This window comes from Pseudomonas tumuqii (assembly GCF_013184545.1).
GTDB classification, from domain to species: Bacteria; Pseudomonadota; Gammaproteobacteria; order Pseudomonadales; family Pseudomonadaceae; genus Aquipseudomonas; species Aquipseudomonas tumuqii.
In genome coordinates this window covers 56,521-114,191 of the sequence record NZ_JAAOJA010000012.1, presented here as the reverse complement: position 1 = coordinate 114,191, position 57,671 = coordinate 56,521, and the positions used below count along the sequence as shown (strand labels likewise).

Annotated in this window: 48 protein-coding genes and 5 pseudogenes (2 of these 53 only partly in view); 21 read left to right on the top strand and 32 right to left on the bottom strand. The window is 63.3% G+C overall.

Annotated features, from left to right (window positions below):
* The 5 genes from G9C89_RS20065 to G9C89_RS20045 all read right to left on the bottom strand — a co-directional run.
* Nucleotides 1–1,011 carry the 5' portion of a nitrite/sulfite reductase gene (locus G9C89_RS20065; RefSeq protein WP_172151425.1) on the bottom strand. 648 nt of this gene lie to the left of the window's left edge, so only the first 1,011 of its 1,659 coding nucleotides appear in the window; its start codon is at nt 1,009–1,011; its stop codon lies beyond the left edge, outside the window.
* Nucleotides 1,012–1,765: 754 nt separating this feature from the next.
* The gene (locus G9C89_RS20060; RefSeq protein ID WP_172151423.1) at nt 1,766–1,990 is read right to left on the bottom strand and encodes a DUF2970 domain-containing protein; all 225 of its coding nucleotides are present in this window, start codon (nt 1,988–1,990) and stop codon (nt 1,766–1,768) included.
* Between the two features lie 54 nt (nt 1,991–2,044).
* Nucleotides 2,045–3,370: an MATE family efflux transporter gene (locus G9C89_RS20055; protein ID WP_172151421.1), complete on the bottom strand. Its 1,326-nt coding sequence runs from the start codon at nt 3,368–3,370 to the stop codon at nt 2,045–2,047.
* A 148-nt stretch (nt 3,371–3,518) separates the two neighbouring features.
* On the bottom strand, nt 3,519–4,565 hold the full coding sequence (locus G9C89_RS20050) for an RNA methyltransferase (RefSeq protein ID WP_172151419.1): 1,047 nt from the start codon (nt 4,563–4,565) through the stop codon (nt 3,519–3,521).
* Between the two features lie 79 nt (nt 4,566–4,644).
* Complete coding sequence (locus tag G9C89_RS20045; RefSeq protein WP_172151417.1) at nt 4,645–5,253, bottom strand: hypothetical protein; 609 nt, start codon at nt 5,251–5,253, stop codon at nt 4,645–4,647.
* Nucleotides 5,254–5,496: 243 nt separating this feature from the next.
* Between G9C89_RS20045 and G9C89_RS20040 the strand changes: the two genes are divergently transcribed.
* Nucleotides 5,497–5,799 (top strand): DUF1883 domain-containing protein, encoded by a 303-nt coding sequence (locus tag G9C89_RS20040; protein WP_172151415.1) that lies wholly within the window; start codon nt 5,497–5,499, stop codon nt 5,797–5,799.
* 253 nt (nt 5,800–6,052) lie between these two features.
* On the opposite strand, the pseudogene G9C89_RS25615 reads toward G9C89_RS20040, so the two are convergent.
* A pseudogene (locus G9C89_RS25615) lies at nt 6,053–6,187 on the bottom strand (vitamin B12 dependent-methionine synthase activation domain-containing protein); the annotation flags it as partial.
* Between the two features lie 243 nt (nt 6,188–6,430).
* Between G9C89_RS25615 and G9C89_RS25610 the strand changes: the two are divergent.
* The 7 genes and pseudogenes from G9C89_RS25610 to G9C89_RS20005 all read left to right on the top strand — a co-directional run.
* Nucleotides 6,431–7,261 (top strand): annotated as a pseudogene (locus G9C89_RS25610) (MFS transporter); the annotation flags it as partial.
* A gap of 384 nt (nt 7,262–7,645) precedes the next feature.
* Nucleotides 7,646–9,064 carry a NarK family nitrate/nitrite MFS transporter gene (locus G9C89_RS25605; protein ID WP_390623853.1) on the top strand — a complete coding sequence of 473 codons (1,419 nt, stop codon included), beginning with the start codon at nt 7,646–7,648 and terminating at the stop codon, nt 9,062–9,064.
* Nucleotides 9,065–9,113: 49 nt separating this feature from the next.
* Nucleotides 9,114–12,884, top strand: a complete 3,771-nt coding sequence (locus G9C89_RS20025; RefSeq protein ID WP_172151409.1) for a nitrate reductase subunit alpha — start codon at nt 9,114–9,116, stop codon at nt 12,882–12,884.
* The gene (gene narH / locus G9C89_RS20020) at nt 12,881–14,437 is read left to right on the top strand and encodes a nitrate reductase subunit beta (RefSeq protein WP_172151407.1); all 1,557 of its coding nucleotides are present in this window, start codon (nt 12,881–12,883) and stop codon (nt 14,435–14,437) included. Before G9C89_RS20025 ends, narH begins: the two co-directional genes overlap by 4 nt.
* Entirely contained in the window at nt 14,430–15,200 is a 771-nt protein-coding gene (gene narJ, locus G9C89_RS20015) for a nitrate reductase molybdenum cofactor assembly chaperone (protein WP_172151405.1), read from the top strand. The genes narH and narJ overlap by 8 nt, the downstream gene beginning before the upstream one ends.
* A gap of 13 nt (nt 15,201–15,213) precedes the next feature.
* Entirely contained in the window at nt 15,214–15,897 is a 684-nt protein-coding gene (gene narI / locus G9C89_RS20010) for a respiratory nitrate reductase subunit gamma (RefSeq protein ID WP_172151403.1), read from the top strand.
* A gap of 49 nt (nt 15,898–15,946) precedes the next feature.
* Nucleotides 15,947–16,765: a peptidylprolyl isomerase gene (locus G9C89_RS20005; RefSeq protein ID WP_172151401.1), complete on the top strand. Its 819-nt coding sequence runs from the start codon at nt 15,947–15,949 to the stop codon at nt 16,763–16,765.
* A 155-nt stretch (nt 16,766–16,920) separates the two neighbouring features.
* Here G9C89_RS20005 and metH read toward each other — a convergent pair whose 3' ends face one another.
* Nucleotides 16,921–20,637: a methionine synthase gene (metH, locus tag G9C89_RS20000; protein WP_172151399.1), complete on the bottom strand. Its 3,717-nt coding sequence runs from the start codon at nt 20,635–20,637 to the stop codon at nt 16,921–16,923.
* A gap of 187 nt (nt 20,638–20,824) precedes the next feature.
* On the opposite strand from metH, the gene G9C89_RS19995 reads away from it, so the two are divergent.
* The 4 genes from G9C89_RS19995 to G9C89_RS19980 all read left to right on the top strand — a co-directional run bounded on the left by G9C89_RS19995 (nt 20,825) and on the right by G9C89_RS19980 (nt 26,007).
* Nucleotides 20,825–23,104, top strand: a complete 2,280-nt coding sequence (locus G9C89_RS19995; protein ID WP_172151397.1) for a fatty acid cis/trans isomerase — start codon at nt 20,825–20,827, stop codon at nt 23,102–23,104.
* A 161-nt stretch (nt 23,105–23,265) separates the two neighbouring features.
* A complete protein-coding gene (gene nfuA / locus G9C89_RS19990; protein WP_172151395.1) occupies nt 23,266–23,850 on the top strand; it encodes a Fe-S biogenesis protein NfuA in 585 nt (194 codons plus the stop codon).
* Nucleotides 23,851–24,049: 199 nt separating this feature from the next.
* The gene (locus G9C89_RS19985) at nt 24,050–25,048 is read left to right on the top strand and encodes a response regulator (RefSeq protein WP_172151393.1); all 999 of its coding nucleotides are present in this window, start codon (nt 24,050–24,052) and stop codon (nt 25,046–25,048) included.
* 2 nt (nt 25,049–25,050) lie between these two features.
* Nucleotides 25,051–26,007: a sensor domain-containing diguanylate cyclase gene (locus tag G9C89_RS19980; RefSeq protein ID WP_172151391.1), complete on the top strand. Its 957-nt coding sequence runs from the start codon at nt 25,051–25,053 to the stop codon at nt 26,005–26,007.
* A 33-nt stretch (nt 26,008–26,040) separates the two neighbouring features.
* Here the strand turns inward: G9C89_RS19980 and G9C89_RS19975 are convergent, their stop codons facing one another.
* The 7 genes from G9C89_RS19975 to G9C89_RS19945 form a co-directional block, all read right to left on the bottom strand.
* Nucleotides 26,041–27,213, bottom strand: coding sequence for an MFS transporter (locus G9C89_RS19975; RefSeq protein WP_256674338.1), 1,173 nt, complete (start codon nt 27,211–27,213; stop codon nt 26,041–26,043).
* Between the two features lie 22 nt (nt 27,214–27,235).
* Entirely contained in the window at nt 27,236–27,703 is a 468-nt protein-coding gene (locus tag G9C89_RS19970) for an HPP family protein (protein ID WP_256674333.1), read from the bottom strand.
* Between the two features lie 34 nt (nt 27,704–27,737).
* Entirely contained in the window at nt 27,738–28,010 is a 273-nt protein-coding gene (locus G9C89_RS19965; protein ID WP_172151385.1) for a DUF1272 domain-containing protein, read from the bottom strand.
* A gap of 28 nt (nt 28,011–28,038) precedes the next feature.
* Entirely contained in the window at nt 28,039–29,034 is a 996-nt protein-coding gene (locus G9C89_RS19960; protein ID WP_172151383.1) for a GlxA family transcriptional regulator, read from the bottom strand.
* 175 nt (nt 29,035–29,209) lie between these two features.
* The gene (locus G9C89_RS19955; RefSeq protein WP_172151381.1) at nt 29,210–29,479 is read right to left on the bottom strand and encodes a hypothetical protein; all 270 of its coding nucleotides are present in this window, start codon (nt 29,477–29,479) and stop codon (nt 29,210–29,212) included.
* A 162-nt stretch (nt 29,480–29,641) separates the two neighbouring features.
* Entirely contained in the window at nt 29,642–30,517 is an 876-nt protein-coding gene (locus G9C89_RS19950) for a hypothetical protein (RefSeq protein ID WP_172151379.1), read from the bottom strand.
* Nucleotides 30,518–30,587: 70 nt separating this feature from the next.
* Entirely contained in the window at nt 30,588–31,667 is a 1,080-nt protein-coding gene (locus tag G9C89_RS19945) for a patatin-like phospholipase family protein (RefSeq protein ID WP_172151377.1), read from the bottom strand.
* Between the two features lie 176 nt (nt 31,668–31,843).
* On the opposite strand from G9C89_RS19945, the gene G9C89_RS19940 reads away from it, so the two are divergent.
* The 4 genes from G9C89_RS19940 to G9C89_RS19925 are packed head-to-tail and all read left to right on the top strand — an operon-like array spanning nt 31,844 to nt 34,460.
* Complete coding sequence (locus G9C89_RS19940; RefSeq protein WP_172151375.1) at nt 31,844–32,152, top strand: PepSY domain-containing protein; 309 nt, start codon at nt 31,844–31,846, stop codon at nt 32,150–32,152.
* Complete coding sequence (locus G9C89_RS19935) at nt 32,152–32,466, top strand: PepSY domain-containing protein (RefSeq protein WP_172151373.1); 315 nt, start codon at nt 32,152–32,154, stop codon at nt 32,464–32,466. The genes G9C89_RS19940 and G9C89_RS19935 overlap by 1 nt, the downstream gene beginning before the upstream one ends.
* Complete coding sequence (locus G9C89_RS19930; RefSeq protein WP_172151371.1) at nt 32,467–33,135, top strand: response regulator transcription factor; 669 nt, start codon at nt 32,467–32,469, stop codon at nt 33,133–33,135.
* A complete protein-coding gene (locus G9C89_RS19925; protein ID WP_172151369.1) occupies nt 33,132–34,460 on the top strand; it encodes a sensor histidine kinase in 1,329 nt (442 codons plus the stop codon). The genes G9C89_RS19930 and G9C89_RS19925 overlap by 4 nt, the downstream gene beginning before the upstream one ends.
* 131 nt (nt 34,461–34,591) lie before the next feature.
* Here G9C89_RS19925 and G9C89_RS19920 read toward each other — a convergent pair whose 3' ends face one another.
* Nucleotides 34,592–35,272: a transglutaminase-like cysteine peptidase gene (locus G9C89_RS19920; protein WP_172151367.1), complete on the bottom strand. Its 681-nt coding sequence runs from the start codon at nt 35,270–35,272 to the stop codon at nt 34,592–34,594.
* Nucleotides 35,273–35,476: 204 nt separating this feature from the next.
* On the opposite strand from G9C89_RS19920, the gene G9C89_RS19915 reads away from it, so the two are divergent.
* From G9C89_RS19915 to G9C89_RS19905, 3 genes are all read left to right on the top strand, one after another.
* Nucleotides 35,477–35,806, top strand: coding sequence for a hypothetical protein (locus G9C89_RS19915; RefSeq protein ID WP_172151365.1), 330 nt, complete (start codon nt 35,477–35,479; stop codon nt 35,804–35,806).
* Nucleotides 35,807–36,058: 252 nt separating this feature from the next.
* Complete coding sequence (locus G9C89_RS19910) at nt 36,059–36,259, top strand: HD-GYP domain-containing protein (protein WP_390623851.1); 201 nt, start codon at nt 36,059–36,061, stop codon at nt 36,257–36,259.
* A gap of 26 nt (nt 36,260–36,285) precedes the next feature.
* Nucleotides 36,286–36,459, top strand: coding sequence for a hypothetical protein (locus tag G9C89_RS19905; protein WP_172151361.1), 174 nt, complete (start codon nt 36,286–36,288; stop codon nt 36,457–36,459).
* Nucleotides 36,460–36,510: 51 nt separating this feature from the next.
* On the opposite strand, the gene G9C89_RS19900 is transcribed toward G9C89_RS19905, so the two are convergent.
* The 3 genes and pseudogenes from G9C89_RS19900 to G9C89_RS25595 all read right to left on the bottom strand — a co-directional run.
* The gene (locus G9C89_RS19900) at nt 36,511–37,107 is read right to left on the bottom strand and encodes an NADPH-dependent FMN reductase (RefSeq protein ID WP_172151359.1); all 597 of its coding nucleotides are present in this window, start codon (nt 37,105–37,107) and stop codon (nt 36,511–36,513) included.
* Nucleotides 37,108–37,182: 75 nt separating this feature from the next.
* A pseudogene (locus G9C89_RS25600) lies at nt 37,183–37,698 on the bottom strand (methyl-accepting chemotaxis protein); the annotation flags it as partial.
* Between the two features lie 342 nt (nt 37,699–38,040).
* Nucleotides 38,041–39,108: pseudogene (locus G9C89_RS25595) on the bottom strand (PDC sensor domain-containing protein); the annotation flags it as partial.
* 542 nt (nt 39,109–39,650) lie between these two features.
* Between G9C89_RS25595 and G9C89_RS19890 the strand changes: the two are divergent.
* Nucleotides 39,651–40,970, top strand: coding sequence for a Na+/H+ antiporter family protein (locus G9C89_RS19890; protein WP_172151355.1), 1,320 nt, complete (start codon nt 39,651–39,653; stop codon nt 40,968–40,970).
* A 123-nt stretch (nt 40,971–41,093) separates the two neighbouring features.
* Entirely contained in the window at nt 41,094–42,155 is a 1,062-nt protein-coding gene (locus G9C89_RS19885) for an AI-2E family transporter (protein ID WP_172151353.1), read from the top strand.
* A gap of 9 nt (nt 42,156–42,164) precedes the next feature.
* Here G9C89_RS19885 and nuoN read toward each other — a convergent pair whose 3' ends face one another.
* From nuoN to ndhC, 14 genes and pseudogenes are all read right to left on the bottom strand, one after another.
* Entirely contained in the window at nt 42,165–43,640 is a 1,476-nt protein-coding gene (gene nuoN, locus G9C89_RS19880) for an NADH-quinone oxidoreductase subunit NuoN (protein WP_172151554.1), read from the bottom strand.
* A gap of 20 nt (nt 43,641–43,660) precedes the next feature.
* Nucleotides 43,661–45,190 (bottom strand): NADH-quinone oxidoreductase subunit M, encoded by a 1,530-nt coding sequence (gene nuoM / locus G9C89_RS19875; RefSeq protein ID WP_172151351.1) that lies wholly within the window; start codon nt 45,188–45,190, stop codon nt 43,661–43,663.
* Between the two features lie 15 nt (nt 45,191–45,205).
* Complete coding sequence (gene nuoL, locus G9C89_RS19870; protein WP_172151349.1) at nt 45,206–47,056, bottom strand: NADH-quinone oxidoreductase subunit L; 1,851 nt, start codon at nt 47,054–47,056, stop codon at nt 45,206–45,208.
* Nucleotides 47,053–47,361 carry an NADH-quinone oxidoreductase subunit NuoK gene (nuoK, locus tag G9C89_RS19865; protein ID WP_172151347.1) on the bottom strand — a complete coding sequence of 103 codons (309 nt, stop codon included), beginning with the start codon at nt 47,359–47,361 and terminating at the stop codon, nt 47,053–47,055. The genes nuoL and nuoK overlap by 4 nt, the downstream gene beginning before the upstream one ends.
* Entirely contained in the window at nt 47,358–47,867 is a 510-nt protein-coding gene (gene nuoJ, locus G9C89_RS19860; protein WP_172151345.1) for an NADH-quinone oxidoreductase subunit J, read from the bottom strand. The genes nuoK and nuoJ overlap by 4 nt, the downstream gene beginning before the upstream one ends.
* 10 nt (nt 47,868–47,877) lie before the next feature.
* Nucleotides 47,878–48,426 (bottom strand): NADH-quinone oxidoreductase subunit NuoI, encoded by a 549-nt coding sequence (nuoI, locus tag G9C89_RS19855; RefSeq protein ID WP_172151343.1) that lies wholly within the window; start codon nt 48,424–48,426, stop codon nt 47,878–47,880.
* Between the two features lie 11 nt (nt 48,427–48,437).
* Nucleotides 48,438–49,430, bottom strand: a complete 993-nt coding sequence (gene nuoH / locus G9C89_RS19850; RefSeq protein WP_172151341.1) for an NADH-quinone oxidoreductase subunit NuoH — start codon at nt 49,428–49,430, stop codon at nt 48,438–48,440.
* Nucleotides 49,427–52,156, bottom strand: a complete 2,730-nt coding sequence (gene nuoG / locus G9C89_RS19845; RefSeq protein WP_172151339.1) for an NADH-quinone oxidoreductase subunit NuoG — start codon at nt 52,154–52,156, stop codon at nt 49,427–49,429. Before nuoG ends, nuoH begins: the two co-directional genes overlap by 4 nt.
* A gap of 94 nt (nt 52,157–52,250) precedes the next feature.
* Entirely contained in the window at nt 52,251–53,606 is a 1,356-nt protein-coding gene (nuoF, locus tag G9C89_RS19840) for an NADH-quinone oxidoreductase subunit NuoF (protein WP_172151552.1), read from the bottom strand.
* A gap of 14 nt (nt 53,607–53,620) precedes the next feature.
* A complete protein-coding gene (gene nuoE, locus G9C89_RS19835) occupies nt 53,621–54,136 on the bottom strand; it encodes an NADH-quinone oxidoreductase subunit NuoE (RefSeq protein WP_172151337.1) in 516 nt (171 codons plus the stop codon).
* 1 nt (nt 54,137) lies between these two features.
* On the bottom strand, nt 54,138–55,919 hold the full coding sequence (gene nuoC / locus G9C89_RS19830; RefSeq protein ID WP_172151335.1) for an NADH-quinone oxidoreductase subunit C/D: 1,782 nt from the start codon (nt 55,917–55,919) through the stop codon (nt 54,138–54,140).
* Nucleotides 55,920–55,981: 62 nt separating this feature from the next.
* Complete coding sequence (locus G9C89_RS19825; protein ID WP_172151333.1) at nt 55,982–56,659, bottom strand: NuoB/complex I 20 kDa subunit family protein; 678 nt, start codon at nt 56,657–56,659, stop codon at nt 55,982–55,984.
* Nucleotides 56,660–56,669: 10 nt separating this feature from the next.
* Nucleotides 56,670–57,083 (bottom strand): NADH-quinone oxidoreductase subunit A, encoded by a 414-nt coding sequence (locus G9C89_RS19820; protein WP_172151331.1) that lies wholly within the window; start codon nt 57,081–57,083, stop codon nt 56,670–56,672.
* Nucleotides 57,084–57,622: 539 nt separating this feature from the next.
* Nucleotides 57,623–57,671: pseudogene (gene ndhC / locus G9C89_RS19815) on the bottom strand (NADH-quinone oxidoreductase subunit A); it runs 280 nt beyond the window's last position.

Sequence of the window (57,671 nt, the reverse complement as noted above, 5' to 3'; positions counted from 1 at the left end):
GACGGCGACATAGCCGGGTTGCTTGTGGGCGAAGGTGTTGCGCTGACGCCAGCGGGCGAAGCCCGGGTGTTCGGCGTCCAGTTGCGCCAGGAGCGCGTCCTGGTCGTGCAGCGGCTGGTAGGCCGGGTCGACGAAATGCGCAGCGACGCGCGCCACTTCGGCTTCGGTCAGGGTGGTCGGCCCATCCTTCAGATGGGCCCACTCGGCGTTGACACGCTCGGCGAACACCTCGGGGGTCAGCGCCTTGACCAGGATCTTGATGCGCGCCTTGTACTTGTTGTCGCGCCGGCCATAGCGGTTATACACACGCAGGATGGCGTCGAGGTAGCTGATCAAATGCTGCCAGGGCAGGAATTCATTGATGAAGCTGCCCACCACCGGGGTACGGCCCAGGCCGCCGCCGACGGAGACACGGAAGCCCAATTCGCCAGCCGCGTTGTTCACCGCCTCGAGGCCGATGTCATGCACTTCGATAGCCGCACGGTCGGTGGCTGCGCCATTGACGGCGATCTTGAACTTGCGCGGCAGGTGGGTGAACTCGGGATGGAAGGTCGACCACTGGCGGATGATCTCGCACCAGGGCCGTGGATCGACGATCTCGTCCTTGGCCACGCCCGCGAACTGGTCGGTGGTGGTGTTGCGAATGCAGTTGCCGCTGGTCTGGATCGCATGCATCTGCACGGTGGCCAGTTCGGCGAGGATCTCGGGTACGTCTTCCAGGTCAGGCCAGTTGAACTGAACGTTCTGCCGGGTGCTGATGTGGGCATAGCCCTTGTCGTAGTCGCGGGCAATCTTGGCCAGCATGCGCACCTGCCTGGAAGACAGCAGGCCGTAGGGCACGGCAATTCGCAACATGGGCGCAAAACGCTGGATGTACAGGCCATTTTGCAGGCGCAGCGGGCGGAATTCTTCGCCACTCAGCTCACCAGCCAGGAAACGGCGGGTCTGATCACGGAACTGCTGGACGCGGTCCTCGATGATTTGTTGATCGTACTGGTCGTATACGTACATGAAGGGTCCTGTTTTCAGGCTGCTTACAGCAATTCTGCGCGCACGGCCGCGCACCCCTAACGGAGCTGAGGGAAGATACCAGCTCAGGGTTATGCGCAAAAGTGAAGTTTTAGTATATGGACAGAACTTTGAGTGCTAAGGAAGGGCGAGTACATAACCTCAACGGTTGTGAAAATACCGAGCGCCGTTGTAAGGCCGTCTCCAGGCGTTCACGGCCAGGTGCAGCACCTTACTGCCCTTCAGGTATGTCCAGAATTACTTGACCACAACAGTCGCGGATTGCTCGAGGTAATTGGTCGGAATGCAGGGCGTTTGCAGGCGACCGCGGTAGGCGAGAGTCTTTGCACAGCCTCTCAGTGCTTGAGCAAGCGCGCGACCTAGGCTTAACTGCATAAGCGAACCACTCATAAGCACAATAAAAGGGTAGCCCATGACCGACCACACCGAACCCGAAAGCCGAGACAGCGTTGTCGACGCCAGGGCGATCTTCGTCCTGATTCTGTTAGCTGTAGCCACAGCGGTATTCTGGGTGAGCCAGCAATAACCCAGGTTGTTTGAAAAGCCGATTGCAGCGCGCTGCAGTCGGCTTTTTCATGGGTTTGCGGATGGATGATGGCAAGCAGGCCATTGTCTGGCGCTTATGCTGCGCACGCTTTTTGGAGGGGGCTGGTCTGGTCAGTACGTGGGTACTGTTTCTCTGCTGTGTCTCGCGCTGCTCGACTGCCTCGCCTATGTTTTTCAGCGGCCTGCTGGTTCAAACGCCTGCGAAATGCAGCACCAGTTTGACCACGGCAAAGATCACCAGCACAAACAGCAGGGTGAACAGCAGCCCGAGGATGATGAAGTGGCTGGGTTTGCCCCGGCTGAAGTCACGGCTGCGCTTCTTGCCGCTCTGTACGCCAATGGCCGCCGCCAGCACGCTCTGCAGCATTTCCCATAGAGTCAGCGGTTTGTCGTCTGGATCATCCTGCTTGCTCATATGCACCCCTGAATTGCGATTGGTCAGGCCTGTCGATCATCCACCAATAGTTGCTCACAGCTGGATCTGGGTCCAGCCTCGCCGTTGCCACATCACGGCAAAAATCACCGAGGCGAGGCCGCGCTGGAGAATCTGCAGGCTCCAGATGGCCAGCAAACCATAGCCCAATATGGGGCCGAGCAGATAAGCCAATGGCAGAAAGAACAGCCACTGGTTGCCCAGGCTGACCAGCATCACCGTGCGGCTGGCGCCGGCGCCGAGCAGCGCCTGGGTGAGCACCAGGGCGGTGGCATCCAGCACCATGCCCATGCCGGTCAGGCGCAACGGCCAACTGCCCAGTTCGATCAGCGCCGGATCGCTGACGAACAGCCGCAAGATCAGCTCCGGGTACAGCCAGAAGGGTGCGCCCAGCAGCATCAGGCCGACCGCCGCGACCTTGACCACTTCCCAGCCCCAGCGATGGGCGGCGTCGAAGTCCTTTTCGCCCAGGCTGTGGCTGACCAGGGTGGTGGCCGCCATGCCCAGGCCGATGGCCGGCAGGATCAGCAGCAGCGCCAGGTTGATCAGCACATGGGCCACCGCCAGCTCGGCGGTGCCGACCTGGCCGATGATCCAGAACAGCGCGGTAATGCCGGTGGCGAAGAAGAATTGCTGAGCCGAGTTGGGCAGCGACAGGCGCAGCATGCCGCGCAGGTCAATGGCGTTGGGCCGGCGGTTCAGAAAACCCTGGTGGCGTGCGCTGTGCCAGGTCTGTCCGGCATAGATCAGTGAGCCCAGGTACAGCGCCAGAGTGGTGCCCAGCCCTGAGCCGGGTGCGCCCATCTGCGGCAGGCCGAAGAGGCCGTGGATCAGTGAGTAACTGATCAGCACGTTGGCCAGGTGCATGATCACCAGGGTGCGCATATAGATGCCGGAGCGGTGGTTGCCATTCCAGTAGCCGCGGAAGGAGAAGTTCAGGCCGACAGCGAAAATCGCCAGCACCCGCCACTCGAAGTAGGCGGTGCCGATGCCCAGTACTTCGGGGTCGCCCGACAGCAGTCGAATGATCGGCTGGGCGTTCAACCAGCAGAACACCGTCAGTGGCAGGGCGAGGCACAGCGCGATCAGCATGCCGACATTCAACGGTGCCGCCAGTTCGTCCAGGCGTCCTGCGCCGCGGCGCCGCGCGACCTGGGCCTGCACGCCGGCGCCGAGGCCCATGACCAGGGCGATGGCCATGAAATTGGCATAACTGCCGATGCCGACTCCGGCCAGTGCCTTCTCGCCGAGGTGGCCGACCATAGCCGCATCCACCAGGTTGAGCAGGCTCTGGCTGAGCATGCCGCCGATAATCGGTAGGCCGAGAGTGAGGATGTGGCGTAGGCGTTGACGCTCGATCATGCAGGGTTCGCTGTGGGCCTGTTAACCCGGCATGCAGGATGCTCAGCGCCGGAGGTGGTGCGCATCTTAACCCGCGGACGGATGCCGAGGCATGACGTGGGACATCGACAATCGCCATGTCGGCAGTGGCTCGCCGCGTGCCGAGGTCTTAAACCCCGGCTGTGCGCTCACTCTGGCGACGGCAGTCGAGCACCTCGACCGCCCGCGCACGCAACTGGCCGCAGCCACCGTCGATATCCTGGCCGGCGGAGTTGCGCACCTTGGTCAGCACGCCGCGGCTGTGCAGGTAGCGCACTATCTGCACGATGCGCTCGCCATCCGGGCGCTGGAACTCATCGTCTTGCAGGCTGTTATAGGGGATCAGGTTCATGATCGCGTACTTGCCCTTGAGCAGACGCAGGATGCCGTCCATTTCGGCCTGGCTGTCGTTGATCCCCTTGAGCAGCGTCCACTGGTACTGGATCGGATAATCGATCTGCCGGGCGTAGGTTTCGCCCAGCTCGACCAGCTCCTCGGGGTCGATACGTGGCGCGCGCGGCAACAGTTGCTGGCGCAGTTCGGCATCGGTGGTGTGCAGCGACAGGGCCAGCGCCGGCTTGATCCGCTGTTGCGGCAGGCGCTCGAACACTCGCGGATCGCCTACGGTGGAGAACACCAGGTTGCGCTGACCGATGCCGCCATCGGTGCCGAGCAGGTCGATGGCTTGCAGCACGTTGTCGAGGTTGTGCGCCGGCTCGCCCATGCCCATGAACACCACCTTCTTCACTGGGCGAAAGCGCCGGGCCAGCGCCACCTGGGCGACGATCTCGGCCGTGCTCAACTGGCGCAGCAGGCCGCTCTTGCCGGTCATGCAGAACACGCAACCCACCGCGCAACCGACCTGGCTCGACACGCACAAGCCATCGCGCGGCAGCAGCACGCTTTCCACCATCTGCTTGTCGGCCAGCTCCACCAGCAAGCGTGCCGAGCCGTCCGCTGCCGGGTGCTCGGAGCTGAGGCGGGCGAGGGCGCCGAGTGCTTCCGTCAGCTGCGGCAGGGCATTGCGCACCGCCAGCGGCAGGAAGTTCTCGGTCTTCTGGTTGCGCGTACCGGTATCGAGCGGCTTGCCTTGCAGCCAGGCACGCATGATCCGCCCGACATGCTGGGGTTTACCGCCAAGGGCGGCGAGCTGCTGTTGAAAATCATGGATATGCATGGGGCGCGGATGCTACCACGCTGCGCCGGGGCCGCGAAACGCAGTGACCTCGGCGGGCGCTGAGCCCGCCGAGTAGGGGTTACAGGGTTTCCACGTGGATAGCGAGTGCCGCAGTCAGGCGAATCACTACCTGGCGGTTGAGGTATTCGGGCTTGATTTGCACATCTGGGCGAACCTTGATGGTCTTGCGACTGCCGTCAGCGAACTCCAGGGTGGCGGTGTGCTGCGTCGTGTCGATGGCCTTGACCACGGCGGTCATTTCCAGGGTTTCAGCCAGCAGCATGCCCGGCTTGGCTCCGGCTGGCGTGGTGGCGAGCACGCCGGCCGCGCCATCCTGTGTCTCATCACTCGGCTCACGCAGGAAGACCACCTGTTCCAGAGCCACGGTGGCATTGACCTTGTCGCCGACCTTCAACTGCGGAAAATTGACCATTTCCGGGCTGGCATGAAAGGTGCGCCGATGGCCCTGCTCATCCTCGAGGGTAAAGTTGCGCTCGGCATAGTCGATATCGCTGACCACGGCGTGAATCTGCTCCACCGCGGTGGTCACTCCGCCGGGTACGCCTTCCACGGAAATTTGGGTCGTGCTGACATCTCGGCTCAGTTGATCGTCCTGCATCTGGCTGCTGCAGGCAGTCAGCAAGGTGGCACTGAGCACTAACAGGCTCAGGTGTTTAACTGGAGGCATAGACTTACTCCTTTTGATTGGTATGGTCGGGTGTTATGGGGTTGCTAGACAGGCTTCTCATCGCTCATCGGTTAATGCCTGGCTCATGAGTGTTTGATCCGGGTTGCCCCGCAGCCGCAGCTTCACCGCAGGTTTCATGGCATGCTGGCAGCTGACCAGATGAGGTTAGCTGGCATTGTCTCAGCGTGCCTGCGGGCGTCTGTGCTATGGTCGCGCCCGGAAAAAACAGCGCAGGATCCCCCCATGAAATACATACACCAGCGCGAACACCTCAATGAGGACGACGTAGTCGTGATCGAGTGCTCGCAGACCTGCAATATCCGCCTGATGAGCGACGCGAATTTCCGCAGCTTCAAGAATGGCGGCCGGCACACCTATCACGGCGGTGCTTTCGATACCTTCCCGGCGAAAATCACCGTACCCAGCAGCGGCTTCTGGAATATCACCATCGATACCGTTACCCGCAAGGCGATCAGCGTGACGCGCAAACCGACGCTCAAGCACTCGATCAAGATCATCCGCAAGTCGACTACGCGGCTGAGTTGATCGACTGGCTTGGATCGTCGAACGCTTGAGCTTGGCGACAACCAATTGCTCGTTTGACCCGCGAGCGGCAACGCTCAGTGGTTGTGAAAAAACTCTCAGGGCGACGAGCTGCTGAAACAACGAGGCCCGCTTGCTTGCGGGCCTCGTTGTTTCTACCGGCTTGGCGTTGGGTGGCTGTCCGCCGCTGGCTTTGGTTGTCCTAGCCCTAGCCGAGGTTGGGCGCCAGCCAGCGTTCGTTGACATTCCGGGCCTGGTTTTTGCGCACCTGCCGGTGCTGCCATTCGGCCCACGCCTCGGCCAGGCGATCGGTCAGGGCCTTGACCATGATCGAGCTGTAGTCGTCGCCGGTCTCCTGCTAGGCCTTGGCCACGTCCTTGGCGCCGATGCCTGGGTCGCTGGCGGAAGCAGCAGTTGCTGACTACGCTGAGATAGCGATTTTTCGGGAGCCGGCCGATCGCTTGTGTTTTCTCGAGTGCCTGAGGGTTGTTTGTTCGGAGGTCCCGGCAGAAGGGGCATGCAGGTTCCAGGCATGCCTGACAAGTGCACCCGTGGCCAGTCCGCAGCAAGAGCGTCGCCTGACCGGAAGAAGTGACCCGTTACCTTTGAAAACTCCGCTTGCTGGGAGCTTTATATGGTGATGTCGGCTTTGCCCCGCGATCAATACCGGGCGCTGGGGCTCTCCACTCTGGCCTTCACGCTGTGCTTCGCGGTCTGGACGATCTTTTCCATCCTCGGCCTGCAGCTCAAGGTCGACTTCGGCCTGAGCGATACCCAGCTCGGCCTGCTGATGGCCACGCCGGTGCTGACCGGTTCGATCTCGCGGATCTTCCTCGGCGTCTGGACCGACCGCTACGGCGGTCGCTGGGTATTCGGCCTGTTGATGCTGGTATCCGCCCTGTGCGTCTGGCTGCTGACCCTGGCCAGCAGCTACCCCATGCTGCTGCTCGCCGCGCTGGGCATCGGCCTGGCCGGTGGTGCCTTTATCGTCGGCGCCGCCTACACCTCGACCTGGTTCGAGCAGGAGCGCCAGGGCACGGTGCTGGGCATCTTTGGCGCCGGTAACGTCGGCGCCGCCATCACCAACTTCGCCGCGCCCTTTCTGTTGCTGGCCTTCGGCTGGCAAGGTGCGGCGCGGATCTATGCCGTCGTGCTGGCGATCATGGGCGTGGCCTTCCTGCTGCTGGCCCAGACCGACCCGCAGAGCCGCGCGCGCAAAGTCCCGCCGCCCTTGATGGAGCAACTGGCGCCGCTGAGCGAACTGCGGGTCTGGCGTTTCTCGCTGTATTACTTCTTCGTCTTCGGCGCCTTCATCGCCCTGGCGCTGTGGTTGCCGCACTACCTGATCGAGGTCTACGGCCTGGGCATCGCCGCCGCCGGCATGGTCGCGGCGGCGTACACCATTCCCGCCTCGCTGTTCCGCATCCTCGGCGGCTGGCTGTCCGACCGCTATGGCGCGCGGCGGGTGATGTACTGGACGCTGGGCGCCTCGGTGATCTGCACCTTCCTGCTCAGCTACCCGCCGACCCGCTACACGGTCAGCGGCGTGCGCGAGGAGATCAGCTTCTCCCTGGAACTCGGGCTGGTTGGCTTCGTGTTGCTGACCATGGTGCTGGGCTTCTTCATGTCGTTGGGCAAGGCGGCGGTGTTCAAGCACATTCCCGCCTACTATCCCAACCATGTCGGCGCGGTGGGCGGCGTGGTCGGCATGGTCGGCGGCCTGGGCGGCTTCTTCCTGCCGCTGACCTTCGGCATGCTCAACGACGTGGTCGGCGTCTGGCAGAGCGCCTTCATGCTGCTGTTCCTGGTGGCCGCCGGCGCCCTGGCCTGGATGCACCACGCGATCCGCATGGCCGAGCGGGTGGAATGGGCCGCCCGGCAGGAAACCACCGACCTGCCGGAGTTCGCCACCCCGAGCGGCTTCGTACTGCGTGACTGGCGTCCGGAAGAGGCCAGCTTCTGGGAAACCGACGGCAAGCGCATCGCCACGCGCAACCTGTGGATCTCGATCCCCAACCTGCTGCTCGGCTTCGCCATCTGGATGGTCTGGTCGGTCGTGGTGGCCAAGCTGCCGCTGGTGGGCTTCGACTACACGCCCAACCAGTTGTTCTGGCTGGCCGCGTTGCCCGGCTTGTCCGGGGCGACCTTGCGGATCTTCTACAGTTTCATGGTGCCGATCTTCGGTGGCCGGCGCTGGACGGCGCTGTCCACCGGCTCGCTGCTGCTGCCGGCGCTGTGGATCGGCTTCGCGGTGCAGGACCCGCAAACGCCTTACCTGGTCATGCTGATCCTCGCCCTGCTGTGCGGCCTGGGCGGCGGCAACTTCTCGTCGAGCATGGCGAACATTTCCTTCTTCTTCCCGAAGAGCGCCAAGGGCAGCGCCATGGGCCTCAATGCCGGGCTGGGCAATCTGGGCGTCAGCGCCATGCAGTTCCTGGTGCCGCTGGTGATCACCGCCGGCGTATTCGGCGCCCTGGGCGGCGCGCCCCGGCAAACCGCCACGGGACAACTGCTGTGGCTGCAGAATGCCGGCTTCATCTGGGTACCCTTGATCATCATTGCCGCCCTGGCGGCCTGGTTCGGCATGAATGACATCGCCAGCGCCAGGTCGTCGATCAAGGACCAACTGATCATCTTCACGCGCAAGCACACCTGGCTGATGAGCGTGCTCTACACTGGCACCTTCGGCAGTTTCATCGGCTTCGCGGCGGCCTTCCCGCTGCTGGCCGGCAACCTGTTCCCGGAGGTGGACGTGCTCAGGTTCGCCTTCCTCGGCCCGCTGGTGGGGGCGCTGAGCCGGGCCTTCTCCGGCAGCCTGGCCGACCGCTTCGGCGGTGCCAGGGTCAGCCTCTGGGTCTTCGTGGCGATGGCGCTGTGCGTATTCGGCGTGCTGTTTTTCATCGATACCCGCAGCTTCTGGGGCTTCTTCGCCATGTTCCTGCTGCTGTTCTTCTTCTCCGGGGTCGGCAATGCCAGCACCACGCAGATGATCCCGGCGATCTTCCGCCAGCAGACCCCACTGCTGAACCCGGGTCTCTCGCCCGCCGAACAGCGGCTGCAGAGCGACAAGGAGTCCGCCGCCGCGGTCGGCTTCATCTCGGCGGTGGCCGCCTACGGCGCCTTCTTCATTCCCAAGGCCTATGGCAGCTCCATCGCCCTGAGCGGCAGCGCCGCGCCGGCGCTGTACGGCTTCACCCTGTTCTACGGGATCTGCATCGCCTTGACCTGGTTCTACTACACCCGCCGCAATGCGGAGGTGCCTTGCTGACCTGACTGCCAGCGCCGGGGTCGCCGCCCCGTACAAGAGGAGAAAAATAATGAGTCACTTTATTGACCGCCTCAGATACCTGGTCAAGCGCCCGCCGGATTTTGCCGACGGCCATGGCGAGACGCGCGACGAGAGCCGCGAGTGGGAAGACGGCTATCGCCAGCGCTGGCAGTACGACAAGATCGCCCGCTCCACCCACGGGGTGAACTGCACCGGCTCCTGCAGCTGGAAGATCTACGTCAAGAACGGCCTGGTGACCTGGGAAACCCAGCAGACCGACTATCCGCGTACCCGGCCCGACCTGCCCAACCACGAACCGCGCGGCTGTCCGCGGGGCGCCAGCTACTCTTGGTACCTGTACAGCGCCAACCGCCTCAAGTACCCGCTGATTCGCAAGCCGCTGATCCAGATCTGGCGCGCCGCGCTGGAACAGCACAAGGATCCGGTGGAGGCCTGGGCCAGCATCGTCGAGGACCCGGCCAAGACCCAGCAGTACAAGCATGACCGCGGCCTGGGCGGCTTCGTGCGCGCCGACTGGGACGAGATGCACACGCTGATCGCCGCGGCCAACGTCTACACCGCCAAGCAGTACGGCCCGGACCGCATCGCCGGTTTCTCGCCGATTCCGGCCATGTCGATGGTTTCCTACGCCTCCGGCACCCGCTACTTGTCGCTGATCGGCGGCGTGTGCCTGTCCTTCTACGACTGGTACTGCGACCTGCCGCCCTCCAGCCCGCAGACCTGGGGCGAGCAGACCGACGTGCCGGAATCGGCCGACTGGTACAACTCCAACTACATCATCGCCTGGGGCTCCAACGTGCCGCAGACGCGCAGCCCGGACGCACACTTCTTCACCGAGGTGCGTTACAAGGGCACCAAGACGGTGGCCATCACCCCGGACTACGCGGAAGTCGCCAAGCTCTGCGATGAGTGGCTCAGCCCCAAGCAGGGCACCGACTCGGCCCTGGCCATCGCCATGGGCCACGTGATCTTCAAGGAATTCCACCTGGAGCAACCCAGCGCCTACTTCACCGACTACGTGCGGCGCTACACCGACATGCCGATCCTGGTGGAGCTGGAAACCCGCGCCGACGGCGGCCTGGTGCCCGGCAAGCAGCTGCGCGCCAGCGACTTCGCCGCCAACCTGGGTCAGGACAACAACCCGGCCTGGAAGACCCTGGCCTGGGACGAAACCGGCGAGCGCCTGGTGGTGCCGCGTGGTTCCATCGGTTTCCGCTGGGGCGAGGAGGGCCACTGGAATCTGGAGCCGGTGGACGGCGAGGGCCGGGAGGTCTCCCTGGCACTGTCGCTGCTCGGTCGCCACGACGAGGTGGCGCGGGTCGGCTTTCCCTATTTCGGCGGCATCGAACACGTCCATTTCCCGCACCTGAAGGTACGCGACGTGCTCTACCACCACCTGCCGGCCAAGCGCCTGCAGCTGGCCGACGGTCGCCAGGTGCTGGCGGTGACGGTGTTCGACCTGATGGCCGCCAACCACGGCATCGACCGCGGCCTGCAGGCCACGGTCGGCGGCAGCGGCGAGGACGACGGCGCCACTGCCTACGACCAGCCCAAGCCCTATACCCCGGCCTGGCAGGAATGCATCACCGGGGTGCCCGCCGCTCAGCTGATCCGCCTGGCCCGGGAGTTCGCCAGCAACGCGGACAAGACCCGGGGTCGCTCGATGATCATCGTCGGCGCCGGGGTCAACCACTGGTACCACATGGACATGACCTACCGCGGCCTGATCAACCTGCTGGTCATGTGCGGCTGCGTCGGCCAAACCGGCGGCGGCTGGTCGCACTATGTCGGCCAGGAGAAACTGCGTCCGCAGACCGGCTGGACGCCACTGGCCTTCGCCCTCGACTGGCACCGCCCGCCACGCCACATGAACGGCACCTCGTTCTTCTACAACCACTCCAGCCAGTGGCGTTTCGAGAAGCTCAAGGTCAGCGAGATCCTCTCGCCGCTGGCGCCGCCGGAGAAGTACCGCGGCAGCCTGATCGACTTCAACGTGCGCGCCGAACGCATGGGCTGGCTGCCTTCGGCCCCGCAGTTCGACCGCAACCCGCTACGCCTGGCCGCCGAGGCCAAGGCCGCCGGCAAGAGCAGCGCCGAGCATGTGGTCGAGCAGCTGAAGAGCGGTGCCCTGCGCTTCGCCGCCGAGGACCCGGACAATCCGCGCAACTTCCCGCGCAACCTGTTCGTCTGGCGCTCCAACCTGCTGGGCAGCTCCGGCAAGGGCCACGAATACATGCTCCGTTACCTGCTCGGCACCCGCCACGACCTGCTCGGCAACGACCTGGGCAAGACCGGCGAGGCCAAGCCCGAGGAAGTGCTCTGGCGCGACCAGCCAGCCGAAGGCAAGCTCGACCTGCTGGTGACCCTGGACTTCCGCATGTCCACCACCTGTCTGTACTCCGACATCGTGCTGCCGACCGCCACCTGGTACGAGAAGGACGACCTCAACACCTCGGACATGCACCCCTTCATCCACCCGCTGACCGCCGCCACCGACCCGGCCTGGGAAGCGCGCAGCGACTGGGACATCTACGACGGCATCGCCAAGGCCTTCGCCCGGGTCTGCGTCGGCCATCTGGGCGAGGAAACCGACCTGGTCAGCCTGCCGCTGCAGCACGACAGCCCCGGCGAGCTGGCCCAACCGGAGGTGCGCGACTGGAAGCGCGGCGAGTGCGAGCCGATTCCCGGCAAGACCATGCCGGCGCTGATCGAGGTCAAGCGCAACTACCCGCAAACCTACGAGCGCTTCAGCTCGGTGGGGCCGCTGCTGGACAGCATCGGCAACGGCGGCAAGGGCATCGCCTGGAACACCGAGGAGGAGGTCGAGCTGCTCGGCAAGCTCAACTACCGCAAGCTGGAGGGCTCGGCCAAGGGGCGGCCGCGAATCGCCTCGGCCATCGATGCGGCCGAGATGATCCTCGCCCTGGCGCCGGAAACCAACGGCCAGGTGGCGGTCAAGGCCTGGGCGGCGCTGTCGAAGATCACCGGCCGCGACCACACCCACCTGGCGCTGCCCAAGGAGGACGAGAAGATCCGCTTCCGCGACCTGGTCGCCCAGCCGCGCAAGATCATCTCCAGCCCGACCTGGTCGGGACTGGAAGACGAGCACGTGTCCTACAACGCCTGCTACACCAACGTCCACGAACTGATTCCCTGGCGTACCCTCAGCGGCCGCCAGCAGCTGTACCAGGATCACCCCTGGATGCGCGACTTCGGCGAGAGCCTGATGGTCTACCGCCCGCCGATCGACACCAAGGCGCCGGCCAGCGTGGCGGATCACAAGGCCATCGGCAACGGCAACCCGGAAATCATCCTCAACTGGATCACCCCGCACCATAAATGGGGCATCCACTCCACCTACAGCGACAACCTGCTGATGCAGACCCTGTCGCGCGGCGGGCCCATCGTCTGGCTGTCGGAAACCGATGCCAAGAGCATCGGCGTCGAGGACAACGACTGGATCGAGCTGTACAACGCCAACGGCGCGGTCGCCGCGCGGGCGGTGGTCAGCCAGCGGGTCAAGGTCGGCATGGTGATGATGTACCACGCCCAGGAACGCATCCTCAACACCCCCGGCAGCGAGGTCTCCGGCACCCGCGGCGGCATCCACAACTCGGTGACCCGGGTCTGCCCCAAGCCCACCCACATGATCGGCGGCTACGCACAGCTGTCCTACGGCTTCAACTACTACGGCACCGTCGGCTCCAACCGCGACGAGTTCGTCATCGTGCGCAAGATGAAGCACATCGACTGGCTGGATGGTGAAGGCAACGACTACTCGCAGGAGGCCGTGAAATGAAGATCCGCTCGCAGGTCGGCATGGTGATGAACCTGGACAAATGCATCGGTTGCCACACCTGTTCGGTGACCTGCAAGAACGTCTGGACCAGCCGCGAAGGCATCGAGTACGCCTGGTACAACAACGTCGAAACCAAACCCGGCATCGGCTACCCCAAGGAGTGGGCCAACCAGAAGAAATGGCGCGGCGGCTGGGTGCGCAATGCCGACGGCTCGATCAACCCGCGTATCGGCGGCAAGTGGCGGGTGCTGGCGAACATCTTCGCCAACCCCGACCTGCCGGAGATCGACGACTACTACGAACCCTTCACCTTCGACTATCAGAACCTGCACACCGCCAAGGGCGGCGAGCACCAGCCGGTGGCGCGGCCGCGTTCGCAGATTTCCGGGCAGCGGATGAAGAAGATCGAATGGGGGCCGAACTGGGAGGAGATCCTCGGCACCGAGTTCGCCAAGCGGCGCAAGGACGTCAACTTCGAGCAGATCGAGGCGGACATCTACGGTCAGTTCGAAAACACCTTCATGATGTACCTGCCGCGTCTGTGCGAGCACTGCCTGAACCCGAGCTGCGTGGCCTCCTGCCCGAGCGGGGCGATCTACAAGCGCGAGGAGGACGGCATCGTGCTGATCGACCAGGACAAGTGCCGCGGCTGGCGCATGTGCATCTCCGGTTGTCCGTACAAGAAGATCTACTTCAACTGGAAGAGCGGCAAATCGGAGAAGTGCATCTTCTGCTATCCGCGTATCGAGTCGGGCCAGCCGACGGTCTGTTCCGAGACCTGCGTGGGGCGCATCCGCTACCTCGGCGTGCTGCTCTACGACGCCGACCGAATCGCCGAGGTGGCCGCCGCGGCGGACGAGCGCGACCTCTACCATCGCCAGTGCGAGATCTTCCTCGACCCTAACGATCCGGCGGTCATCGCCCAGGCGCGCAAGGACGGCGTGCCCGACAACGTGATCAGCGCGGCCCAGGCCTCGCCGGTCTACAAGCTGGCCATGGACTGGAAGCTGGCGCTGCCGCTGCACCCGGAGTTCCGCACCCTGCCGATGGTCTGGTACGTGCCGCCGCTGTCGCCGATCCAGTCCGCCGCCGAGGCCGGGCATATCGAGTTCGACGGCGTGCTGCCGAAGATCGAATCGCTGCGCATCCCGGTGCGCTACCTGGCCAACATGCTCACCGCCGGCGAGGAGGAGCCGGTGATCCTCGCCCTCAAGCGCCTGATGGCGATGCGCGTGTACATGCGCGGCAAGCACGTGGACGGCACCCTCGACACCCGGGTGCTGGATCAGGTCGGCCTCAGCCAGAACCAGGTCGAGGAGATGTACCGCTACCTGGCCATCGCCAACTACGAGGACCGCTTCGTGATCCCTACCGGCCACCGTGAAATGGCCCGCGATGCCTACCCCGAGCGCAACGGCTGCGGCTTCACCTTCGGCAACGGCTGCCAGGGCGGCAACAACCAGACCAGCCTGTTCGGCGGCCGCAAGCAGACCACCACCCTGGTCAAACCGGTGGAAACCTTCGACCCGCTGGAGGATATGCGCCATGACTAGTCCAGCCGCTGAACCGACCATGGGCTTGCGCAGCCTGCGGGCACTGGCGCGCCTGCTCGACTATCCGAGCGCCGAGCTGCAGGCGGCCGCCGCCGAACTGGCGGTCATCCTGCAGGGCGAGGCGCGCCTGGATGCCCGACTGCGGGCGCGTTTCGGCGCCTGGTGCCGGACCCTGGCCACCACCGAGCTGCTCGATCTGCAGGCCAGCTATGTCGAGCTGTTCGACCGCGGGCGCGCCACCTCGCTGCTGCTGTTCGAGCATGTGCACGGCGAATCCCGCGCCCGTGGCCAGGCGATGGTCGACCTGCTCGCCGAGTACCAGGCCGCCGGCTTCCAGCTCGACGCCCGGGAGCTGCCGGACTACCTGCCGCTGTTCCTCGAATACCTGTCGACCCGCAGCGACGCTGAAGTCGGTCGCTGGCTGGGCGAGATCAGCCATATCCTCGCCCTGCTCACCGCGCGCCTGGAGGCCCGTGACGCCGAGCATGCCCTGGTGCCCCACGCGTTGCTGGCGCTGATCGGCGCCACCGGGCAGATCGACCAGCACCGCCCGAGCGTTGCCGAGGAGCAACCGGATCACACCCCGCAGGCGCTGGATGCGATCTGGGAGGAGGAGGTCGTGCGCTTCTCCGCCGAATCCGACCAGGACTGCGCGCTGCAATCCGCCGAGGGCCGGCGCCTGGCCGAACGTAAATATGATCCGGTGCCACAGGTCATCACCCTCATGCCGTCCACCCCGTCGCCACTGACCGACAGCAAATAAACGGAGACCCGCCATGTTCTTCGAATACCTGCAGCACCTGATCTACGGCTACTACCCCTATCTGGCCGGCACCGTGTTCCTGGTCGGCAGCCTGTTGCGCTTCGACCACGGCCAGTACACCTGGAAGGCCCACTCCAGCCAGGTCCTGTCGAAGAAGAACATGCGTCTGGCCAGCAACCTGTTCCATGTCGGCATCCTGGTGATCTTCTTCGGCCACCTGTTCGGCATGCTGACGCCGCACTGGGTCTACGCCCCCTTCATCTCGGCCGGCAACAAGCAACTGCTGGCGATCATCATCGGCGGCATCGCCGGGGCCCTGTGCATCATCGGCGGCGCCATGCTGCTGTATCGGCGCATGACCAACCCCAGGGTCAAGGCCTCGTCCGCGACTATGGATACGGTGATTCTCGCCCTGATCCTGTTCCAGGCCTGCCTGGGGATGATCACCATCATCTTTTCCCTCGGCCACCTGGAGGGCGACGTGATGCTCACCCTGGCTTCCTGGGCGCAGGCCATCGTGTTCTTCAGCGGCGGCGCGGCCAATTATCTCGAGGAGGTCTCGTGGATCTACAAGATCCATATCTTCGTCGGCTTGACCATCATCCTGCTGTTCCCCTTCAGCCGCCTGGTGCATGTCTGGAGCATCCCGCTGGGCTATCTGGGACGCAATTACCAGATCGTGCGCAAACGCGGGTAAGGGCGACATACGCAGAGTGGATGGGGCAAGTCATTCAGGAGGTTGTGCCATGCAATTGATCGCAGTCGAGAATCTGCCGGACACCCCAGCTCCGGTCATCCGCGTGGGCACGGTGGAATTCGGCGAAGCCGCCATCGCCCGGGAAACGCCTTTCCACCCGGCGGGCTCCCTGGCCGAAGCCCAGTTGCAGGCCGCCCGCGCCCTGGTGGTGCGCGAGCTGCTCAGCCAGCGCGCCGCCATGCTGGGCCTGCCAGCGGTGGTGGACGCCGAGGGCAAGGAGAACGACCAGGCCATGGCCGTGCTGCTGGAGCGGGACCTGCTGGTGCCTGAGCCGGACGAAGCGGCCTGCCGGCGCTTCTTCGAGACTCACCGGCAGCGCTTTTCCGAGCCGACCAGGTTGCGGGTCAAGCATATCTTGCTGGCCGCGACGCCTGACGACGCCAGGGCCCGCGATGCCCAGTATCGCCTCGGGCAGAAACTGCTGCGCCAGCTGGCCGATGCCCCCGAGCGGTTCGCCGAACTGGCCCAGCGTCATTCGGCCTGCCCGTCGAAGGAGCAGGGCGGCGAGCTGGGCTGGTTGAGCCCCGGCCAGACCGTGGCCGAGCTGGACCGGGCGCTGCAGCACTTGCCCGTCGGACTGCACGAACGACCGCTGGCCTCGCGCTATGGCTGGCATGTCATCCGCATCGATCAGCGCAGGGAGGGGCGCCTGCTGCCTTATGCGCAGGTGGCCGAGCGGGTGCAGCACAGTCTGCGCGAGCAGTCCACGCGCCGTGCCCTGCGGCATTATCTGCTGGCGCTGGAGGCGGAGATCGGCGTCGAAGGACTGCGTCTGGATGCAGACGCGGACGGCAGCCTGATGCGCTGAGTCGACTGCGGGCTGGTTGTCTGCAGTCGATCGCAATGGTGGATGAAAAAGCGTCATCCACCCTACGCAGTTGTGTATCAGATGATGGTGCGCACGGCGCACCCTACGCGCGTCGCTCTCCGTAGGGTGCGCCGTGCGCACCTGATATTCGTTGCTTAATTGTCGTATCCCAGGTTCGGCGCCAGCCAGCGTTCGCTGACATTCAGGGCCTGGTTCTTGCGCGCCGTGTAGCTTTCCACCTGGTCCTTGTCGATCTTGCCGACGGCGAAGTATTGCGCCTGCGGGTGGGCGAAGTACCAGCCGCTGACCGAGGCGGCCGGGAACATGGCGTAGTGGTCGGTGAGGAACACGCCGCTGCGGCCGGGCTGGCCTTCCTTGGCGGCCGGGTCCAGCAGGTCGAACAGGGTGCCTTTCTCGGTGTGATCCGGGCAGGCGGGGTAGCCGGGGGCGGGGCGGATGCCCTTGTAGGCTTCCTTGATCAGCTCCTCGTTGGAGAGCTGTTCGTCCGGCTCGTAGCCCCACCAGGTCTTGCGCACCTGCTGGTGCAGCCATTCGGCGCAGGCTTCGGCCAGGCGGTCGGCCAGGGCCTTGACCATGATCGAGTTGTAGTCGTCGCCCGCCTCCTGATAGGCCTTGGCCACTTCTTCGGCGCCGATGCCGGCGGTGGTGATAAAGCCGCCGACATAATCGGTGATGCCGCTGTCCTTGGGGGCGACGAAGTCGGCCAGGGAGAAGTTCGGCTTGCCGTCGGGCTTGATCGTCTGCTGGCGCAGGTGGTGCAGTTTGGCCAGTGGTTGGCCGTCATCGCCATAGAGTTCCAGGTCGTCGTCCTGCACCTGGTTGGCCGGCCAGAAACCGAATACGGCGCGGGCGCGGATCAGCTTCTCGTCGATCAGCTTCTTCAGCATCGCCTGGGCGTCTTCGAACAGCGCGGTGGCGGCTTCGCCGACCACTTCGTCGCTGAGGATGCGCGGGTACTTGCCGGCCAGGTCCCAGGCGATGAAGAACGGTGTCCAGTCGATGTACTCGGCCAGTACTGACAGGTCGATGTCTTCCAGCACCTTGACCCCGGTAAAGCTCGGCACGCTGGGCTGATAAGTCGCCCAGTCGAATTGCGGTTTGTTCTCGATCGACTTGGCGTAGCTCAGGCGTTCGGTACGGGCGCTGCGGTTGGCGGTGCGTTCGCGCACCTGGATGTAGTCGAGGCGGGTGCGCTCGACAAAATCGGCTTTCAGTTCCTTGGAGAGCAGCTGGGTGGCCACGCCGACCGCGCGCGAGGCGTCGGTAACGTAGATCACCGCGTCGTTCTGGTACTTGGGCTCGATCTTCACCGCGGTGTGGGCTTTCGAGGTGGTGGCGCCACCGATCATCAGCGGCAGGCTGAAGCCCTGGCGCTGCATCTCGCGGGCGACATGGACCATCTCGTCGAGCGACGGCGTGATCAGCCCGGACAGGCCGATGATGTCGCACTTCTCGGCGATGGCGGTCTGCAGGATCTTCTCCGCCGGCACCATCACGCCCAGGTCGACGATGTCGTAGCCGTTGCAGCCCAGGACCACGCCGACGATGTTCTTGCCGATGTCATGCACGTCACCCTTGACCGTGGCCATGAGGATCTTGCCCTTGGCTTCCGGCTTGTCGCCTTTTTCCAGCTCGATAAAGGGGATCAGGTGGGCCACCGCCTGCTTCATCACCCGCGCGGATTTCACCACCTGGGGCAGGAACATCTTGCCCGAGCCGAACAGGTCGCCGACGATGTTCATGCCCGACATCAGCGGGCCTTCGATCACCTCGATCGGGCGGCTGAAGCCCTGTCGCGATTCCTCGGTATCTTCGACGATATGGGTGGTGATGCCCTTGACCAGCGCGTGCTCGAGGCGCTTGTTGACGGGCCAGGTGCGCCACTCCTCGGTCTCGACTTCCTTGACGCTGCCATCGCCCTTGTAGTTGTCGGCGATCGCCAGCAAGGCCTCGGTGCCGTTCGGCGTGCGGTTGAGCACCACGTCTTCCACCGCATCGCGCAGCTGCTTGGGAATCTCGTCGTAGATTTCCAGCTGGCCGGCGTTGACGATGCCCATGGTCAGGCCGTTCTGGATCGCGTAGTAGAGGAACACCGAGTGGATCGCCTCGCGCACCGGGTTGTTGCCGCGGAACGAGAACGAGACGTTGGAGACGCCGCCCGAGGTCAGGGCATGGGGCAGGTGGTCGCGGATGTAGGCGCAGGCTTCGATGAAGTCCACCGCGTAGTTGTTGTGTTCCTCGATGCCGGTGGCGATGGCGAAGATGTTCGGGTCGAAGATGATGTCTTCCGGCGGGAAGCCCACTTCATCGACCAGGATGTCGTAGCTGCGCTTGCAGATCTCGCGCTTGCGCGCGGCGGTGTCGGCCTGGCCGTCTTCGTCGAAGGCCATCACCACCACGGCCGCGCCGTAGCGCTTGCACAATTTGGCGTGATGCTTGAACTGCTCGACGCCTTCCTTCATCGAGATCGAGTTGACGATGCCCTTGCCCTGGATGCATTTCAGGCCGGCTTCGATCACCTCCCACTTGGAGGAGTCGATCATGATCGGCACGCGGGAGATGTCCGGCTCGCCGGCGATCAGATTGAGGAAGGTGACCATGGCCTTCTTCGAATCGAGCATGCCCTCGTCCATGTTGATGTCGATCACCTGGGCGCCGGCTTCGACCTGCTGCAGGGCGACTTCCAGGGCTTCGGTGTAGTTGTCGTCGCGGATCAGTCGGGCGAACTTGGCCGAACCGGTGATGTTGGTGCGTTCGCCGACGTTGATGAACAGCGAGTTGCGGTCGATGGTGAAGGGCTCCAGGCCGGACAGGCGGCAAGCCTTGGGGATCTCCGGGATGACGCGCGGCGGGTATTTGCTCACCGCTGCGGCGATCGCCTGGATATGCGCCGGGGTGGTGCCGCAGCAGCCGCCGACGATATTGAGGAAGCCGCTCTGGGCGAATTCCTCGATCACCGCCGCGGTTTCCGCCGGGGTTTCGTCGTATTCGCCGAAGGCATTCGGCAGGCCGGCGTTGGGGTGGGCGGAGACGAAGGTTTCGGCCTTGTTCGCCAGCTCTTCCAGGTAGGGCCGCAAGTCCTTGGCGCCGAGGGCGCAGTTCAGACCCACGGAAATCGGCTTGGCGTGGCGTACCGAATTCCAGAACGCTTCGGTGGTCTGCCCGGACAGGGTGCGGCCGGAGGCGTCGGTGATGGTGCCGGAGATCATGATGGGTAGCTCGACGCCGTCGTCCTCGAACACCTGCTGCACGGCGAAGATCGCCGCCTTGGCGTTGAGGGTGTCGAAGATGGTCTCGATCAGGATCAGGTCCGCGCCGCCTTCGATCAGGCCGCGGGTCGCTTCGCTGTAGTTCTCCACCAATTCGTCGAAGGTAACGTTGCGGTAGCCGGGGTTGTTGACGTCCGGCGACAGCGAGCAGGTGCGACTGGTCGGACCGAGGACGCCGGCGACGAAACGCGGTTTGTGCGGTGTTTCCAGGGTCTTGGCATCGGCCACCCCACGCGCCAGGCGTGCGCCTTCGACGTTCAGCTCATAGACCAGCGCTTCCATGCCATAGTCGGCCTGGGATACCTGGGTGGAGTTGAAGGTGTTGGTTTCGAGAATGTCGGCGCCAGCATCCAGGTAGGCCTTCTCGATGGCGCCGATTACATCCGGACGGCTGAGGATCAGCAGGTCGTTATTGCCCTTCACATCGCTTGGCCAGTCGGCGAAGCGCGTACCGCGGTAGTCCTCTTCTTCCAGTTTGTAGCTCTGGATCATGGTGCCCATGCCGCCGTCGAGGATCAGGATGCGCTCCTTCAAGGCTTGCTGAAGGGCGTGGAGGCGGGCGCTACGATCGGACAGGGACATGGGCGGAACTACCTGAGCAAAGCTGACACAATGGGATGCGCAATGATAACAAAGCTGCACGCTTTTGCAGTGCTCCGGTCTTTTGCATGAATTGTGCTCATGTTGCGCGCTAGGCGATGTGTTCTGCGCCACAGCTCAAATCATTGAGTTAAACACCCTCTAATGCGGTCACCCAGGGAATAGGTACATGCCTTATCGCGCAATCTTCGGCGCTTGCTTGTGGTTTATCACTCCGCTGCTGGCGGCAGAGCCGATTTCCTACAGTCGCGATATTCAACCGCTCTTCACCCAGTATTGCGTGGCCTGCCATGCCTGCTACGACGCACCTTGCCAGCTCAATCTGGGCAGCGCCGAGGGCGTCGAGCGGGGGGCGAACAAGCTGCCGGTATACGACGGCAAACGCCTCAAGGCACAGGACACCACGCGCCTGTTTCTCGATGCGCATGGCAGCGCGGCCTGGCGGCGCAAGGATTTCTTTTCGGTGCTGGAACAGCAGGGCAGCCAGGCGGCGTTGCTGACCCGCATGCTCGAACTGGGCCATAGCAAAACGCTTAAGGCCAATGCCAAGCTGCCGGCCGGGCTGGATATCGGCATTAGGCGCGACAATCAGTGTCCGCGACCTGATCAGTTCACCGACTTCGCCAAGGACAACCCACAGGCCGGCATGCCCTTCGCGGTTGCCGGCCTGAGCGAGGTGGATTACCAGACCCTGCAGCGCTGGCTGGAGCAGGGTGCCCCGGTCGACCGGCAGGCGCTGGAGGCGAGTAAGGTCGAGGCGGCGCAGGTCGAGGCCTGGGAACGCTTTCTCAATGCCCCGGGTGCGCGTGAGAGCCTGGTTTCACGCTGGCTGTATGAGCACCTGTACCTCGCGCACCTGTATTTCAACGGTGGCGAGCCGGGGCATTTTTTCCAGCTGTTGCGTTCGCGCACCCCGAGTGGCCAGCCGGTCGACCCTATCGCCACGCGTCGGCCCAATGATGATCCCGGCAGCAGCTTTTATTATCGCCTGACGCCGGTCCAGGGCGTGATCGTGCACAAGACCCACATGACCTATCCGCTCAGCGCGAACAAGCTGGCGCGCGTCAAACAGCTGTTCTTTGCCGAGGATTGGCAGGTCGAGGCGTTGCCCGGCTATGGCGCCCAGCGCCGCGCCAATCCGTTCGAGACCTTCGCGGCGATTCCGCCGCAGGCGCGCTACCAGTTCATGCTGGATAACGCCGAATACTTCGTGCGCACCTTTATCCGCGGCCCGGTGTGCCGCGGTCAGATTGCCACCGACGTGATCCGCGACAACTTCTGGCTGGTGTTCCAGGATCCTCGGCACGATCTGTACATGGTCGATGCCAATTACCGCGCCGAGGCGACACCGCTGCTGGAGATGCCCGGTCAGTTCGACGATATCGGCAACCTGCTCAGTCTGTGGCGGACTTATCGCAACCGGCGCAATGAGTACGAGGCCTTGCGCATGGACAGCTACGCCGCTGCCCCCGCACCCAGCTGGGCGCATATCTGGGCCGGCAACGACAATGCGCTGCTGACCATCTTCCGCCAGCACGACAGCGCCTCGGTGCGCAAGGGCCTGATCGGCGAGATCCCGCAGACCCTCTGGTGGATGGACTATCCGCTGCTTGAGCGGGCCTATTACCAGTTGGTGGTCAACTTCGATGTGTTCGGCAACCTGTCGCACCAGGCGCAGACGCGCTTGTATTTCGACCTGATCCGTAACGGCGCCGAGCAGAACTTCCTGCGCTTGATGCCGGCTGACTTGCGCCAGACGATCCTCAATGACTGGTATCAGTACAGTGGCCAGCTGAAGCTGTGGCTGGATTACCAGCGCATCGATACCGAGACTCGGACTGCCCTGCAGTTGCCTGCAAAAGACCCCAAGCGTGCCTTTGCCGAGGCCCTTTCGACCCGCTATGGCAGCCTCAACGCGCGGCCTGACCCGATCAGCCGTTGCAGCGGCGTGCACTGCCATCGCGCCGGGCTGCCGGCCGAGCTGCAAGCGGCCGAGCAGGCGCTGAGTCGCCTGACCGGCAAGCCGGCTGGCGGGCTCAAGGTCATTCACCAGCTGCCGGAAGCGACCCTGTTGCGCGTCGAACTGGCCGATGGCAAGCGCGAGGTCTATAGCCTGCTGCGCAACCGCGCGCACAGCAACGTGGCCTTCATGTATGGCGAGGAACTGCGTTATCAGCCGGCGCTGGATACCCTGACCGTTTACCCCGGGGTGCTGACCAGTTACCCGAACTTCATGTTCAGCCTCGCGGCCCAGGAGGTTCCGGAATTCGTGCGCAGCCTGGAGTCGGTGCATGATGCCCAGGCATTCGACAGGCTGGTCGGGCGCTGGGGCGTTCGTCGCAGCCATCCCGAATTCTGGCGCTATTTTCATGACCTGTCGGCGTATATCCGCGAAACCGAACCTATCGAGGCCGGTGTGCTGGACATGAACCGTTATGAAAACCTGTAACGGTCTCCGTTGCTGAGGTGCGGTGTGGCGACGCGTCTGTGTGTGGCAGCAGTTTCAAGGTGGCGGGTGGGGCTCGCTAAAACTATTCCGAGATAAACGCTCGGGCTTTATCGCAGCCCGGAGGTTGGCGTACACTGCGAGCATGTTTGCGAGGAGTTGCCATGAGCACCATTACCATTACCGACGCTGCCCACGATTATCTGGCTGATTTGCTGAGCAAGCAGAACACCACAGGCATCGGCATCCGGGTCTTCATCACCCAGCCGGGCAGCCAATACGCCGAAACCTGCATCGCCTATTGCAAGCCGGGCGAGGAGAAGCCGGATGACACGGCGATTGCCCTGGCCAGCTTCACCGCCTGGATCGATGCGGTCAGCGAACCCTTCCTGGAAGATGCCGTGGTCGATTACGCGACCGATCGCATGGGCGGCCAGCTGACCATCAAGGCGCCGAATGCCAAGGTGCCGATGGTCAACGAAGACAGCCCGCTCAACGAGCGCATCAGTTATTACCTGCAAACCGAGATCAATCCGGGGCTGGCCAGCCACGGCGGCGAAGTGAGCCTGATCGATGTGGTCGAAGACGGCATCGCGGTATTGAAGTTCGGTGGTGGCTGCCAGGGTTGCGGCCAGGTCGACCTGACCCTCAAGGAAGGCATCGAGAAAACCCTGCTTGAGCGCATCCCGGAACTCAAGGGTGTGCGCGACGTGACCGACCACAGCAACAAGGAAAACGCCTACTACTGAGGCGCCTGTTCAGTCAGTTCTGCGCAAGGTGGCCCATTGGCCACCTTTTTTGTTTCTATCTTTCAACCATTGGCTGGTGTTTTGCCGTAAAACTGCTGTCTATCGATAAGGTGAAATGCCAGCCAGATAACCGATTGATACCAGATACAGCTGATCTGCCGGGATCCCGGCCGGCAGACAACTATAAAAAGTGATGCGCATGACCGTCAGTACTCTGCTTATCTGTGACGACTCCAGCATGGCGCGCAAGCAATTGCTGCGCGCACTGCCTGCCGACTGGCCTGTCGCCATCACGCAGGCAGGCAACGGCATGGAGGCCATGGCGATTCTGCGGCAGGGGCAGACCGATGTGATGCTGCTCGACCTGACCATGCCCGAGATGGATGGCTATCAGGTATTGACTGCCCTGCAGAGCGAAGGCCTGTCCTGCAAGGTCATTGTGGTGTCGGGCGATGTTCAGGAGCAGGCGTTGCAGCGGGTCATGGCGCTTGGGGCGCTGGCCTTCGTGCAAAAGCCGGCCGATCCAGAGCTGCTCCGGCAAACCCTCGACCGCCTGGGGTTGCTCGCTAACAGTGCGAGTGAACTGGCGGTGCGCACGGTCGACGATGAGTCCGCCATCAATTTTTTCGATGCCTTCCGCGAGGTGGTCAACGTCGCCATGGGCCGCGCTGCGGCCTTGCTGGCCAAGCTGCTGGGCGTGTTCGTGCAATTGCCGGTGCCGAATGTCAGCCTGTTCGAGGTCGGCGAGTTGCACATGGCCCTGGCCGATGCCCAGCGTGGTGAAGGGCTTACCGCCGTATGCCAGGGGTTTATCGGCAGTGGCATTGCCGGCGAGGCGCTGCTGATCTTCCACGACTCGGAAGTGGGCGACATGGCCCGCTTGATGAGCGGTTTTTCCTCCGACTATTCCGAAATAGAAATGCTCCTGGATCTGTCCACCGTCTTGATTGGCGCCTGCCTGAACGGCATTGCCGGGCAGATCGATGTGCAGTTTTCCCAAAGCCACCCCATCGTGTTGGGCGAGCATGCCTCCATCGAGGAGCTGATCAAGCTCAACCGCCCGCGCTGGAAAACCACCCTGGCGGTGGAAATCAGTTACAGCATCGAAGGCCACCATATCCATTTCGACCTGCTGCTGCTGTTCACTGAAGACTCGGTGGCGCTGCTTTCCAACAAGCTTGCCTACCTGATGAACTGAACATGAACGAAAACCCGGATCTCAACGAGTTTCACTGGCTGCTGGCCGTGGTGCAGAGTATCGATGTCGGTGTCGTGGTGCTGGATCGCGAATACCGCATACACGTCTGGAATACCTTCATGGAGAACCGCTCGGGCCTGCAGCCCCACGAGGTTCATCAGCAGTCATTGTTCAGCCTGTTTCCCGAAATCGAGGAGAACTGGTTCCGCCACAAGGTCGAAGGCGTGGTGACGCTGGGCACGCCGGCTTTCACCATCTGGGAGCAGCGACCCTACCTGGTGAAGTTCAAGAACTACCAGCCAATCACCGGGCAGGAGGAGTTCATGTTTCAGAACACCACCATTCTGCCGTTGCAGGCCACCAATACCAGCATCGAGCATATCTGCCTGATCATTTACGACGTAACCAGTGTGGCGACCAACAAGCAGCAATTGCAGGCGGCTAACCTGCAGTTGCAACAACTCTCGCGCACCGATCGCCTGACCGGCCTGAACAACCGCGGCTACTGGGAAGAGTGCCTGCAGCACGAGTTTGCCCGGCACCGGCGTTATCAGAGCAAGGCCGCGCTGGTGATGTTCGATATCGATCATTTCAAGAAGGTCAACGACACCTATGGTCACCCGGCCGGGGACAAGGTGATTCAGGCCGTCGCCGAGGTGATGCGCGAGCAGGTGCGCGACACCGATTATGCCGGGCGCTATGGCGGCGAGGAGTTCGTGGTCCTGTTGCCGGATGCCGACAGTGCCGGTGCCATGCTGTTTGCCGAACGCCTGCGCCAGCGTATCGAATCCTTGCGGGTCACCTATGAGGGGCAGACCATCCCGTTCACCATCAGCCTGGGAGTGGCTGACCTGAGCGATCCCATCGAGAACTATCAGCAGCTGATCGAGCGTGCCGACCAGGCGTTGTATGTTTCCAAGGAAGGCGGGCGCAACCAGGTCAATCGTTACCATGCCTGAGGCTGTGCCTGGCGTCGCTGGCCGGTGAGCGAATCAAGAGTGGCGGGCAACTGCCTTGTTGCGTACCGGCAACAGCATCAGCAAGGCGATGGCTACCAGGGGCAAGGTGCCGATGTTCACCGCGCCCCAACCAAAGCTGCTGATCAAGGCGCCGGAGGCGAAGGAGGCGCCCGCCGCTACCGAGCCGTTGCTCAATTCCATCAGCCCTTGCGCATTGCCCCGTTCGGCTGCGCTGTGGCCGCTGGCAAGCAGGGTGGTGCCGGCGATCAGCATCAGGTTCCAGCCCAGGCCGAGCAGAAAAGAGCTGATCAGGAAGTGCGCCTGGGCCAGGCCGCTCAAGGCAATGCTGGCGCTGATCAACAAAATCAGACTGCCCAATACCGCGACCTTGACGCTGCCGAGTTTGTCCACCAACTGGCCGGCGACAAACGCCGGTAGGAACATGCCGAGCATGTGCCATTGAATGACTTGGGAACTGTTCGCCAGCGACAGACCGCAAAACTGCATGGCCAGGGGGGTGGAGGTCATGATCATGATCATCAGGCCGTGGCCGACCGCGGTGGTGGCGACGGCCGCACGGATCTGCGGGCGACCCAGCAGCTCGCGCAGTGCCGCCAGACCGCCTTTGCTCGGCACCGGTGCGGCGCCCTCGCGCAGTTGCGCCATCAGCAGCACGCCACCTAAAGCCAAAAGCGCCATCATCAGATAGGCACCGACAAAAGGTGTGCCCAGCGCGTTCTGCGACCACAGCGCCAGGCTGGGTGCGATCAATGCCGCGGCTACACCGCCGCCGATCACATAGGCACTGGCCCGACCTTGCTGGGTACTGTCCACGGCCTCCAGTGCGGCGAAGCGGTAGTACATCGCCGAGGCCTGGTAAGCCCCCAGCGGCAAGGCGGCCAGGCAGAACAGGCCGAAGTCGCCGAGCCACACCCCCAGCGCACCGAGCAGGCCGCCGACAATGCCGCAGCTGGCGCCCAGCATCAGCCCGGGCCGGCGACCGTGGCGCTGCATGAACAGCGACAAGGGCTGCACGGTCAGCAGGTTCCCCAGCACCAGTAACGCCAGGGGCAAGGTCGCCAATATGTTCAATGGCGCCAGTTGCAGCCCCACCAGCGAGGTGAGGGTGATGCCGATCATGTTGCAACCCCAGTACAGCGCTTGGCCGGTGAACAGCAGGGCGATCGACTTATTGCGCAACAGCAGCATGCGGGCATCCTCGATGGGCTTACCAATACTTGGGGTAGCGACTGGCACGGGTGGCGTTGTTGTACAGCAGCGCGACCAGTATCAGGAGCAGGGCGCCGATCAGGGTGGGGAAGAGCAGAAAACCCCAACCCGGCTGGGCGAGAAAGATGATCACCGGGTTCGAGCCGGCCGGCGGATGCACCGTACGGCTGAGCATCATCAATGCGATGGCAGTGCCCACGGCCAAAGCCAGGGACCACCAGTGCGGTCCGCAGAGCTGGAGAAAGGCCAGCCCGATGAATGAACTGAGCAGGTGTCCGCCAAGTACATTCCTGGGTTGCGAGAACGGCAGGTCGGGAAAGCCGAAGACCATCACGCAGGAGGCGCCGAAGGAGCCGAGGATCAGGGTCATCGAGAGCAGGTCATTGGCACTGGCGATACAGGCGATGGCCAGCACGCCACCGAGCCAGGCGATGGACACCTGTTTCAACGGAGGGCGAGGTGGCATGGCGACGGCGTCACCTTGCATTTTGCGCAGTAGATCAAGCATTGGACTCTCCTCGGGACTCGACTGTTTGCGGACAACCGCCAGGGACATGAATGCGTTCGCGGGATGCGGGATAGCGCTGCAGTTTGTCCGCCGGACGCCGCGGTCTGGGCAACAGTTCGCCGCCACAGTTAGGGCATGTGCCTTGCAGGCGCTGATCGGCACAGTCACGGCAGAAGGTGCACTCGAATGAACAGATCAGTGCCTCAGCCGAGTCGGCGGGCAGATCACGGTCGCAGCATTCACAGTTGGGGCGCAGTTGCAGCATGCTTGACTCCTGCTTGAATGATTCGGCTTCAGGCGAAGCGCTCGGCGTATTCCTGCGGGCTGACGGACAGGTGCTTGTGGAAGGTGCGGCGCAGGTTTTCCGGGTGACCGAAACCGGTCAGGCGCGCCACCGTACTGATCGACGCCTGAGCGTCTTGCAGTAGATTGCGTGCCGCTTCCAGACGAATGCGTTCGACATAGCGCCCCGGTCCCATGCCCAGTTCCTGGACGAACACCCGCGACAGCGTGCGTGGCGTCATGTGCGCCTGGGCGGCCAGCGCCTCCAGCGACAGGTCGTCACTCAGGTGCGCAGGAATCCATTCCAGCAAAGCGGCCAGACGCGGCACGCGGCTTGGCTCGGGCGTGAGCAGGGCGCTGAACTGGGCTTGCCCACCCGGCCTGCGCAGGAACATCACCAGGCGCCGCGCCACCGCCAGTGCGGTGACGCGCCCGAGATCGGCTTCGACCAGGGCCAGGGCCAGGTCGATACCCGCGGTTACGCCCGCCGAGGTAAAGACATGGCCATTGCCGTGCAGATCCTGCGGGTCATAGGTGTGCAAGCAGTTCGCGAGGACCTCGACGTCCGGATAATCCTGGCGCAGGTTGTCCGCATCGGCCCAGTGGGTAGTCGCACGGCGACCATCGAGCAGGCCGGCGGCGGCAAGGATCAGTGCGCCGGAACAGACCGAGCCCAGGCGGCGCACCTGCGGTTCGGCGGCACGCAGCCAGCTCAGCAGTTCCTGGTTCTGGCATTGGGCCTGTTCGCCCAGGCCGCCAGGAATCAGCAGGGTGTCGAGCTGTGCGGCGTCGATGTCGCGCCAGGCCTGTTCGGCCACCAGTTGGAAGCCGGCCGAAGTGGCGATAGCGCCGGCCTGTTGGCCAAGCACGACAAGACGATAGAACGCCGGCAAACCCTGGCGTTGGCGCTCGACATTGGCCGAGGCAAACACCTGCAACGGGCCGGTCACATCCAGGCTCATCACATTCGGATAGAGCAGGCAGGCAATGGTTTTCAGCGCATCCATGGGGGCGGTCTCGATGAGCGATGGATGCAGTCTGGCTCAGCGAAAGGGTGGCAACAAGGACAATAGGCCCACAGATATTGCCAGTTTGGCCCGCCGCAGATCGGACCAGGTCAGGGGTAGAGCACCGTTATTTGGCTGCGTGCGCAGCTTCACGGTGCTCGCAACAGCCTGAGAATTACTCCGGCATGCTCCAGGGAGCCAGGTCGTAACCCTGCTGGCTCAATTCGGCGCGGGACTTGTTCAGCACGTTGGCTAGCTGTACCGGGTCGCTATAGATGCTGCTCGACAGCTGGGTGCGGCCCAGTAGGCGGGTGCTGGTGCGGTCGATGACCGTCAGGCTGAGTTCGCCGCTGCCGTCTTGCGGAGCCCAGGCGACACACTGGAAAGGTTGAAAGGCGCGATCGGCGATCAGCAGTGCTTCGTTAAAACGCAGCGGGGCGTTCATGGGGTCGGTTTCTCCGAGGTAATCCCAAAAGTCTCAAGGGTCTGCGGCGTGGGTCGCTCGCTGGCCAGTCATAGTGTTGATGATATGAGTTGACCGTTAAGTCACATTAATGTTCGAAAAATGTGCATTTTGGCGAAGAAGCGTAGGTGCGTGTCGCCAACGTCAGGTGCCGCTCGCGACTCTTGCCACGTCCGCTTGGCCCCGATCTGCCTCGAGCCGGCAGGCCGTCAACATATGCCGCAGATAATGCGCGACGTAATTCTGGAAACGACGGTCGTCCCAGTAGGCCAGATGGCTTAACGGCGTATGGCGTTTGTACCAGGGGCCGACCGGCATGGCGCGGTCTTCGGCGACCACCGCGGCATAGGCGGGTACGGCGCGCAGGGGATAGCCAAGGACGTCGGCGGGCGCATAGAGGTTGAGCCAGCGGGCCTGTTCACGCACCGGCTGGCGCAGGCAATGACCGGGGAAGCGGATCGGCACCACCGTGTCGTAGGCGAAGGTGAACAGGGGGATGTTGCTGCCGAAGGTGATCAGGCCGGCGAGGGTTTCCAGGGCGAGAAACGGATCGTGCGGGCAGCTCGGGGTCTGGTTGATGCGCTGCTGATCCCAGACGAAGTTGGAAAAGATATGCCCGCCCAATGAATGCGCCAGCACCACCAGCGGCGTATCGGCATCGACCTTGGCGCGCAGGGCATTGAGGCCGCCGCGCAGGCATTGATGCACTTCTTCGTAGGTGGTGTCGTAGGCCTCGCTGACCTGGCGATAGCCACTGGCGTCGCCGAGAAACAGGGTGACGATGCGTCGCAGCCAGCGCCACCGAATCGGCTGGTCACGCAATTGGTCGAGAAAAGCCAGTTGGCGTTTATCCAGAACGCTGGCCCAGTGCAGAGTCTGGAAAGCGACTTGTTCGGCTTCTGCACCCAGGTGCTGGCGCAGGCTGGCAATCAGGCTTTGGGCAAAGGTGTGCTGGCCATCCTTGTCGCGGCTGTCTGGTTGGGTACCGATGCCGTGGATGATGGCGACCGCGAGTTTCATGGACATCCTTCCCTGGTTGAGTGCGAATTAACCTGACCGCCCGCGATTGTCGTTGCTATCACCCCGTGGGTCAAAGTGCCAGCATGCGCTCGGCCAAGCGACCGCTGTCCGCCAGTTCGAGGAACTCGTCACCCAGTCGCTGGCTTTCGTCCATGGCCTTGCGCCAATAGCGTTCGCGGCCGGCGTCATCGCCCAGATAACGGCTGAAGTCCTTGCGATCCGGCAGTTTGCCGTGGGGGAGGCGGGCCAGGTAGTCACGCGAGGGCGCCAGCAGCAGTACATCCTGCAAGCGTCCGGCATCGCCCCGGCGCCAGGGCATGCCTTTGTCGAACCAGCCCGGGATGACTTTGTCGGTGAAGTGCGGATAGAGCACGATGTCGTCGCCGCTGTAGGGCAGGTCGAGGTGGTAATCGAGCAGGCCGCCGTCCCGGTAGGTGCCCGGGCCGGCTCCGGGGATGTCGCGCACCCCTTGCATGATCATCGGGATCGACCCGGAAGCGAGCAGGGCATGGCGCAGGTTGGCGCTGTCCAGCGCCAGGTAGCGTGAAGGGAAGTCGTTCAGTTCCGCCAGCGGTGGAGCCAGGCGCGCATCGTGCAGAATCAAGCGCTCGAAGTGCCGGGCCAGGCGCGAGCGCCCGAGCAGGTTGTTGCCGATCACCGAGGACAGACCCAGGCCCAGCGTGCCGCGGTGGTCATGCCGGAGCAGGCCATGGCTCTTCACCACGACGATATTCAGGCGATAGTGCGGGTTGCTCAGCACCTTGGCGTCCTGGCCGGCCAATAGCTCTGCAAGCATCAGCCGGCAACTGCGCGAGACCTCGGCCATGCTCACGCCCTTGGCAAAGCGCTGCCCGGTATAGAGTTCGCCAAGGCGGCGTATACCGGCGACGGCATCCGGCAGACAGGCACTGGCGAAACGCCAGGAGCCGATCGAAGCCCCGATCAACGAGCGCTCGCGCGGGGCGCGTGGCAACCAGTCACCGAACAGGGCCAGATCCAGGCCCTGGATGCCCAGGGCTTTGGCTCCGCCGGCAGCACCAGGCAGAATGCCCACGTCGGCGGGTTGCAAGCCACGCTCGCGAATGCGCGCCAAGGCCCGTGAGCCGGCCTTGATCGTCAGGGCGGGGTAGTTGATTCGAATCGCACTCATGCTCGCCTCCGTCACGCCAGGTCGTGATTATAGAGCCCCTGGTTGACAGGCCAAGTCACTTGATCCGCTGAATGATGCCGGTACGGGTTGTCGCGAATTTGGCTGAATTCAGCTTGAGTTAAGTCCAGCGCAGTAAGCTCAACCCCCATCGAAGCATGCCCTTATGGAGACTCACCATGAAAGCCTTGATAGCACTATTTGGCGCTGCTGCCCTGAGCGTCGCTGCCGGGATCGCCCAAGCGCGTGACCTGGGCCCGGATGAGGCGTTGAAACTGCGTGATGCGGGCACCGTCCAGCCGTTCGAGAAGCTCAATGCCGCTGCCCTGGCCCAGCATCCCGGTGGCAAGATCGAAGAAACCGAACTGGAGGAAGAATACGGCCGCTACATCTACCAGCTCGAAGTGCGCGACGCACAAGGCGTGCAATGGGACATCGAACTGGACGCCAACAACGGCCAGATTCTCAAGAATCAGCAGGACGATTGATGCACACCGCTCTGCGCAACAGCGCGCTGTGCGGCCTGCTGCTGCTTGTGCTGAACGGCAGTGCCAGCGCCCGCGACCTGGACCAGGATGAAGCCTTGCGCCTGCGCCAGGCCGGGCACATTCTACCCCTCGAGCAACTGCTGGGGTTGGCCTTGCAGCATTATCCCGGCGCCACCTTGCTCGAGGCCGAACTGGAAGAGGAAGACGACATCCTGGTCTATGAAGTCGAGTTACTGACGCCACAAGGCGTGGTTCGCGAATTGGAGCTGGACGCTCGTGATGGACGCATCCTGAAGGACGAGGTAGACGACTGAATGCGCCTCTTGTTAGTGGAAGACCATGTGCCCCTGGCCGACGAACTGCTCGCCGGCCTGAGCCGCCATGGCTATGCGGTGGATTGGCTGGCCGATGGCCGCGATGCGCTGTACCAGGGGGCCAGCGAGCCTTACGACCTGATCATTCTCGACCTCGGCTTGCCCGGCACGCCCGGTTTGCAAGTGCTGGAGCACTGGCGCGCGGGTGGCCTGGCAACCCCGGTGTTGATCCTCACCGCACGCGGGTCCTGGGCTGAGCGCATCGAGGGCCTGAAAGCCGGTGCCGACGATTACCTGAGCAAACCGTTTCACCCGGAAGAGCTGCAGCTTCGGATTCAGGCATTACTGCGGCGTGCGCACGGCCTGGCCAATCAGCCGCAATTGCAGGCGGCCGGTTTGTTGCTGGACGAAAGCCGTCAGTGCGTCAGGCGCAATGGCGAGGAGATAGACCTGACCTCCGCGGAGTTTCGCCTGCTGCGTTATTTCATGCTGCATGCCGGGCAGATCCTCTCGAAAAGCCACCTGGCCGAGCACCTCTATGACGGTGAGACAGAGCGCGACTCGAATGTCATCGAGGTGCACGTCAATCACTTGCGTCGCAAAATCGGCCGGAAAACCATCGAAACCCGGCGCGGCCAGGGTTATCGGTTCAGTGGAGAGGCTGTTTGAAATCGATCCAGCAGCGCCTGAGCCTGGGCTTGATCAGCATATTGCTGGTGATTGGCCTGCTCCTGGTGCAGACCAGCCTGTGGCTGTTCGATCTCGGCCTGCGCAGTTACCTGCAAGCGGATTTGCGCGATGAAGCCGAGTCGCTGCTGGTTGCCATGGTGCGCGGCCCGCAGGGCATCCAGTTGAACGAACAACGCCTCAGCGCGGCTTTCCAGCGGCCATTCTCCGGGCATTATTTCCGTATCGACTTTGCCGACAAGACCTGGCGTTCGCGTTCGCTGTGGGACAGCGAGATGCAGCCGGCGTCGCAGCCTGGGTTGCAGGACGAGCTGGGCGACGGACCGCAGGGCCAGTTGTTACTGACCTACCGCGGTGACTATCAGCGCTTCGGCCAGCAGCTGTCGGTCCAGGTGGCCCAGGACTACACGCCGGTGCTGCAGAGCTTTCGCCGTGTACGGCAAATGGGCCTGGGCCTGGGGGTCGCCGCCTTGCTGCTGATCCTGCTGTTGCAGCGCCTGACCGTCAGCCGCGCACTGCGCCCGCTGGAACAGGTACGCCAGCAGATTGCCCAACTGCAACAGGGCCAGCGTAGCGAGCTGGACAGCCGCGTGCCCCGCGAGCTGGAGCCGCTGGTGGCGCAGATCAACCACCTGCTGGCGCACACCGAAGACACCCTGAAGCGTTCGCGCAATGCCCTGGGCAACCTTGGCCACGCGCTGAAAACGCCACTGGCGGTGTTGGTCAGCCTGGCCGGGCGTGACGAGCTGCAAGCCTATCCCGCATTGCGCGCCAGCCTGCTCGAGAGCCTGCAGCAGATCGAACAGCGCCTGGCGCGCGAACTGGGCCGTGCGCGGCTGGCTGGGGAGGCGTTACCTGGCGCGCACTTCGTCTGTGCCGAGGAGCTGCCAGGGTTGTTCGCCACCCTGGCGATGATCCACAACCGTGGCTTGCACCTGGATTGGCAGGCGGCAGCGGGCTTGCGTCTGCCCTGGGATCGCGAGGATATGCTCGAATTGCTCGGCAACCTGCTGGATAACGCCTGCAAATGGGCGACCAGCCAGGTGCGTTTGCGTATCGAATGCACGGCCGAGGGTTACCAGTTCAAGGTGGAAGACGATGGTCCTGGCATCGATGCCGGGCAACGCGCCGAAGTCCTCAACCGCGGTACTCGCATGGATGAACAGGTTGCCGGGCACGGCCTGGGCCTGGGCATCGTGCGCGATATCGTCGATGCCTGGGGCGGGCACCTGGAGCTGGTGGACAGCCAACTGGGCGGTCTGTGCGTGCATATCCAGTTGCCACAACCATCGCTGCGCAAGGCCTGACGAATTAGGCACACCGATCTGCGAGGCCAGCAACGCTCACGCGCACAGGCTTTATGCCGGGTGTTGAAAGCGACCTGCCTGGCGCCTGGTCTCGGCGGCCTTGCCTGCATGTTGCCACGAATGGTTCGCCGCTAAAGACTGATCTTGCCCGCGTCTTCGCGTTTCATTCTGGCCATCAGCACTTGCCAGTGGGGCAGCAATTCGGTGTTGCCGGCCACCTGCAAGCTGCTCTGCTCGAACCGGTACAGGTGCGTGGGGCCAAAGGCGAACTGCATTTGCAGGTCGAGGCGCTCGTCGATGGGCAGGATCTGCGTGTGCAGATTGTCCAGCAGCAGGGGCGCTGCGCCATTATCGGGCCAGAAGCCCAGCACCATATGAGCCTGCTTGGCCGGGGCCAGGGTCGTGTAGACGAGACGCAGGCTTTGCTCGGAGATCCCGAGCAGGCGCAGGGTGAAGTACTTGGCCAGGGCGAAGTCTTCACAGTCGCCGGCACCCAGTTCGAGGGTTTCCAGCGGCGAGGCCCAGTAGTCGATCTGTCCCCACAGGTCCTGGTCTTCGCCGTAGCGAATCTGCGCATTGAAGAACGCGTTGACCGCCTTCAGCTTCTCGGCATCGCTCAGGTGTATCGACTGGGTGATCAGTGACTGCCAGTCCTGAATCCGCTGCGCCACCTGTTCATTGCGCTGCTCTTTCGGTGGTTGCGGCATTGCCTTGGCCGTTCCCATGATCAGCCCTCCACCGAGCAGCAGGCCGGCCAGAATCTGCCGCCGGCGACCGAGCAAAATCAATAAAAAGCAGTGAACTCCGCGCAAACGGCGCTCCTTCAAAGGCAACAAGACAAGTGGCAAGCAATTGCCTGCCGGATGTTGACAGGCATTGACACCATAAAGCCAGGGCCTGGCTAGGGGCAAGGCACGCTTGTCGGATGCGCCGAGCGCTCCCGACGGATTGCCTTGTAACAAAGCGCCTCGTCAATACTCTGAATAATGGGTAAAGCATTTGTGGAGGACGGCAGCATGAAAACGATATTGCAGACGATGGTACTGGCCGCGCTGGTGATGGGGGCGGCCGTAACCACGGTACAGGCTGACGAAGCAAGTGGGAGCTGGCTCGATGACGGTTCGTTGCTGCTGGCCGAAGGCGGCGGTGATCGACTGAGGGACTTTTTCTTGCGGCGAGAACCGCTTATTACCAATCGTGCCCGCGAGGACTCTGGTGAGCGCTTTGTTCAGATGATTGAGGAGCAGCCCACTGCCGCGGGTACTGCGCGTGAGCAGCGGGACCAACGGATCGAGAAGTCGGAACCTGGCATCCTGAAGGACCGAGTGCTCTACGGCCCCCATTGATGGCCTGGGCTCCGTTGCCTGAAACAGGGGGGCGATGCCAACAAAGCCGGCATTACCCACCCCTCGGCACAGGGACGTGCCACCCAATTTCTGGGGCGTGGAGGCGTTGAAAAAACTTCCTACTACCTTGCCGCGTATTTCTACCCCTGGCCCTGGAGGCTCGCCGGTCTTCTCACTCTGGGTGCTTGGCAAGGCGGCGGGGCTGCCCTCAGCCGATGTGGTTCGATCCAGCCTGGGCATTTTTCTGCATGATTGGGCAAGACCGTCATCCCCGACGCCATGCTGCGCAAGACCAGTGCCTTGACTGAAGACGAGTTCGCCGTCGTACGCACCCACCCGGGGATGGGCTGGCGCATGCTCGTCGGCAACCCATTGGCCGATCCGATCAAAGAGGAGGTCTACAGCCATCACGAACGCCCCGATGACGCGCCAGCGCCACGGTCGAGGGTCTGATCGACAGCCTGAAAGGCCGTTATACCTTGCTCACGATCACCCACAACCTGGCCCAGGCACGACGCCTGGCCGATTACGTGGCGGTGTGCTGGGTGCGCGATGGCTGCGGTGGCGTGCTGGATAGCGGCCCGGCCGAGCAGTTATTTGCAAGCGTACGAGACAGCTTGGCCCATCGTTATCTGAACGGGATGCTCTGCTGACGGTTTGGTGCGTTAGCCGCTACTCGAACTGCACCGACCGAGGCGCTGCCGTCACATGCCGTTGGCAAACGCCGGGTTGCTCATGTCGATGCTTGCGCGCACGGGCTGCAGGGCCTTGGCGTATTTGCCCAGGATATCCAGGTCATAGTCGATGCGGCCGCGCAGGCGCTGGTCGTCTTCGCTGGCGGGCTCGGGGCTGTTGAGGACTTGTTCGACCTGGCGCACGATCAGGTGCTCGGGGACGTAGCAGAGACGACAGTTCTTGTAGCTGGAGGCGCGCAGTTCGCTGATCGGGTAGGCGCCACCGGCGCCGGATGAAACGCCGACCAGCAGGCCCGGTTTGTGCGCCAGCTCGGCTTTGCTGACGTAGATGAAGAAGTTCTTGATCGCCGGGCAGGCCATGCCATTCCACTCGGGGGCGACGATCACCACGGCATCGGCGTTTTTCAGCTGTTGGCTATAGAGCTTCCAGGGGCCGGCATCCTCGGCGGGCCACAGCGGCAGTGGCGCCAACCCCAGGTCGATCACGCAGCTCAGTTGGTCGGTGGTCAGTTCGAGTTGAATCAGGCGCTGGCGCAGGAAGCGGGCGACCTTGCCCGATTGGCTGTTGTTGCGGCCGGAGCCGGCAACCAAGGCGATGTTCAGCATGCAGGTATCCCACAGAAATTGATCGCCCAGGCTAGCGGCCGCGGCCTGGGCGGCAAGGCATAAGGTAGCAACCGGTCAGACGCGGAACTGATCCATCAGGCTCTGCTGCTGGTTGGCCAGGTGGTTGAGGTTGTGGCTGACCTGGGCCGACTCGTCGGCTTGCCCGGCCATGGTTTCGGTGACGTCGCGAATCGAGGCGACGTTGCGGTTGATCTCTTCGGCTACCGAGCTTTGTTCCTCGGCCGCGCTGGCGATTTGCAGGTTCATGTCGGTGATCACGCTCACCGCCTGGCTGATCCGCTGCAGCACGGCCACTGCTTGTTCGACCTGTTCGACGCTGCCCTGGGCCTGGCGGTGGCTGCTGTGCATGCTACTGACCACCTCGCGGGTGCCCTTTTGCAGGCCTTCGATGACCTGGCGGATTTCCTCGACCGAGTCCTGGGTGCGTTTGGCCAGGTTGCGCACTTCATCGGCGACTACCGCGAAGCCACGTCCGGCCTCGCCGGCACGGGCCGCTTCGATGGCGGCGTTGAGGGCCAGCAGATTGGTCTGCTCGGCAATCGAGCGAATCACTTCGAGTACCGAGCCGATCTGCTCGCTGCTGTTGGCCAGGCCTTCGACTTCCTGCATGGCGACGTTCATTTCGTTGGCCAGCAACTCGATGGCCGCGGTGGTTTTGCCGATCACCCCGAGGCCTTCGCGACTGGCCTGGTCGGCGCTGCGGGCGGCGTCGGCGGCTTGCGCGGCGTTGTGCGCCACGTCATGGGCGGTGGCGCTCATTTCCTGGAAGGCGGTGGCCACCTGGTCGACCTCGCGGAACTGCTGCTGCATGCCGGCGCTGGTCTGGCTGGCGATGGCGGCGGACTGGTCGGCAGTGCCGCGGGCGTCCTGCACGCTGCGTTTGACCTCGGCGATGATCGGCTGCAGCTTGTCGAGAAAGCGATTGAACCAGCCCGCCAGCTCGCCCAGTTCGTCCTGCCTGGGGTAGTCGAGGCGACGGGTCAGATCACCTTCGCCGCTGGCGATGTCTTTGAGCATGGCGGCGACACCCAGGATCGGCCTGGTCACCCCGCGAGCGGTCAGCCACACCAGCAGCAGGCCGAGGAGCATGGCCAGCAGGCCGATGGTCAGCGCCACGGCGCTGTCGCCGGTGCGGCGCTGATCCAGCTGCCGCTCCAGTTGCAGGGCAGGCGCGAGCAGTTGTTGCTCGGGCACTTCGAGCAATACGCTCCAGGGCTTGGCCTCGGGAATCGGTTTGAACGGCTGCAGCACGCGGAGCATCTCGCCGTGCTGCAATTCGGCGGCTTGGCCGCTGCCGATCAAGGGCCGCAACTCGCCAGCATGCCCGCTGTAAGCCTTCTCGACCGCACTGCTGAGCAGGCTGGCATCGCGGCTGTGGCCGGCCAGCAATGCCGCCGGGCTGAAGATGCTGACGTGGCCGGCGCCGTCATAGAGTTCGCGGTTGGCTTGCACGCTCAGCTGTTGCAGGCTGTCCAGGCTGATGTCGAGGCCGACCACGCCGATCACCTTGCCGTCCAGTTCGAGCGGGAAGGCGATGCTGGTCATCAGCACCTGCTGGCCGCCGACTTCGTCGTAGTAGGGTTCCAGCACGCAGGTCGTGCCGCTGTCGCGGGGACAGGTGTACCAGGCGTTGTAAGGGTCGCCACTGGGGCCGGTCTTGGTGTCGCTGAGCATCTGTTCGTTCATCGACTCCGATTCCAGTTGCCCCGGCTTGGGTTGCGCCCAATACAGCGAGAAGCGCCCCTGGTCGTTGCTGCCCAGTTCGGCCTGATCGGCGAACAGTTCGTCCTTGCCATCCAGCCCATTGGGTTCGAATACCAGGTACAGGCCGAGCAGCGAGGGGTTGGCTTCCAGGCTGCTGCGCGCCTGGCGGGTCAGGTCTTCGCGCAGGTCGAATGCATCGAGGAAACGCTTCTGCGCCTGGTCGCGCAGGAACAGGATTTGCCGGGAAAAGCCTTTGCCGTACTGGTAGGTGTCCATGAAATAGCGCTGGATGCGCATCGCCTGTAGCTCGCCACGGGCCTGCAGGCGCAGCTTGGCGCTGTCGGCCAGCATGCTGCTGCTGGCACTGCGCACCAGTTCGGCACTGCGGGTGGCTTGATAGAGCGAGGCACCGACCAGCAACGTCACGATCGCCAGCAGGCACAGGCCGGCAAGCAGGGTGATTTTCCACTGGATCGAAAGACGGCTGAACGGCATGGAGCACTCCTTACACGGTTGTTCTACTGCTTGGCTATCGGCGCGGGCGTGGTTTTCTTGATCGAACCGGCGGCGAGGGACGGTTCGGGGCAGACAGCACCGTGACGCGCGGTGTTTTTGACAGTCCAGGACGCTTGCGGCAGAGTACGCGGCCTTTTCGCGGCGCAGTGGCGGACTTTCTGGCTGACGTCGGTTTGCAACCCGGTAGGAGCGGGCTATGCCCGCGATCCGCGAATTTCGCGGCCATGGGCCTAGGTGGCCCCGCCGCTCCTACGGGGGGCCGCGTTATCCGATTTCTCCAGCAACGCTTCTTGGGAGCACTCATGAATGCAGTAATCGCAGCGGTCGGCATCATGCTGATCCTCAGCCTGTGCCGCGTGCACGTGGTGGTCGCGCTGATCGTCGGCGCCCTGGCCGGAGGTGTGCTCGGCGGCCTGGGGCTGGAGGGTTCGCTGGCGGCGTTCAACCAGGGGCTGGGCGGCGGCGCCACGGTGGCGCTGTCCTATGCCTTGCTCGGTGCCTTCGCCGTGGCCATCGCCAAGTCCGGCCTGGCTCATGCGCTGGCCGACAAGGCCCTGGCACTGGTCGGCAAACAGGATGCGCAGGGCGGCGGGATGCTCAAGTGGCTGTTGATCGCCTTGCTGCTGGCGGTGGCGATTGCCTCGCAGAACGTGCTGCCGATCCACATCGCCTTCATTCCGCTATTGGTGCCACCGTTGCTCTATGTGTTGAGCAAGCTGCAACTGGATCGCCGGCTGATCGCCTGCGTGCTGACCTTTGGCCTGATTACGCCCTACATGTTCCTGCCGGTGGGCTTTGGCGGCATCTACCTCAATGAAATCCTCCTGGCCAATGTGGCCAAGGCCGGGGTGGATGTGACTGGCGTCAGCATCACCGAGGCCATGGCGATTCCGGCCCTGGGCATGCTGTTCGGCCTGCTGGTGGCGGTGCTGTTCAGCTACCGCAAGAAACGCGTCTATGACCTGGCGAAGATCGAGCAGGCCGAGCGCATCGATGTGGCCTACAACCCGTTGAGCCTGCTGGTGGCCGGTGTGGCCATTGCCGCGGCATTCGTCGTGCAGTTGTGGCTGGACTCGATGATCATCGGCGCCCTGGTCGGTTTCGTGATTTTCTCGGTGTCCGGGGTGGTGCGCTGGAAAGAGGCCGATGGCCTGTTCACCGAAGGCATGAAGATGATGGCGATGATCGGCTTCATCATGATCGCCGCCGCCGGTTTCGCCGAAGTGATGAAGGCCACCGGCGAGGTCAAGACCCTGGTCGACAGTGCGGCCGAGCTGGTGGGGCAGGACAAGGCCTTAGGCGCATTGCTGATGTTGCTGGTCGGCCTGCTGGTGACCATGGGCATCGGTTCGTCGTTCTCCACCGTGCCGATCATCGCGGCGATCTTCGTGCCGCTGGGCGTGCAACTGGGTTTCAGCCCGCTGGCCATCGTCTGCATCGTCGGGACTGCCGGCGCCCTGGGCGATGCTGGATCGCCGGCCTCGGACTCGACCCTCGGACCGACCTCGGGGCTGAATGTCGACGGCCAGCACAACCATATCTGGGACAGCGTGGTGCCGACCTTCCTGCACTACAACCTGCCGCTGCTGGTGTTCGGCTGGGTCGCGGCGATGCTGTTGTAAGGCAATGCAGGCTGCCCGGGTTTGGCGGCTGGTCGACAAATAGCCGGGCCTGTCGGCGCTGGGCTGGCACTTGACGGCTATGCTGCTGACTAAGCAGAAATTTCCTTATGCCAGTACTCAGCCATGTCGCCGCCCAGTATTGAACAAAAGACTTTCCTGATCCTGTTGGTCGGCGTGACCCTGGCCTTCGGCTGGCTGCTCCTGCCGTACTACGGTGCGCTGTTCTGGGCCGTGGTACTGGCGGTGGTGTTCGGCCCGGTGCAGCAGCGTCTGGTGCTGCGCCTGGGTGGGCGGGGCAATATGTCGGCGCTGCTCACCCTGGTTATCTGCCTGCTGGTCGCGGTGCTGCCGGTGATCGTGATAATCGGCATGCTGATCCAGGAAGGGGGCTCCATCTACCAGCGTCTCGAGTCCGGGGAGCTGGATATCGGCATGTATGTGGCACGGCTGAAGGACATGCTGCCGTCGTTCCTGCAACGTCTGCTCGACAGCTTCGGCCTGGGCAACTTCGATGACCTGCGCGAGCGAATCCTCAGTGCTGCCCTTGAGGCCAGTCGGTTCCTCGCCACCAAGGCCTTCGACATCGGCCAAGGCACCTTTCACTTTGTCGTCGCTTTCTTCGTGATGCTCTACCTGCTGTTCTTCTTCCTGCGCGATGGCCCGGAACTGACCCGCAAGCTGCGCATGGCGATTCCGCTGGGTGCCACGGAAAAGCGGCGTCTGCAGATCAAGTTCACCCGGGTGGTGCGTGCCACGGTGAAGGGCAATATTGTCGTGGCGATTATCCAGGGCTCTGTCGGCGGGCTGATCTTTTTGCTGTTGGGTATCCCCAGCCCATTGCTCTGGGGCGTGCTGATGGCGTTTCTGTCCCTGTTGCCGGCGGTGGGTTCGAGCATCGTCTGGGCGCCAATTGCCGCTTACCTGCTGCTCAGCGGCAGTTTCTGGCGAGGACTGGTGCTGGTGTTCTGCGGGATCTTCGTGATTGGCCTGGTGGACAATGTCCTGCGGCCGCTATTGATCGGCAAGGATACCAAGATGCCGGATTATCTGGTGCTGATCTCCACCCTCGGTGGGCTGACGGTGTTCGGCCTCAACGGTTTTGTCATCGGCCCCTTGATTGCCGCGCTGTTCATCGCCACCTGGGGTCTGCACGTCAATGACCAGGACACCATCAATCTGCCCTGAACCGGGCGTTCACCGCATGAGTCCCGCCAGCCCGGCGTGCTGCACCAGATCCAGCAGCGGTTGCGGGTAGACGCCGAGCACGAAGGCCAGCAGGGCAACCAGCAGCAGCATGATCCCGCCAGCCCGCTGGCCCCAGTTGAACGGCGCATCGTGGCGGCGCAGGTTGGGCTCGACCATGAACAGGGTGACCATCACCCGCAGGTAATAGAACACCCCGATCGCACTACCCAGTACCAGGGCGCCGAGCAGCCACCAGAGTTCGGCCTGCACGCCGACGGTGATGATGTAGAACTTGCCGATGAAGCCCGCGGTCAGCGGAATGCCCGCCAGCGACAGCATCATCACCGTGAGCACCGCGGTCAGGTAGGGCCGCCGCCAGAACAGCCCGCGGTATTCGTAGAGCGCATCGCAGTCGCGGCCGTTGTAGGGCGTGGACATCAGGGTGACCACGCCGAAGGCGCCGAGGGTGGTCAGCACGTAGGTGGCCAGGTATACGCTGACCGCTTCCAGCGCCATGCCCTCGCTGGCGATCAGGGCGACCAGCAGGTAGCCGAAGTGGGCAATCGAGGAGTAACCGAGCAGGCGCTTGAGGTTGCTTTGCAGCAGGGCCAGCAGGTTGCCGAAGAGGATCGAGGCGACCGCGATCAGCGCCAACAGATCGTGTAGCGCCGGGCTCGCGGCAGCGGGCGACAGCTGGAACAGACGCAGCAGCACGGCGAACACCGCGACCTTGCTGGCCGTGGCGAGGAAGGCGGCGACCGGCGCCGGCGCGCCCTCGTAGACATCCGGTGTCCACAGATGAAAGGGTACCAGCGACAGCTTGAACGCCAGGGCGACCAGCATCATGCCCATGCCCAGTTGCACCAGTGGGCCTGGCTGCGCGGCTGGTGCCAGGATGGCGCCGATCCCGGCAAAGCTCAGGGTGCCGGCGTCGGCATACAGCAGGGCCATGCCGAACAGCAGGAACGCGCTGCCTGCAGCCGACAGCACCATGTACTTGAGGCCGCCTTCCAGCGAGCGCTTGTTGAAGAAGGCATAGGCGACCAGCCCGTAGGTCGGCAGCGAGAGCAGTTCCAGACCGATGAACAAGCTCGCCAGGTGCTGCGCGCTGACCAGCACCAGGCCGCCGGCGGCGGCCAGCAGCATCAGCAGGTACAGCTCTTCGCGGTTGCCCGGGTAGCCCTTGCCGGATTCGCCGCCCAGGTAGGCATGGCTCAGCGTCACGCAGGCCAGCGTTGCGGCCAGTACCAGGGCCATGTAGTAGCAGGCGAAGTTGTCCACCTGCAGCAGCGGGGTAACCTCGATGGGGGCGACTTTCAGGGCCGGGAGGATCGACAGCAGGGCCAGGTTGAGACCAATCACCGACAGGCCAAAGGTCCAGGAGTGGTGGCGCTTCCAGGCGATGGCCAGCATCACCACGATGATGGTCGCGCTGGTGACCAGTAGCGGCAGCAGGGCGATGAAGTGTTGCAGCGTGAATTCCACAGCTTGACTTTGCATAACAGCTACCGGGTCGAGGCGAGTTGATTGAGGGCGGTGCTCATCCACTGCTGCACGCCATGCATGCTTGCAGCGGAAGTATCCAGCACCGGCTGCGGGTAGACGCCGAGCAGGATCAGCAGTGCCGCCAGCCCCAGCACCATACCCAGTTCACGCGGTTTCAGGCCTTGCACGGCCCCCTCTGCCTTGGCCGGGCCGAAGTAGGCGCGGTGGATCATGATCAGCGAATAGACCGAACCGAATACCAGGCCGGTGGCGGCGAGCACGGTGATCAGCGGCGCATTCCGGAAGCTGCCGAGCAGAATCAGGAACTCGCCGACGAAGTTGCCGGTGCCGGGTAGGCCCAGCGCCGCCGCGGCGAAGAACAGGCTGACGCCCGGCAGCCAGGGCATGCGTGCCCAGACACCGCCCATCTCGCGCATGTCGCGGGTGTGCAGGCGCTCATAGAGCTGTCCGCAGAGGATAAACAGTGCGGCGGCGGACAAGCCATGGGCCAGCATCTGCACCACCGCGCCCTGCAGGGCGATCTGGCTGCCGGAGTAGATGGCAATCAGCACGAAGCCCATGTGCGAGACGCTGGAGTAGGCCACCAGGCGCTTGATATCGGTTTGCGCGAAGGACAGCAGGGCGCCATAGACGACGGCGAAGACACCCAGCCCCATGGCGATCGGCGCGAACTCGGCCGAGGCGTTGGGGAACAGCGGCAGGGCGAAACGCAGCATGCCGTAGGCGGCGGTTTTCAGCAGGATACCGGCCAGGTCCACGGAACCGGCGGTCGGCGCCTGGGCGTGGGCATCCGGTAACCAGGAGTGGAAGGGCACCACCGGGAACTTCACCGCGAAGGCGATGAAGAAACCGAGCATCAGCAGGTATTCGGTACCCGGCGCCATTTCGGTCCTGAGCAGGTCGGCGTAGTTGAAGGTGAGTACGCCGGTCTGGTCGAAGTGGACGAACACCAGGCCGAGGATCGCCACCAGCATGATCAGGCCACTGGCCTGGGTGTAGATGAAGAACTTGGTGGCGGCATAGATGCGGGACTTGCCGTCGCTGCCACTGTGACCCCAGAGCGCGATGAGGAAGTACATCGGCACCAGCATCATTTCCCAGAAGAAGAAGAACAGGAACAGGTCGACGGCGAGGAACACGCCGACCACGCCGCCGAGAATCCACATCAGGTTGAGGTGGAAAAAGCCGACGCGGTTCTGGATTTCTTTCCACGAGCAGAGCACCGACAGCACGCCGAGCAGGCCGGTGAGGCTGATCATCAACACCGACAGGCCATCCAGCGCCAGGTGCACGCTGATGCCGAAGCGCTCGATCCACTGCAGCTGGAATTCGGCGGCCCAGCGCGGGTCGGCGCCTGGCGCGGGGGCCAGGCTGTAATCGCCGGTGGCCCACAACCACAGGCCGAGGCCGAACAACAGCACCATAGTCAGCAGGGCGATCCAGCGCGGCAGGGTGGCGCCGAAACGCTCGCCTTGCCAGCACAGCAGGCCGCCGATAAAGGGGATCAGGATTAGCCAGGGCAGAATCATGACGGGCTATTTTCCTTAATTCAGAAGCAGAAGGATGGCGAGCACCACGACGGCACCCCCAGCGATGGACGTGGCGTACCAGCGCACCTGGCCGGTCTGGCTGCGGGCCAGCAGGGCGTTGCCGCCGCGCGCGAGGCGCGGAACCAGGCCGATGCTGCGGTCGATTGGGTCACGCCCGAGCAGGCGGCAGACCAGCAGGTAGGGCTGCACGAAGAGCTTGTTGTAGAGCCAGTCGAAGCCCCAGGCGGCGAACCACCAGGTCGACAGGAAACGCCCCGGCGCACTGGCCGCTACTGCGCTGACCAGGCGCCGCTGGCCGAGGAACAGCAGTGCGGCGAGCAGAATGCCGAGCAGGGCAATGGCCCCGGATGCAATCTCCAGGCTGTGCTTGGCCTCGCCGCCGGCATGCCCGACGCTTTGCGGCAGCACGCCGGCCAGCGGCGGGGTGATCAATGCGCCGATAAAGGTCGACAGCACGATCAGCACCGCCAGTGGCAGCCAGTGGGCGATGCCATGACCGGCATGCGCCTCGGTCTTCTGCTCGCCGTGGAAGGCGATGAAAATCAGGCGGAAGGTGTAGATCGAGGTCAGGAAGGCCCCGGTCAGACCGGCATACAGCAACCACTGATGACCGCTGGCGAAGGCTTCCCAGAGGATTTCGTCCTTGGAATAGAAGCCGGCGGTGATCAGCGGCAGGGCAGCCAGGGCGGCACCGCCGACGATGAAGCTGGCATAGGCCAGTGGCAGTTTCTTCCACAGACCGCCCATCTTGAAGATGTTCTGCTCGTGGTGGCAGGCATTGATTACCGCCCCGGAGGCGAGGAACAACAGGGCCTTGAAGAAGGCATGGGTCATCAGGTGGAAGATCGCCGCGTCCCATGCCCCCACGCCCAGGGCGAGGAACATGTAGCCGATCTGGCTCATGGTCGAGTAGGCGAGGATACGCTTGATGTCGGTTTGCACCAGCGCGGCGAAACCGGCCAAGACCAGGGTCACGCCGCCGACGATGCCGACCAGTTCGAGGATTTCCGGGGTCAGCAGGAACAGGCCGTGGGTGCGCGCGATCAGGTAGACGCCGGCAGTGACCATGGTCGCCGCGTGGATCAGTGCGGAGACCGGGGTCGGGCCGGCCATGGCATCGGCCAGCCAGGTTTGCAGCGGCAACTGGGCCGACTTGCCGACCGCACCGCCGAGCAGCATCAGGGTGGTGATCCACAGCCAGTTGTCGCCTTCGACGTACTTCTGCGGTGCCAGTTGCATCAGCTCCTGAATGTTCAGGGTACCGAGATGCAGGAACAGGATGAACAGGCCGATGGCCATGAATACGTCACCGACCCGGGTGACGATAAAGGCCTTGAGTGCGGCATTACCGTTGGGCACGTGCTTGAAGTAGTGGCCGATCAACAGGTAGGAGCACAGGCCCACGCCTTCCCAACCAAAGTAGAGGAATAGCAGGTTATCGCCGAGCACCAGGAACAGCATGCTGGCGATGAACAGGTTGGTGTAGGCGAAGAAGCGCGAGTAACCCTCTTCACCGCGCATGTACCAGGAGGCGAACAGGTGGATCAGGAAGCCAACGCCGGTGACCACGCCGAGCATGGTCAGCGACAGTCCATCCAGGTAGAGGGTGAAGCTCGGCGCGAAGCCGTCCACCGCCATCCACTGCCAGAGCAGCTGGGTGTAGACGCCGCCTTGCGGCGGCGCGACGTTGAACTGCCAGATGATCCAGGCAACGGTCAGGGCGGACAAGCCGACCGAGCCGACCCCGATCACGGCGGCGGTGTTTTCCGAGAAACGCCCGCGGGAAAAGGCCAGCAACAGCCAGCCGAGCAGCGGGAACAGGCAAGTCAGGAATAGTAGGTTCATCCGCGCATCTCGCTGGCAGCATCGATATCGAGTGTGTGGAAACGGCGATACAGTTGCAGCAGGATCGCCAGGCCGATACTGGCCTCGGCGGCTGCCAGGGTTATCACCAGAATGAACATGACCTGCCCGTCAGGCTGTGCCCAGCGGCTGCCGGCGACGATGAAGGCCAAGGCGGTGGCGTTCATCATTACTTCCAGGCTCATCAACATGAAGAGGATGTTGCGCCGCACCATCAGGCCGACCAGGCCGAGGCTGAATAGCACGGCGGCGAGAGCCAGGCCGTGCTCCATCGGGATAGCATTCATGGCGTTGCATCCTTAGCTTCGTGGCGGCCGAGGTGGTAGGCGGCGATCAGGGCCGCGAGCAACAGCATGGAAGCCAGCTCCACGGCCAGCAGGTAGGGGCCGAACAAGCTGATGCCGACGGCTTTCGCATCGACGGTCGTCAGGCCAATCGGCGCAGCGCTGGGTGACTTGAACAGCGCATGCAGCAGCAGGCCCAGCAGCGCGGCGGAGAGAACTGTCGGGCCGATCCAGATGCCCGCTGTCAGCCACTGTTTTTCCTGCTCGACGGCAGCCGGGCCGAGGTTGAGCATCATTACCACGAAGACGAACAGCACCATGATGGCGCCGGCGTAGACGATGATCTCCAGGGCGCCGGCGAAAGGCGCCCCGAGGGCGAAGAAGGTCATGGCCACCGCCAGCAGCGAGACGATCAGGTACAGCAGGGCATGCACCGGATTGCTGCTGGTGATTACCCGCAGGGTTGAAGCCACGGCGATTCCCGCCGCGAAATAGAAAGCGAATTCCACGCGCGTCTCCTTAGGGCAACAAGCCTTTGACGTTGATCGGCTCGGCCTCGTTCTGCGCGGCGCCTTTCGGCTTGCCGGCAATGGCCATACCGGCAACCCGGTAGAAGTTGTAGTCCGGGTTCTTGCCCGGTCCGGAAATCAGCAGATCGCCCTTTTCGTACACCAGATCCTGGCGTTTGAACTCGCCCATCTCGAAATCCGGGGTGAGCTGGATCGCGGTGGTTGGACAGGCTTCTTCGCACAGGCCGCAGAAGATGCAGCGCGAGAAGTTGATGCGGAAGAATTCCGGGTACCAGCGGCCATCGTCGGTTTCGGCCTTTTGCAGGGAAATGCAGCCGACCGGACAAGCTACGGCGCACAGGTTGCAGGCCACGCAACGCTCTTCACCGTCGGGGTCGCGGGTGAGGACGATGCGCCCGCGGTAACGTGGCGGCAGGTACACCGCTTCTTCCGGGTATTGCAGGGTGTCGCGCTTGCGAAAGGCGTGGCCGAAGATCATCACCAGGCTACGCAACTGGGTGTAAGTGCCGTGGATCACATTGGCAATGTACTTGAACATGGTGGTTCTCCTTACTGGGCCGCGGCCAGCACGAATGCGCCGGTCACCAGCAGGTTGATCAGGGTCAGCGGCAGGCAGAACTTCCAGCTGAAGGCCATCACCTGGTCATAACGCGGGCGCGGAATGGAAGCGCGCAGCAGGATGAACAGCATGATGAAGAAGCAGGTCTTGAGGGCGAACCAGATGAACGGGATCTGCGGCAGGATGCCGAACGGCCCATGCCAGCCGCCGAAGAACAGCGTTACCAACAGGGCGGAAATGGTCACGATGCCGATGTATTCGCCAACGAAGAACATGCCCCACTTCATCCCGGCGTATTCGATGTGGTAACCGTCGGCCAGCTCCTGCTCGGCTTCCGGCTGGTCGAACGGGTGACGGTGGGTCACTGCCACGCCAGCAATGAAGAAGGTACAGAAGCCGAAGAACTGCGGAATGATGAACCAGAGGTTTTGCGCCTGGTAGTCGACGATCTCGCGCATGTTGAACGAGCCAACCTGGGCGACGATACCCATCAGCGCCAGGGCCAGGAACACCTCGTAGGAGACGGTCTGAGCCGACGCGCGGAGGGCGCCGAGCAGGGCGAACTTGTTGTTGCTCGACCAGCCGGCGAACAGCACCGCATACACCGACAGACCGGCCATGGCGAAGAAGAACAGGATGCCAATGTTCAGATCCGCCACGCCCCAGGTCGGGGTGATGGGGATGATGACGAAGGCGGTCAGCAGTGCGCCCATGGCGATCACGGGTGCCAGGGTGAAGATCACCTTGTCGGCGAACGGCGGGGTCCAGTCTTCCTTGAAGAACATCTTGAGCATGTCCGCGGCGATCTGGAACATGCCGAACGGGCCGACCCGGTTGGGGCCGTAGCGATCCTGCCAGAGTCCCAGCAGGCGGCGTTCGACGAAGCTCAGCAGGGCGCCGCAGATCACCACGGCCAGCAGGATGACCACCGCCTTGAATACCGCGATGACGATCTCGAACAGTTCGGGCGTCAGCCAGCTCATTGTGCGGCCTCCTGCAGCGAGTTCACCACGGCGCCGCCGATAACCGCCGGGATGCCGGGCAGACCAGCAGGCAGGCCGACCAGGCCGACGGCCAGATCTTCGCGCACTTGCAGCGGCAGGCACAGGGCCTGGCCGCCTACGCTCAGGTTGAGCAGCGCACCATCATTGACCCCGAGCCGATCAGCCTCGGCTTTCGCCAGGGCGACATAAGGCTGGGGGATGCGTGCCTGCATCGGCGTAGCGCGGGCAGACATCTCGTCGCTGCCGAACAGGTGATGCAGCGCCACGACCTGCCAGGTGCCCGGCGCGGGATAGAACGCCGCACCCGGGGTGAACCACGGCAGCGCCTGGCCCTTGGCCTCGATCAGGCGTACGCCCGGGTCGCCGGCGCGCAGGTGGCCGCCGACTTCGGCCTGGAACTTGTTCCAGGCCTGCGGCGAGTTCCAGCCCGGCGACCAGGCGAAGGGAATCTGCTGGCGATCTTCCTTGCTGCCGGAATAGCCTTCCATGGAGAAGGCAAAGGCCGAGTCCTGATCCTGCGGCTGGCGCGGCTCGTGCACGCTGATATCGGCACGCATGGCGGTTCGGCCGCTGTAGCGGTGCGGTTCACGCGCCAGCTTGAGGCCTTTAATGCGGAACGTGGCGTTCGGCGCGGCTTCGCCGATGCGCGCCAAGCGGGCGTTGCCGGCCGCGCAGGCCGCAGTGACCGCGTCCAGTCGAGTCCAGTCGACCGTCTTGCCTTGCAGGGTGGAGTGCAGCGCATGCAGCCAGCGCCAGCCTTCACGCACGAGGATGTTGGCGTCGTGGTAGCTCGGGTCGAAAACCTGGAAGAAGCGTTGGGCGCGGCCTTCCAGGCTGACCAGGGTGCCGTCACCTTCGGCAAAGCTGGCCACCGGCAGCAGCAGATGCGCCTTGGCAGTAGTCGCGGTCTGCTGGTGATCGGCGACGATCACCACTTTGGCGCTGTTCAGTGCCGCATCGACCTGGGCGCTTGCGGCGCGGCGGTAGAGGTCGTTCTCCAGGACCACAACGGCATCGGCCTGCCCGCTAATCAGGGCGTGCAGGGCGGCATCGACGGATCGATCCGCAAGCTCTTCGCCCAGGAGCAATGCCAGGCCCATGCTGTTGGCTTCCGGCACCACCAGGCTGATGGAGCCATTCTTCTCACGGTTCTTCAGTGCACCGGCGATATTCGCGGCGGCTTCGATCAGCGCTCGGCTGCCCAGGGATGCGCCGGAGACGATCAGCGGGCGCTTGGCGGCCAGCAGTGCATCGGCGATGCGCTGTGCCAGTTCGGCGGCCTCGCGGTCCAGGCCGCTGACAGCTGGCGCGCTCGGGTCCATGGCATGCGCCACGGCGAAGCCAAGGCGAGCCAGGTCGGCTGGCGCCGCGTGCACGCATTCGGCGGCGACATCGTCCAGACGGGTGGCCGCGACGCTGGCGATAAACAGCGGGTTGAGTGCGTCCTGGGCGATGTTCTGCACCGCGGCAATGTGCCAGTCCTGGATTTTCATCGAGGCGGCGATCTCGACGGCCTTGCCTTTCACCGCCTGGCGCAGGGAAAGGGCGAGCCGAGCGGCGGTCTGGGTCAGGTCTTCGCCGAGGATGAACACCGCATCGTGGTGTTCCACCTCGCGCAGGGTCGGTGTCGGCAGCGGGCCGTTTTGCAGGAGGTCATAAATCAGCCGCAGGTTTTCCAGCTCGGCCGCTGCGATGCCGGAGTAGTAGTTTTCCGCGCCGACCAGCTCGCGCAGGGCGAAGTTGCTCTCCAGGCTGGCGCGTGGCGAACCGATGCCGATCACCTTGCGGTTCTTCAACAGCGCGGCAGCCTGGTCGAGAGCCGAGTCGATGCCCATCTTCATCTTGCTCAGCATCATCATCGGCTGGCGCGGGCGGTCTTCGCGGTTGACGTAGCCGTAGCCGAAGCGGCCGCGGTCGCAGAGGAAATACTGGTTCACATCGCCGTTGAAGCGGTTCTCGATGCGCCGGATCTCGCCGTAACGCTCGCCGGGGCTGATGTTGCAGCCGCTGGCGCAGCCTTGGCAGATGCTCGGGGCGAACTGCATGTCCCACTTGCGGGTGTAGCGCTCGGAGTGGGTCTTGTCGGTGAACACGCCGGTCGGGCAGACCTCGGTCAGGTTGCCGGAGAACTCGCTCTCCAGCACGCCGTCTTCGACGCGGCCGAAGTAGACGTTGTCGTGGGCGCCGAATACGCCGAGGTCGGTGCCGCCGGCGTAGTCCTTGTAATAGCGCACGCAGCGGTAGCAGGCGATACAGCGGTTCATCTCATGGGCGATGAACGGGCCGAGTTCCTGGTTCTGGTGGGTGCGCTTGCTGAAGCGATAACGCCGGGTGTTATGCCCGGTCATCACCGTCATGTCCTGCAGGTGGCAATGGCCGCCTTCCTCGCACACCGGACAGTCGTGCGGATGGTTGGTCATCAGCCATTCGACTACGCTGGCGCGAAATTGCTTGGCTTCCTCGTCGTCGATGGAAATCCAGGTGTTGTCGGTAGCAGGCGTCATGCAGGACATGACGAGGCGACCGCGTGTGTCGTTCTCGTCGGTGTACTGCTTGACTGCGCACTGGCGGCAGGCGCCGACGCTACCAAGCGCCGGGTGCCAGCAAAAATAGGGGATATCGAGACCGAGGGACAGACAGGCCTGCAAGAGGTTGTCCGCGCCATCGACGTCGAAATCTTTGCCGTCTACGTGGATAGTGGCCATGGTCGAGTTTCTTCTTTATCCGCCGCAGCGGACTTGGCTAATGGAATCATGGTGTACCGCGGGGCCGGACTTATGGCCGCCACGGCGCAAAACTTCATGCGGGGACGAACTGCCCCGTCGTTGCCGGCGCCGCTTGGCTGGCAATGCCCGCTTCGAACTCTGCACGGAAATACTTGATCGCGCTGCCCAGCGGCTCGACGGCACCAGGGGCGTGAGCACAGAAGGTCTTGCCGGGGCCGAGAAAGTTGACCAGGCCGAGCAGGGTCTCGATGTCTTCCCGGGTGCCCTGGCCACGCTCCAGCGCACGGAGGATCTTCACGCTCCACGGCAAGCCGTCCCGGCATGGGGTGCAGAAGCCGCAGGACTCGCGGGAGAAGAACTCTTCCATGTTGCGCAGCAGCGAAACCATGTTGACGCTATCGTCCACCGCCAGGGCCAATCCAGTACCCATGCGGGTTCCGACCTTGGCGATGCCGGCGGCGTACATCGAGGCGTCGAGATGCTCCGGTAGCAGGAAACCGGTGCCGGCGCCGCCAGGTTGCCAGCACTTCAGACTGAAACCGTCGCGCATGCCGCCTGCGTAGTCTTCGAACAGCTCTCGGGCCGAAATGCCGAACGGCAGTTCCCACAGACCGGGGTTCTTCACCTTGCCAGAAAAGCCCATCAGTTTGCTGCCGTGGTCTTCGCTGCCGGGACGGGCCAGGGATTTGTACCAATCGACGCCATTGCCGACGATAGCCGGCACGTTGCACAGGGTTTCCACGTTGTTCACGCAAGTCGGCTTGCCCCATACGCCGACGGCGGCGGGGAAGGGCGGCTTGGAGCGTGGGTTGGCACGCCGGCCTTCCAGCGAGTTGATCAGCGCGGTTTCTTCGCCGCAGATGTAGCGGCCGGCACCGGTGTGCACGAACAACTCGAAGTCGAAGCCGCTACCGAGGATGTTCTTGCCCAGCAGACCGGCGGCCTTGGCTTCCTCGATGGCGCGATTGAGGTTGGCTGCCGCGTCGACGTACTCGCCGCGCAGGAAGATGTAGCCCCGGTAGGCCTTGAGCGCCCGGGCGCTGATCAGCATGCCTTCCACCAGCAGGTGCGGCAGCTGCTCCATGAGCAGGCGGTCTTTCCAGGTGTTCGGCTCCATCTCATCCGCATTGCACAGCAGGTAGCGGATGTTCATGGATTCGTCGGCCGGCATCAGGCCCCACTTCACGCCGGTGGGGAAACCTGCACCGCCACGGCCTTTGAGGCCGGAATCCTTGACTGTCTGCAGGATATCGGCCTGGGCCATCTCGCCCAGGGCTTTGCGTGCGGCAGCGTAGCCGTTCTTCTGCTGGTACTCGGCGAGCCATACCGGTTGCGCGTCGTCACGCAGGCGCCAGGTCAGCGGATGGGTTTCGTCACTGCGTGCGATGCGGTTGGCCGGACCAATGGAGGTCAGCGTCTTTGCGGTCATGGCGGTGCGCTGAGTCATGGATAGGCCTCCAGCAGTTGGGCGATGCCGTCAGGCTGCACGTCGCCGAAGGTGTCGTCGTCGATCATCACGGCCGGGGCTTTGTCGCAGTTGCCCAGGCAGCACACTGGCAGCAGGGTGAAGCGGCCGTCGGCGCTGGTCTGCCCCAGGCCGATGCCGAGTTGCTGCTGGATGCTGGAAACCACCGACTCGTGGCCACCGATAAAGCAGGTCATGCTGTCGCATACGCGAATGATGTGACGACCCACCGGCTGGCGGAAGATCTGGCTATAGAAGGTGGCTACACCTTCGACATCGCTGGCGGGGATGCCCAGGATCGCACCGATGGCATCGGCGGCGCCGTCCGGCACCCAGCCTCGTGCTTGCTGCACGATTTTCAGGGCTTCGATGGACGCCGCGCGCGGGTCTTCGTAGTGATGCATTTCGTGCTCGATGGCCAAACGCTCGGCCTCGCTCAGGGCGAAACGGTCGGTTTGGATCAAACTGTTGCTATTCAGGTTTGTCTGGCTCATGTCAGCGGTCCACGTCAGCCATAACGAAATCGATACTGCCCAGGTACGCAATCAGGTCGGCCACCATGCTGCCGCGGATCACCGAAGGGATCTGCTGCAGGTGCGGGAAGCTCGGTGTGCGGATACGAGTGCGGTAGCTCATGGTGCTGCCGTCGCTGGTCAGGTAGTAACTGTTGATGCCCTTGGTCGCCTCAATCATCTGGAAGGCTTCGTTGGCCGGCATGACCGGACCCCAGGAGACTTGCAGGAAATGGGTGATCAGGGTCTCGATGTGCTGCAGTGTGCGCTCTTTCGGCGGCGGCGTAGTCAGTGGGTGATCCGCCTTGTACGGGCCCTCCGGCATGTTCTTCAGGCACTGCTCGATGATGCGCAGGCTCTGGCGCATTTCCTCTACGCGGATGATGCAGCGGTCGTAGGCATCGCCGTTGTGAGTCAGCGGTATCTCGAAATCGAAGTGCTCGTAGCCTGAGTAGGGACGCGCCTTGCGCAGGTCGAAGTCGAGACCGGTGGCGCGCAGGCCGGAACCGGTAACGCCCCACTCCAGCGCTTCCTTGGTGTTGTAAGCGGCAACGCCAACGGTGCGGCCCTTGAGGATGCTGTTTTTCAGGGCAGCTTTTTCGTATTCGTCGAGGCGCCTGGGTAGCCACTCGACGAACTCCCTGACCAGTCCATCCCAGCCGCGTGGCAGATCGTGGGCGACGCCGCCGATGCGGTACCAGGCCGGGTGCATGCGAAAACCGGTGATGGCCTCGATCACCTTGTAGGCGCGCTGGCGGTCGGTGAAGGTGAAGAACACCGGGGTCATGGCGCCGACATCCTGGATATAGGTGCCGAGGAACAGCAGGTGGCTGGTGATGCGGAAGAACTCGGCCATCATCACCCGAATGAAATCGACTCGATCCGGCACCTTGATCCCGGCCAGTTTCTCCACCGCCAGTACGTAGGGCAGGTTGTTCATTACCCCGCCGAGGTAGTCGATGCGGTCGGTATAGGGAATGAAGCTGTGCCAGGACTGGCGCTCGGCCATCTTCTCGGCGCCGCGGTGGTGGTAGCCGACTTCCGGTACGCAGTCGACGATCTCTTCGCCATCCAGTTGCAGGATGATGCGGAAGGCGCCATGGGCAGAGGGGTGGTTCGGGCCGAGATTGAGGAACATGTAGTCCTCGTGCTCGCTGCGCCGCTTCATGCCCCAGTCTTCCGGCTTGAAGCGTGCGGCTTCCTCTTCCAGCTGCTGCTTGGCCAGGGTCAGGCTGAACGGATCGAACTCGGTGGCGCGCGCCGGATAGTCCTTGCGCAGCGGGTGACCTTCCCAGGTCGGCGGCATCATGATCCGGGTCAGGTGCGGGTGCCCGGAAAAGTGAATGCCATACATGTCCCAGACTTCGCGTTCGTACCAGTTGGCGTTCGGCCAGATGCTGGTAGCGCTCGGCAGGTTGAGATCGCCTTCGGACAACGCGACCTTGATCATCACGTCGCTGTTACGTTCGATCGACATCAGGTGGTAGAACACCGTGAAGTCGGCACCGGGCAGGCCACGGCGTTGAGTGCGCAGGCGCTCGTCAACCCCATGCAGGTCATAGAGCATGACGAATGGGCGCGGCAGGTTGCGCAGGCAGGTAAGTACTGCAATCAGCTTTTCCCGGGCTACCCAGATCACCGGCATGCCAGTGCGAGTGGCCTGCAGGGTGAAGCTTTCGGCACCAAAGCGGGAATTAAGCTCAACGACGACATCTTGGTCGTCAGCCTTGTACGGCGGAATAGACAGAACGGTGTCTGCAGTCATGGTCTCGGTCGCTATCGGTCAACGTAGAGAATGAATCAGGCCTTCTTGCGAAAGGGTGAGACTCAGACTTCGTCAGGGCTGCGCAGATGGGTGACAGCAATACGCTGTTCACGACGCTGTTCCTTTTGCGAAGGCATTTCGGCGCGGTAGACGCCTTGGTCGCCAACGACCCAGGAAAGCGGACGGCGCTCCTGCCCAATGGATTCTTGCAACAGCATCAAGCCTTGCAGGAATGCCTCGGGGCGGGGCGGGCAGCCGGGTATGTAGACGTCCACCGGGAGGAACTTGTCCACGCCCTGAACGACCGAATAAATATCGTACATGCCGCCGGAATTGGCGCAGGAACCCATGGAGATTACCCACTTGGGTTCTAGCATCTGCTCGTAGAGGCGCTGGATGATCGGCGCCATCTTGATGAAGCAGGTGCCAGCGATCACCATGAAATCGGCCTGGCGCGGGGACGCACGAATGACTTCGGCACCGAAGCGGGCGATGTCATGGGGTGCGGTGAAGGCCGTGGTCATCTCCACATAGCAGCAGGAAAGGCCGAAATTGTATGGCCACAGGGAGTTCTTGCGCCCCCAGTTGACCGCGCCATTCAGCACGTCTTCCAGCTTGCCCATGTAGATGTTTTTATGAACCTGATCGTCTAGCAGCGGGTCGGAAACGGTCTCCCGCTGGCCGATCGGATACACCTCGTTGGGTGCATCCGGGTCGACCCGAGTAAGTTTGTACTGCATCGCCAAAGCCTCATTGTTTTAGCTTCGCCTGCCGCTCACGACGTCCTTCGGGAGCCCAATCGAGCGCGCCGATACGCCAAAGGTAGACAAGACCTGCCAACAGAATTGCTATAAAAACGGTGGCTTCGATAAAGCCGGCCCAGCCGCTTTCGCGAACGGAGACAGACCAGGCGAAGAGAAAGAGGGCTTCAACGTCGAAGATCACGAAGAGCATCGCGACCAGATAGAATTTTGCCGACAGGCGCAGGCGGGCGCTGCCGGTGGGGAGCATGCCGGATTCGAAAGGCTCGTTCTTGCTGCGGCCCCAGGCCTTGCTGCCTAGCAGACTGGAAACGCCAAGCATGAATGCACAGAGGCCAACGACCCCCAGCAGAAAAACGGCTAGCGCCCAGTTATGGGACAGGACTGCGGTTGCTTCCGACATGCCGGAACCCCTCGAGATCAGGAACGGCGTTCACTTTTATTTAAAGGTTCGCATTAGCTTCAAGCTAGCGGATTGCCCAGCAATCTACGCCGGGCCATATTATGCGCGTTTTTAGCTGTAAGTAAATTTTTCAGATAAGCATGCGTGCATTGCGGTGAATACAGGGGTTGTTATTACCTGCGCTTGTCTTCGCGTCATTCTGACTTGGTCGCTTAGTTGTAACTGCCTGACGCAGTTTCAACCAGTTTTAGCCATATAAAAGCAGTGCAGAGAAGAATTTTATGAATGGCCGGGAGCACATTGGCCTGAGTTCCTGCGCGACTGCTCGCGTCAGGGGGGCTTGTCGGGGCTTTGCGACTGGCTGTCGTCGATCTTCGGGCTGATGGCTTCCGCAGGGGGCGCCAGAGCCGCTCTTACGGGTGCAGGCTGGGGGATGAAAATGAAAAAAACCAGCATCGCTGCAGGAGTTTAGCTACATCATGCTCAGCTCGGATGCGGGATCCTGGCCGAGTGCCCCAATGGTTATTAGCCGAACTGGTTCATGGTGTGCGCGCCAGGTAAAACAACCCGATCAGCAGGAGCATGATG

Coding starts and splice junctions, on each gene's coding strand:
- G9C89_RS20025 (WP_172151409.1), top strand. CDS start 9,114: ATGAGTCACTTTATTGACCGCCTCAGATACCTGGTCAAGCGCCCGCCG.
- G9C89_RS19930 (WP_172151371.1), top strand. CDS start 32,467: ATGCGCCTCTTGTTAGTGGAAGACCATGTGCCCCTGGCCGACGAACTG.
- G9C89_RS19965 (WP_172151385.1), bottom strand. CDS start 28,010: ATGCTGCAACTGCGCCCCAACTGTGAATGCTGCGACCGTGATCTGCCC.
- G9C89_RS19825 (WP_172151333.1), bottom strand. CDS start 56,659: ATGCAGTACAAACTTACTCGGGTCGACCCGGATGCACCCAACGAGGTG.
- nuoC (WP_172151335.1), bottom strand. CDS start 55,919: ATGACTGCAGACACCGTTCTGTCTATTCCGCCGTACAAGGCTGACGAC.
- G9C89_RS20050 (WP_172151419.1), bottom strand. CDS start 4,565: ATGCATATCCATGATTTTCAACAGCAGCTCGCCGCCCTTGGCGGTAAA.
- G9C89_RS19915 (WP_172151365.1), top strand. CDS start 35,477: ATGAAAACGATATTGCAGACGATGGTACTGGCCGCGCTGGTGATGGGG.
- G9C89_RS19890 (WP_172151355.1), top strand. CDS start 39,651: ATGAATGCAGTAATCGCAGCGGTCGGCATCATGCTGATCCTCAGCCTG.
- nuoM (WP_172151351.1), bottom strand. CDS start 45,190: ATGATTCTGCCCTGGCTAATCCTGATCCCCTTTATCGGCGGCCTGCTG.
- metH (WP_172151399.1), bottom strand. CDS start 20,637: ATGTCCCTGTCCGATCGTAGCGCCCGCCTCCACGCCCTTCAGCAAGCC.
- G9C89_RS20005 (WP_172151401.1), top strand. CDS start 15,947: ATGCAATTGATCGCAGTCGAGAATCTGCCGGACACCCCAGCTCCGGTC.
- nuoF (WP_172151552.1), bottom strand. CDS start 53,606: ATGACCGCAAAGACGCTGACCTCCATTGGTCCGGCCAACCGCATCGCA.
- G9C89_RS19995 (WP_172151397.1), top strand. CDS start 20,825: ATGCCTTATCGCGCAATCTTCGGCGCTTGCTTGTGGTTTATCACTCCG.
- narI (WP_172151403.1), top strand. CDS start 15,214: ATGTTCTTCGAATACCTGCAGCACCTGATCTACGGCTACTACCCCTAT.
- nuoK (WP_172151347.1), bottom strand. CDS start 47,361: ATGAATGCTATCCCGATGGAGCACGGCCTGGCTCTCGCCGCCGTGCTA.
- G9C89_RS19935 (WP_172151373.1), top strand. CDS start 32,152: ATGCACACCGCTCTGCGCAACAGCGCGCTGTGCGGCCTGCTGCTGCTT.
- nuoG (WP_172151339.1), bottom strand. CDS start 52,156: ATGGCCACTATCCACGTAGACGGCAAAGATTTCGACGTCGATGGCGCG.
- G9C89_RS19945 (WP_172151377.1), bottom strand. CDS start 31,667: ATGAGTGCGATTCGAATCAACTACCCCGCCCTGACGATCAAGGCCGGC.
- G9C89_RS20060 (WP_172151423.1), bottom strand. CDS start 1,990: ATGAGCAAGCAGGATGATCCAGACGACAAACCGCTGACTCTATGGGAA.
- G9C89_RS19885 (WP_172151353.1), top strand. CDS start 41,094: ATGTCGCCGCCCAGTATTGAACAAAAGACTTTCCTGATCCTGTTGGTC.
- G9C89_RS19955 (WP_172151381.1), bottom strand. CDS start 29,479: ATGAACGCCCCGCTGCGTTTTAACGAAGCACTGCTGATCGCCGATCGC.
- G9C89_RS19985 (WP_172151393.1), top strand. CDS start 24,050: ATGACCGTCAGTACTCTGCTTATCTGTGACGACTCCAGCATGGCGCGC.
- nuoH (WP_172151341.1), bottom strand. CDS start 49,430: ATGAGCTGGCTGACGCCCGAACTGTTCGAGATCGTCATCGCGGTATTC.
- G9C89_RS19950 (WP_172151379.1), bottom strand. CDS start 30,517: ATGAAACTCGCGGTCGCCATCATCCACGGCATCGGTACCCAACCAGAC.
- narH (WP_172151407.1), top strand. CDS start 12,881: ATGAAGATCCGCTCGCAGGTCGGCATGGTGATGAACCTGGACAAATGC.
- G9C89_RS20045 (WP_172151417.1), bottom strand. CDS start 5,253: ATGCCTCCAGTTAAACACCTGAGCCTGTTAGTGCTCAGTGCCACCTTG.
- G9C89_RS19960 (WP_172151383.1), bottom strand. CDS start 29,034: ATGGATGCGCTGAAAACCATTGCCTGCCTGCTCTATCCGAATGTGATG.
- G9C89_RS20055 (WP_172151421.1), bottom strand. CDS start 3,370: ATGATCGAGCGTCAACGCCTACGCCACATCCTCACTCTCGGCCTACCG.
- narJ (WP_172151405.1), top strand. CDS start 14,430: ATGACTAGTCCAGCCGCTGAACCGACCATGGGCTTGCGCAGCCTGCGG.
- G9C89_RS19900 (WP_172151359.1), bottom strand. CDS start 37,107: ATGCTGAACATCGCCTTGGTTGCCGGCTCCGGCCGCAACAACAGCCAA.
- G9C89_RS19980 (WP_172151391.1), top strand. CDS start 25,051: ATGAACGAAAACCCGGATCTCAACGAGTTTCACTGGCTGCTGGCCGTG.
- G9C89_RS20040 (WP_172151415.1), top strand. CDS start 5,497: ATGAAATACATACACCAGCGCGAACACCTCAATGAGGACGACGTAGTC.
- G9C89_RS19970 (WP_256674333.1), bottom strand. CDS start 27,703: ATGCCACCTCGCCCTCCGTTGAAACAGGTGTCCATCGCCTGGCTCGGT.
- nuoI (WP_172151343.1), bottom strand. CDS start 48,426: ATGTTCAAGTACATTGCCAATGTGATCCACGGCACTTACACCCAGTTG.
- nuoL (WP_172151349.1), bottom strand. CDS start 47,056: ATGAACCTACTATTCCTGACTTGCCTGTTCCCGCTGCTCGGCTGGCTG.
- G9C89_RS25605 (WP_390623853.1), top strand. CDS start 7,646: ATGGCCGAGCGGGTGGAATGGGCCGCCCGGCAGGAAACCACCGACCTG.
- G9C89_RS19820 (WP_172151331.1), bottom strand. CDS start 57,083: ATGTCGGAAGCAACCGCAGTCCTGTCCCATAACTGGGCGCTAGCCGTT.
- G9C89_RS19940 (WP_172151375.1), top strand. CDS start 31,844: ATGAAAGCCTTGATAGCACTATTTGGCGCTGCTGCCCTGAGCGTCGCT.
- nuoE (WP_172151337.1), bottom strand. CDS start 54,136: ATGAGCCAGACAAACCTGAATAGCAACAGTTTGATCCAAACCGACCGT.
- nfuA (WP_172151395.1), top strand. CDS start 23,266: ATGAGCACCATTACCATTACCGACGCTGCCCACGATTATCTGGCTGAT.